Consider the following 55,639-nt stretch of genomic DNA (forward strand, 5'->3'; position numbering starts at 1 on the left):
CCGGGACGGACGTCGGGGTCAAGGGTGGCCCGAAGGGCCATCGCCGGAGGCGACGCGACAACGTCGCGCCCTTGACGCCGACGGCCGGCACGGAATGACACTGGGACTGACGGGCAGCCCCCGGGCGCTCCCAGACACCGACCCAGCGGAGCCCCGGCAACCCGACGCCCCGCCCCGCCACCTGATGCCCCGATGCCCCGATGCCCCGATGCCCTGACGCCCGTCGGCCTCACGGTGCCGACCGGCCGCCGTCAGGTGGGGAGGCTGATGCCGGTGATGGTGAGGCCGTCGGGCGGCGTGGTCGCGCCGTCGCCGAGGACCTTCGCGAAGGTGACCTTCAGGTAGCGGGCCTGCGGCTGGGGCCGCTCCCTGGTTTGGATGACACCCGTGAACGATCCGTGGGGCGGAAGACTGCCCGGCCATCGTGTGTAAGAGGTGTCGTCCGACGGGGTGTAGACCTGCCCCTGATCGTCGCCGGCGGTGAAATTGCCGAAGAGAGGCAGGCCCCGCTCCCGCGCGGATCCGTTGACGACCCGTACGTTCAGGCGCAGGGTGCCCTCCGGTGTCTTCGCAACCTCCGTGACCATGAGGGTCAGATCCCCGCCCTCGCCCGACCAGCCGCCCTGGACGGGCGGTGTCGCCACGCCACCCCCTCTGGACGGCGGCGGACTGGAAGGGCCATGCGTCCCGGCGGAGGTGGCGATCGTCGGTGCGGGGACGGAGGACCCGCCCTTGTCCCCGTCACCGGAGAGGCCGAGCACGATGGTGAGCAGGGCCGCGATGCTCCCGATCCCGGTCCATTCAGCACGGCCCAGAAATCCGAACGGTGAGCGACGTCGGGGCGGCGGCTCGGGTTCGGCATGGTCGGGAGGCTGCATCGGTCACAGCGTGGCGGGCCCCGGACGCGGAGTCGACCACGTTGCGCCGTGGGCGGCGTGTCGCCGCACACGCGCCGCCGCCCACCGGTGCCTGCCCTAGATGCCCGGCGCGGGCGCCGTACGCCGCAGGATCCGGAGCGAGTCGGTCACCGAGATCTCCTCGAAGCAGCCGGAGGCGAGGGCGCGGAGGTAGATGCGGTACGGGGCCTGGCCGCCGTCCTCGGGGTTCGGGAACACGTCGTGGATGGCGAGGACGCCGCCCTCGGCCACGTGCGGTGCCCAGCCTTCGTAGTCGCCCGTCGCGTGCTCGTCCGTGTGGCCGCCGTCGATGAAGACGAAGCCGAGCGGGCCGCCCCAGGTCGCCGCGACCTGCGGGGACCGGCCGACGATCGCGATCACGTGGTCCTCAAGCCCCGCCCGGTGCAGGGTCCGGCGGAAGGCCGGCAGGGTGTCCATCAGACCGATCTCCGGGTCCACGACCGTGGGGTCGTGGTACTCCCAGCCCGGCTGCTGCTCCTCGCTGCCCCGGTGGTGGTCCACGGTGATGGCGGCGACGCCCGCCTCGCGGGCGGCGTCGGCGAGCAGGATGGTCGAACGCCCGCAGTACGTGCCGACCTCCAGCAGTGGCAGTCCGAGCTGCGCGGCCTCGGCCGCCGCCTCGTACAGCGCGAGGCCCTCGCGTACGGGCATGAACCCCTTGGCCGCTTCGAAGGCGGCGAGGATCTCCGGCTTGGGGGCGGCGGCCATGGTGCCTCCGGGGTGGTGGTGCGGGCGGATGGGTGCGCCCCATGCTGCACTACCGGCCGGTAGTGGGCCATGGGCGGGGTCACTTCCCGTCGCACTCGAACCAGACGGTCTTCCCGCCGGGCCGCCGGTCCGTTCCCCACCGGTCGGTGACCGCCGATACGAGCAGGAGTCCCCGCCCGCCCTCGGCGAGCGGATCGGCGTCGTCCGAAGTGCGCGCAAGGCGCGCCGGGCGCGGATCCTGGTCGCTGACCTCGACGCGGACACCGTCCGGCGAACGCAGGATGAGCACGGCGCAGTGCCGGCCGCCGACGTGCAGGACGACGTTCGCGATCAGCTCGGTGAGGGCGAGCTCGGCGGCGTCGGCCAGCTCGGGGAGCTCCCACAGATCGAGGAAGGAGCGCAGGACGCGGCGCATGTGCCGGGCCGAGTGCTCACTGACGGTGAAGTCCATCCGGTAGCCGTCGCCAAGTCCCGGGATGAGGGGTTCGGTTGCGTGATTCACATCACCAGCGTGGAGCGATCTGGTTACGCTCGGCTACGGACCGAAATCAACGCTGCAGGGCGTGTGCTTGGGGGTGACCGTCCCATGGCCAACATCCGCGACCTCGATCCGAGTGCCTCCGCACTGGACTACTACGGTTCGGAGCTGCGTCGGCTGAGAGAGGACGCCGGGCTGAAGCAAGGCCAGTTGGGTGTGGCCGTCTTCTGCACGGCCTCGCTGATCGGGCAGATCGAGACGGCGAAGAAGGTGCCGACGAGAGATTTCTCGGAGCGGGTGGACGCGGCGCTGGGGACGGGGGGCCTCTTCTCCCGTCTGGTGGGGCTGGTGTTGAGGAGCCAGTTGCCCACGTGGTTCCAGGCCTACGCGGAGATGGAGGCCAAGGCGACGTTCATCTCCACCTACCAAGCGCAGGCGGTGTATGGCCTGTTGCAGACCGAGGCGTACGCACGGGCTGTACTGGAACGCAGCCTGCCGGACTGTCTTGAGGATCTGGTGGCCGCCCGGATGGAACGTCAGCGGATACTGAGCAGAGAGCGTCCGCCCATGACCTGGGTGGTGCTGGACGAGGCCGTTCTGCATCGACCCGTTGGTGGGCGTGATGTCATGCGGAACCAACTCATCCGGCTGTTGGGTTTCCGCGACCAGCGGTGGGTGCGGATCCAGGTTCTTCCCTTCGCTGCTGGTCAACATGCCAGCCTGAACGGCTCGTTCAACACGTTGAGGTTCGATGGCGATCCGGACCTGGTTTACACGGAGGACCTCATCTCCGGCCACATGACGGCCAACCCCGACACAGTCAGGGAAGCCGCACTTCGTTACGCTCACTTGCAGGCCGCTGCTCTCTCGGTGGAGGACTCGGCGGTGTTGATCACGCGCGTAATGGAGGAGTGTTATGGGCACCAGCCGGGAACTGAATCGCGCGCAGTGGCGTAAGTCCTCGTACAGCGCCGATGGTGACTGCGTCGAGATCGCCCCCCACCCCCACCGCGTAGCCGTCCGGGACTCCAAGACCCCCAACGGCCCCGTCTTCACCGTCACCCCCCACGCCTTCGCCGCCTTCGTCCGCAGTCTCTGACCCGGACGGCCGGTTGACGCTCGGCGGCGGATGACGATTCCGCCAACCCGCTGCGCAGCCTCCCCTGCCGGGGGTTGGATGATCTCTCGGCGCGCCCCAAGCGCGTTCGGCTTCGCTTCGGGGGAGGGGCAGCAACGATGGAGCTACTGGGGCCGGACGATCCTGCCCGCGTAGGGCAGTTCCGGATTCTCGCCGTCCTAGGCCAGGGCGGTATGGGCCGGGTGCTGCTCGGAGCCGCTCCGGACGGGCGGCTGGTCGCGGTCAAGCAGGTCCACGCCCGCTTCGCCCACGACGACGGGTTCCGGGCCCGCTTCCGCCGCGAGGTCACCGCCTCGCGCAAGGTGTCCGGCGCGTACACGGCGGCCGTGATCGGGGCCGATGCCGACGCACCCTCGCCGTGGCTGGCCTCGGTGTTCGTCGCCGGGCCGTCGCTGGGCGCAGCCGTCGGGAAGGTCGGGGCGCTGTCCGAAGGGCTCGTACGGCGGCTCGCGGCCGGACTGGCCACGGCGCTGGCGGAGGTGCACCAGGCCGGCCTGATCCACCGGGACCTCAAGCCCGACAACGTCCTGCTCGCCGAGGACGGCGTACGGGTCATCGACTTCGGCATCGCGCGGGTGGCCGAGGGCGAGGGCAGCACCGGACTCACGCGGACCGGCTGGGTGATCGGTTCGCCCGCCTTCATGTCGCCGGAACAGGCCGAGAGCAGGGAACTCACGTCGGCCAGTGACGTGTTCTCGCTGGGCTCCGTCCTGGTCATGGCCGCCACCGGCCGGAGTCCCTTCGCGGGGGCGTCGACCCTCCAGACCCTCTACGACGTGGTGCACGCGGAACCGGACCTGAGCGAGGTGCCGGAGGGCCTCAGGCCGGTCGTCGCCCGGTGCCTGGCCAAGGACCCGGCCGTCAGGCCGACACCGGCGGAGCTGCTCGAGCTGCTGGGGCCGGTCGCCCCGATGGGCCGGCAGTGGCCGTCCGCCGTGTCCGGGATGATCGCCGCCCAGCGGGCCGACATCGATCGCCTGCTCGGCGCCGCAGCCCCGGAACCTCCGCCGGGCCCCGCAGGCGAGCCCGGCGCGCCGGCCGTGCCGGTGCCTGCGCCCGTCCCCGTGCCCGCGCCCGTCCCCGTGCCTGCGCCCGTCCCGGTGCCTGGGCCCGGGTCCGCTTCTGTGTCCGGGTCTGCGCATGTTCCCGCGGCCGGGCGGGTGGTCGAGGCCAAGCCCGCCTCCACGGCCGGAGCCCTGCCCGTGCCCGGTATCGCCGCCGGGTCGCGGGCCGCGGGCCGGGCGGAAGCGCGTGAAGGGGTCCGGACCGCCGTGGACTCGCCGACGGAGGCGAGCGCTGCCGCGGTGACCGGGGCGGACGGTGCGGCGGCGGGCGTGGCGCCGCGGGTCCCCGTACGGCGGCGGGCGGTGCTGGCGGCGGTCGGGGTGCTGGTGGTCGCCGGAGCCGTGATCGGAGTGAACGCGCTCTGGCCGGACGGGGACGAGCCGACGTCGCCCAGGGCCGTCGACGGGTCCGGGAAGCCGTCCGGGTCGGGGAAGCCGTCGGGGTCGGGGACGGCGAGCGGTACGCCCTCGTCGGGCGGGACCGCGCGCCCGGACGGGGACCTGGGCGGGACCTCCAAGTACTGGAGGGTGCCCTCCTGCGGGGAGATGGCCGGCAGTCTTCCCCCGGGCCGGAGCACGGAGGAGGACGACCACGAAGAGAACCCCGCCGAGGCGCGCACCGGCTGCACCTGGTACGCCGGGGACGCCGTGACCAGGTGGGTCAGTTGGAAACTGAAGCGCACGGGCGGCGGGACCGGAGCCACTTCAGCCACCGAGGCCCAGCGGCAGGCGTTCGCCGTGGAGGCCCGGGAGGAGCGGCGGGTGACCGGCCTCGGCTTCGGCGACGAGGCGTTCTGGGGATATACCGAAGCGGCCGGCTCCTGTCGCCTCGTCGTCCGCGACGGGAACCTGCGCGTGAACGTGACCCTGGGCGGGCAGGGCCGCCCCACCGTCGAGAGCTGCGAGAACGAGGCGAAAGGCATGGCCCGGTCCGCGCTGGACGCCGTACCGCACTGACCGGCCCGGGCCCGGTCAGTCCCACCGGCCCCGACCCCGGCCCCGACCCCGGCCCCGACCCCGGCCCCGGCCCCGGCTCCGGCCCTTGCACTGCCCGCCCCGCCCCGGCCGGGTCAGCCCGGTGCCCTGCTTCGTCCGGCCCAGCTTTACCCCAGCTCGGCTGGTCCGGCCGCAGTCTCCGACCCAGACGGATGGTTGACGCGCGGTGGCGGATGACGATTCCGCCAACCTGCTGCGCAGCCTCCCCCGCCGGGGGTTGGATGGGCCCTCGGCGCGCCCGAAAGGGGTGGCCAGCCGGTTTCCGGTGATCCGCTCGGCCTCGGGGAAAGGGCAAGCACGATGGAGCTACTGGGACCGGACGACCCCGTGCGCGTAGGGCCGTTCCGGATCCTCGGCATGCTCGGGCAGGGCGGTATGGGCCGGGTGCTGCTCGGAGCCGCTCCGGACGGGCGGCTGGTCGCGGTCAAGCAGGTCCACGCCCGCTTCGCTCACGACGACGGGTTCCGGGCCCGGTTCCGCCGCGAGGTCACGGCCTCACGCAAGGTGTCCGGCGCGTACACGGCCGCCGTGATGGAGGCCGATGCGGGCGCGCCGGCACCGTGGCTGGCCTCGGTGTTCGTGGCCGGGCCGTCGCTGGGTGCCGCCGTGAAGACCGTCGGGGTGCTGCCCGAAGGGCTCGTACGCCGTCTCGCGGCAGGACTGGCCACGGCGCTGGCGGAGATCCACCGGGCCGGGCTGATCCACCGGGACCTCAAGCCCGACAACGTCCTGCTCGCCGAGGACGGAGTACGCGTGATCGACTTCGGTATCGCGCGGGTGGTCGACGGCGAGGGCAGCACGGGGCTCACCCGGACCGGCTGGGTGATCGGTTCGCCCGCCTTCATGTCGCCGGAGCAGGCAGAGAGCAGGGAGCTGACTTCGGCCAGCGATGTGTTCTCGCTCGGGTCGGTACTGGCGATGGCCGCCACCGGGCGGAGCCCGTTCGCGTCGACGTCCACCCTCCAGACCCTCTACGACGTGGTGCACGCGGAGCCGGACCTGAGCGAGGTGCCGCCGGGGCTGCGACCGGTCATCGCCCGGTGCCTGGCCAAGGACCCGGAGCTCAGGCCGAAGCCGCCGGAGCTGCTCGAACTCCTCGGACCGGTCGCCCCGGTGGGCCGGCAGTGGCCGTCCGCCGTGTACGGGATGATCGCCGCACAGCGGGAGGCCATCGACCACCTGCTGGGCAGTGATCAGGGCCATACCGCCGTGGCAGAGCCGAAGCCCGAGCCGACCCCGGAACCCGAGCCGAAGCCCGAGCCGGCCCCGGAACCCGGGCCGAAGCCAGAGCCGACCCCGGAACCTGAGCCGAAGCCAGAGCCGACTCCGACCCCCGAGCCGACTCCGACCCCCAAGCCGACCCCGACCCCCAAGCCCCAGGCAGAGCCCCTGCCGGCGCCGGTGGCGGTTCCCGCCCCCGCGCCCCCACACGCGCCCCCGCCCCACGTGCCCGCGTCCCCCGCGCCGCGGGATGAGCCGGCCACCGGGGCTGAGGTGAAGACCGGTCCGCCCGCCCCGCCACGTCTGCTCCCGCCGGGGCGGCCTGCCGAGCGAGTGCCCCCGCAGCGAGGTCTGCGCCGGATCGGGCGGCGGACCAGGATCCTGCTGATCGCCGGGGTTCTCGCCGCGACGGGGATCGGACTGGGGGCGTACGCCGCCCTGGACCGGGACCCGGACCCCCACACGTACAGCGACGTCCCCGAGTGTCCGCAACTGGCCAACGGGCTGCCGCTGGCAGGGCGGGAGTCGAAGGACGACGTCCACAACGAGCTTCCCGGCTTCGTGCAGACGAAGTGCAGCTGGTACCGGAACGAGCCCCTGCCCAAGCCTGCCGCCCTGGTCCAGTGGGACGTGACAGGTGGTGACGGTGCGGTGCGCAACGCCGCGGCCCAGCTGGAGAACACGCGCGCGACCAGGGGCTGGACGAAGGCGGTCGGCCTCGGCTTCGGCGACGAGGGGTTCTGGACCGAGTTCGAGGGAGAGCTGAGCTGCGCGCTCGTCGTCCGCGAGAGCAACCTGGCGGTCTGGGTGCGCCTGCCTTCCGGGTCGGAGTGCCAACAGAAAGCCCAGAAGGTGGCGAGGGCCGCAATCGAGGCCGTGCCCCGCTGAGGTGCGGGACGGAGGCTCACGAGCCGTACCGGGGCCGGTCCGGCGCGGCCGGGAAAGGGATCGATGCCTGTCGGCCCCTGTTGGCCGGTAGCCCGCCACGGCCGAATTCGGGGAGTCACGTCGACTGCCGTCGCGAGGTGTGCCGGGGCCGTCCGGGCGGGTCCAAGAACCCGCGTATCTGACCTTCCGTCAGATTGAAACGTGTTCTACTCTGCCGCGCATGGGCATCGGAATCACGCAAGAGCACCGGGAGTTGGCCGGGGCCGTGCGCGGGTGGGTCGCGCGGGCCGTGCCGCCCGAGGACGTGCGGAAGCTGCTCGACGGGCCGCCGCAGGCCGGCGGGCTGACCGGCGGCCGGCCTCCCTGGTGGGACGGGCTCGCCGCGCAGGGGCTGCTCGCCCCGCACCTGGAGGGCGGGACCCTGCTCGACCTGGCCGTCGTCGTCGAGGAAGCGGCACGCGGGGCGCTGCCCGGGCCGTTCCTGCCCAGTGCGCTCGCCTCCGCGCTGCTGCACCGGGCCGGAGCCGGCGAGCTCGCCGCGGCCCTCGCCGACGGCAGCCGCATCGGGGCCGTCGCACTCGGGCCCGGCAGCATGACGGCCGTCGCGGTGGAGGGCGGCGGGCACCTGCTGGACGGGGTCGCGCCCCCGGTGCTCGGCGCCGGCGAGGCCGATCTCGTGCTCCTCGCCGCCGAGGCCGCGCACGGCACCCTCTGGTTCGCCGTGGACGCGGCCACGCTGGACGTCCGTACGCACGACAGCGCCGACCCCACCCGGCCGACCGCCGAGGTGCGGGCGCTCGGGGCTGCCGTGCCCGCCGGGCGGCTGCTGCGGCTGGACAGCGCGGCCGTACGGGACCTGGCCTGCGCCCTGTTCGCCGCCGACGCCTGCGGTACGGCGGCCTGGGCGCTGCAGACCGCCGCCTCCTACGCCAAGGTGCGCGAGCAGTTCGGACGGCCCATCGGGCAGTTCCAGGGCATCAAGCACCTGTGCGCGGACATGCTGGTCCGGGTCGAGCAGGCCCGTGCCGTCACCTGGGACGCCGTGACGGCCGCCGGAGCGAAGGGCGTCGCCGACGACGTCCGGTCGCTGGTCGCGGCCCTCGCCGCCGGGACCGCGCTGGACGCCGCGTGGTCCTGCGCCAAGGACTGCATCCAGATCCTCGGCGGCATCGGGTTCACCTGGGAGCACGACGCGCACATCCACCTCCGCCGGGCCCTGACCGCCCGCCAGCTGCTCGGGGCCGGCGACGGCCACCGGGTGCGCGCCGTCCGGCTGGCGGCTGCCGGCGCCCGGCGCGAGCTGCGGCTGGAGCTGCCCGAGGAGGCCGAGGCGTACCGGGTCCGGGCGCGCGAGGCCATCGGGGACGCGCGCGGCCTCGGCCCGGCCGCCGCACGGCGGGTGCTGGCACCCACCGGCTACGCGGCGCCGTACCTGCCGCCGCCCTACGGGCTGGGGGCGGGGCCCGTCGAGCAGCTCGTCGTCCAGCAGGAGCTGGCGGCCGCCGGGGTGAGGCTCGCCGAGCTCGGCATCGCCACCTGGGTGGTGCCCTCGCTGCTCGCCTACGGCACCCCGGAGCAGCGGGAGCGCTACGTCCTGCCCACCCTGCGCGGGGAGATCACCTGGTGCCAGCTGTTCTCCGAGCCGGGGGCCGGCTCGGACCTGGCCTCGCTGCGGACCCGGGCCGAACGCACCCCGGAGGGCGGCTGGCTGGTCAACGGGCAGAAGGTGTGGACGAGTTCCGCGCACACCGCCGACTTCGGCATCCTGCTCGCCCGTACCGACCCGGCCGCCCCCAAGCACAAGGGCCTCGGCTACTTCCTCGTCGACATGAAGAACACGCCCGGCATCGACGTCCGGCCGCTGAAGGAGATCACCGGCGAGGCGCTGTTCAACGAGGTGTACTTCGACGACGTGCCGCTCCCGGCGGAGGCGCTGGTGGGCGAACCGGACGGGGGCTGGAAGGTGGCCCGCAACACCCTCGGCAACGAGCGGGTCCACATGGCCGACCAGATGGCCTTCGACACCGGACTGGAAGCGCTGATCGCGCGCTCCGCCGAACTGGACGGGGCCCACCGGGCCCGGATCGGCGCGCTGGCCGCCGAGGCGCACGCGCTGGCCTGCATCGGGCTGCGCACCACCCTGCAGCAGGTGTCCGGGCTGGAGCCGGGCGCGGGCGCCTCCGTGCGGAAGCTCGTGCAGACCCCGCACCAGCAGCGGACGGCCGAACTCGCGCTGGAGCTGCTCGGGCCGGCCGGGGCGGTGTGCGAGGGCCCGGGGGAGCGGGCGGTGCACGGGGTGCTGATGTCGCGCTGCCTGACCATCGCCGGCGGGACCACGCAGGTGCAGCTGAACGTCGTGGCCGAGCGGATCCTCGGCCTGCCCAGGGACTAGGTGACGAGGAGTTGTCGGGCATGAAGTCGTACATCGTGGGCGTCGGCATGACGAAGTTCGAGAAGCCGGAGTCGCGGGACTGGCAGTACTGGGACATGGCGAAGGAGGCCGGCACGGCCGCGCTCGCCGACGCGGGCATCGGGTACGGGCTGGTGGAGCAGGTCGTGGCCGGGTACTGCTTCCAGGCGTCCACCGCCGGGCAGCGGGCCGCGTACGAGCTGGGGCTGACCGGCGTGCCGGTCTACAACCTCAACAACAACTGCGCGACCGGGTCGACGGCGCTGATGACGGCCCGGCAGTTCGTCCAGGGCGGGATCAGCGACTGCGTGCTGGCGCTCGGCTTCGAGAAGATGAAGAAGGGGGCGCTGGGCGGCGGGGCCGACGGGGGTGACTTCAAGACCTCGCCGGTGGCACGGCACTACGGGATCATGGCGGCCGGCCACGGCTTCGAGATGTCCCCGCCCACCGCGCAGATCTTCGGGAACGCCGCCCGCGAGCACATGGACCGCTACGGGACGACGGCCGCGCAGCTGGCGGCGGTCGGCGCGAAGAACCACCGGCACAGCGCGGAGAACCCGAACGCGCAGTTCCGGGACGTGTACACGGTGGACGAGATCCTCGCGGCGAAGGAGATCCACCGGCCGCTGACCAAGCTCCAGTGCTCGCCGACCTCGGACGGCGCGGCCGCGGCGCTGGTGGTCTCGGAGCGGTTCGTCGTCGAGCACGGGCTGCACGACGAGGCCGTGGAGATCGTCGCCCAGGCGATGACAACGGACACGGCCGAATCCTTCGCCTCCGGCTCGTGCATCGACGTGGTCGGCAAGCCGATGACGGCGGCGGCCGCGCGGCAGGTGTACGAGCGGTCCGGGCTCGGCATCGAGGACGTGGACGTGATCGAGCTCCACGACTGCTTCTCCGTCAACGAGCTGCTGACGTACGAGGCGCTCGGCATGTGCGAGGACGGCGCCTCGGGGAAGCTCGTGGAGTCGGGGGCGACGACGTACGGCGGGCGCTGGGTGGTCAACCCCTCGGGCGGGCTGATCTCGAAAGGTCACCCGCTGGGCGCGACCGGGCTGGCGCAGGCGGCCGAACTGGTCTGGCAGCTGCGCGGTACGGCGGGCCCCCGCCAGGTCGACGGCGCCCGGGTGGGCCTGGCCCACAACATCGGCCTGGGCGGCGCGGCCGTGGTGACGCTGCTGCGGCGCTGACGGAAGGGCCTGTTACGCCGGCCGTCAGACGTCCAGCACGGGGTCGATGACCGTCTCGCCGGTGGAGGCGGCGCGGAGGGCTGCCGCGAGGTCCTCGACCGGGCCGTCGCGGAGGACCACGCCGGCCGCGCCGGCGGCGAGCGCGGCCTCCGGCAGCCCGGGGCGGGCCCGGCCGGTCAGGACCAGGGCGCGGCACTCCGGGTCCTCCGCCGCGAGGGCCTCGACCGCGGCGACCGAGTCGACCAGGGCCACCTGGGGGCGCTGGACCGGCGAGGGGACCACCTCGATGTCGGGCTGGAGGCCGAGCAGTACGGCGAGGGCCGGGTCGGGCGGGAGCAGCAGGACCCGCAGGGACTTGGCGGGGCGGGGGTCCCGGGGCATTTCGTCCACCCGCTCAGGGTAGGTCAGGAGCGTTCCCGGTGCCCGATCTGACGCGATGTCAGGAGTCTTCACAAGTGCCGGGGCGTGCGTTATACATTCCCTCACCGGAGCGGATAGAACGCGTTCTAGGAATGCGGCGAAGCCGATCCGGTCCGCATACGACCCCGGTGCGGCCGACGGTGCGGACGGCCGCACCGGGGTCTTCCAAAGGAACAAGGAGCAGCATCCTCATGCCGATCGATGCCGCCAGGGCCCTTGCCGCCGAACCTCGCCGCAGCGAGATCGAGTGGGACCACAAGGACATCCAGCTCTACCACCTCGGGCTGGGGGCCGGCCGTCCCGCGACCGACCCCGACGAGCTGCGCTACACGCTCGAGTCCAAGCTGCACGTGCTGCCGAGCTTCGCGACCGTGGCCGGCGCCGGAATGGCCATGCTGGGCGGGCTCGGCGCGCCGGGGATCGAGGTCAACCTCGCCGCCGTGCTGCACGGCGGGCACTCCATCGAGCTGCACCGCCCGATCCCGGTCAAGGGGCGGGCCACCTCCGCCTCCAAGGTCGCCGCCGTCTACGACAAGGGCAAGGCGGCTGTCATCGTGCTCCGCTCCGAGGTCGCCGACTCCGACGGCCCGCTGTGGACCTCCGACGCGCAGATCTTCGTCCGCGGCGAGGGCGGGTTCGGCGGGGAGCGCGGACCCTCCGAGCGGATGGAGCTGCCCGAGCGGGCGCCCGACCGGACCGAGGAGCGGCTGATCCGCGAGGAGCAGGCCCTGCTCTACCGGCTCTCCGGCGACTGGAACCCGCTGCACGCCGACCCGGAGTTCGCCAAGACGGCGGGCTTCGACCGGCCGATCCTGCACGGCCTGTGCTCCTACGGCATGACCCTCAAGGCCGTGGTGGACACCGCCCTGGGCGGGGACGTGTCCCGGGTCACGGCGTACCGGACGCGGTTCGCCGGGATCGTGTTCCCCGGCGAGACGCTGCGGATCCGGATGTGGCAGGAGCCCGGCCGCGTCCAGGTGTCGGTGACCGCCGCCGACCGGGACGACGCGCCGGTCCTCGCCGACACCGTCGTCGAGCACGCATAACGAAGCCGACGAGGCGGCAGCCAGGCCGTCCGGCAAAGAACTGAGCAAGGGATCCCGCACGACCGACCGACCCTAGGAGCCGCACCGTGCGCGCAGCACTGCAGAGCGAGATCGGCCAGGACAAGCTCGAAGTCGTCGAGGACATGGAGGCCGTGGGCTTCGGCCCCGGCAAGGTGAGGATCCGGATCAAGGCGACCGGGCTGTGCCACTCCGACCTGTCCGCGATGAACGGCGTGCTGCCGCAGCCGGCGCCCTTCGTCCCCGGACACGAGGGCGCCGGAGTGATCACCGACGTGGGCGACGGGGTGACCAGCCACAAGCAGGGCGACCGTGTCCTGGTCTGCTGGCTGCCGCCGTGCGGCCACTGTCCCGCCTGCAAGCGCGGCCAGGGCCACCTCTGCCTGGAGAGCTTCGGCAACGTGGCCACCCCCAACTTCCGGCGCGGCACCGGGGACATCTTCGGCTTCGCGGGCACCGGAACCTTCTCCGAAGAGGTCGTGGTCCCCGCCGGGTGCGCCATACCGATCCCCGACGACCTGCCCTTCGACATCGCCGCGCTGATCGGCTGCGGCGTCACCACGGGTCTCGGCGCGGCCATCAACACGGCGAAGGTGGAAGCCGGTTCCTCGGTCGCCGTCATCGGCTGCGGCGGCGTCGGCATCTCCGTCATCCAGGGCGCCAAGGTGCAGGGCGCCGCGCAGGTCGTCGCCGTCGACCCGGTGGAGTCGCGGCGTGCGGCCGCGCTGCGGTTCGGTGCCACCGAGGCGGTGGCCCCCGAGGCGTTCGACGACGCGAAGAACCGCATCACCGGCGGCGAGGGCTTCGACTACGTCTTCGAGGTGGTCGGCAAGTCCGCCACCGCGCAGACCGCGTACCAGATGACCCGGCGCGGCGGCTCGGTCGTCGTGGTCGGCGCGGGCGCGCTCGACGACAACTTCCAGATCAACATGTTCTCGCTGTTCTTCGACGAGAAGCGGATCCTGCCGTCCATGTACGGCGGCGGGGACGTGCTCCGTTCCTACGAGCGGACCATCGCGCTGTGGCGGGCGGGCCGGATCGACCTGGCGGGCCTGATCACCCACCGGGTGCAGCTCGCCGAGATCAACGACGCCCTGGACCAGATGCGGACCGGCACGGCCCTGCGCACCTGCATAGAAATCTGACCCGAACGTCCGATCGCACGCACGCCTCACGGGAGGAACCGGCTCCATGGCACTGCCACTCGAAGGACTCTCCGCCGTCGTGACGGGAGCCGGGCGCGGGCTCGGCCGGGCCGAGGCGGTCGAACTCGCCCGGCTCGGCGCGAGCGTGGTCGTCAACGACTACGGCCAACCCGGCCGGGACGGCTCCGGGGAGGCCTCGGCCGCACCGGCCGAGGAGGTCGTCGCGGAGATCAGGGCGGCGGGCGGCCAGGCCGTGGCGCACCTCGGGGACGTGGCCGACTTCGATCAGGCGCGGGAGCTCGTCGAGCTGGCAGTGAGCAGCTTCGGCAAGCTCGACATCCTGGTCAACAACGCGGGCATCCTGCGGGACCGGATGGTCTTCTCGATGTCGGAGGAGGAGTGGGACTCGGTGATCCGGGTCCACCTCAAGGGTCACTTCAACACCACGCATTTCGCGTCGGTGCACTGGCGGGAGCGGTCCAAGGCGGTGGGCGGCCCGGTCTACGGCCGGATCATCAACACCTCCTCGGAGGCGTTCCTCGGCGGATCGGCCGGGCAGCCGAACTACGCGGCGGCCAAGGGCGGGATCGTGGGCCTCACCACCTCCACCGCGCTGGCCCTGGCGAAGTACGGGGTGACGGCGAACGCGATCTGCCCGCGGGCCCGCACCCGGATGACCGAGGACGTCTTCGCGGGCTTCCAGGTCCCCGAGGAGGGCAAGCTGGACGCGCTGGCGCCCGAGCACGTCTCCCCGCTGGTCGGCTACCTCGCCTCGCCGGCCGCGGCCAGGGCCAACGGGCAGCTGTTCGTGGTGCACGGCGGGATCGTGGTCGTGATGGAACGCCCGCGGGTGGCGGCGAAGTTCGACACCACCAAGGAGTCCTTCTCCTTCGAGGAGCTCGACGGGGTGCTCACCCCGCACTACGAGTCCCGCCCGGCGGGGGAGACCTTCGCCGCGGTGGAGGTCCTGGGGCTCAAACACGGCTGACGCTGACACGCGTGGGGGTCCGGTCACGGGCCCCCACGGCACCTTCCTACGCCGTCGCGGCGAGCGGGGCCTGCTGGAGGGGGACCGGTTTCGGGGCCGCCGGGGGCGGGGCGATCCGGACCGGGCGGGGCGCGGCCTGCGGCATGCCGAGCGAGGCGACCCCGCACGGCACGGCCGGGGTGGAGTACGGGAGCCGGAGCCGGCCTTCGCGGGTCCACAGGCCGCCGCCGAGCCAGCCCGCCGGGGTGCCGAGCCGGAAGACCTGCCGGTCGGCGGGCCGCCAAAGGGCCAGGGTCTCACCCGTGCCGCCGAAGCCGGCTCCCGCGAGGCAGGTGCCCCCGAGGCCCGTGCCCCCGAACCCGTCGCCGCCTGTGCCGGCCTCAGCAGTCGCAGCAGTCGCCGCGGCCGCCGGAGCCGCGAGGCGCAGCGCGACCGCGCAGCTCTCCGGCATCAGCGCCTGCCCCGGCTGCACCGCGAACGGCACCGCCGTCGCCCCCACGGCCCGCAGGCACTCAGGGAAGCGGACCGGCAGGGCGCTGCCCAGCACGCCCCAGCCCAGCCGCTGTTCTCCGGGCGCGTCCGAGCGGATCAGCAGCAGCCCGCTGTCGGGGTCCGCCAGCAGCAGCCGGTCGTCGCTGGTGTCGGCGATCTGCAGCAGCGGCGACACCTCCCCGTCGCGCCCCAGGTCCACGGCGACCGCCTTGACCCGGCCGCCCTGCTCCCGGTCCAGGGCCAGCAGCCGGCCCGTCCGGTCCAGCCAGACGCCGCCGGAGCAGCGGCCCCGGATCCGCGCGACCGGCTCCGGGACGCCGCTCCCGCCCGCCACCCGCCACACCACGGTCGAGGTGCCCTCCACGGCCAGCGCGTACGCGGTGCACCCGTCCGGCGACGGCGGCAGCAGGCGCAGCTGCAGGCCCGCGGTGGCCTCCACCGTGCCGAGTGCCAGTTCGCCGGTGCCCGGGCCGGTGGGATAGAGGAGGGCGAACGCGTGGCGGTCGGCGACCCGGCGGTGGATCAGTACCCGCCCGTCGGCCAGCGGCAGCACCTCGCTGTCGGCTTCCTCGGGCTGCTCCAGCGGCAGCGGCACCGCGTAGGGCTCCGGTCCGCCCAGGGTCCAGCGCTCGGGATAGCGGGCGTCGCCGGTCCCGGCCAGCCGGGCGGCGTAGGAACCGTCCGCGGCGATCGTGAACGACGCGATCCCCGGGCTCCCCGGACTTCCCGGACTCCCGGGGTTCCCCGGGCCCGCGGGCACCGGCTCCGCGGCGGGGTCCGGTCCGGCAGCGGGCCGTGGGGCAGTAGCTTCGGCACAGGCAGTCATCCGTGCGTCACCTCCGGTGAGGAAGCTAGTTTTCGCACTTCCTGCCGAACAACACGACCACTTCCGCTTCACACATAAGGGTGGCGGCCCGGCGGTTCCCCTGTGCGGGGCAGGGCGATTGTGCTGGGGAGATGCACGGGTGCCCGACGGGGCGGGCCGGACCGCTCCCGCCGGCCCCGTCCCCCCGGGCGGGTCACGGCCGCCGGCGTGATCGCCGGGCGGCCGGGCGGGCGCGGCGGACGGTAGCCTTGGCCCGTGCCTCGTCTCTCTGAAGTCATCGCCGCGCTCGACTCCCTCTGGCCTCCCGCCCGGGCCGAGCAGTGGGACGCCGTCGGAACCGTCTGCGGCGACCCGGACGCCGAGGTCTCCCGGGTCCTGTTCGCCGTCGACCCGGTCCAGGAGATCGCCGACGAGGCGGTGAAGCTGGGCGCCGACCTGATCGTCACCCACCACCCCCTCTATCTGCGCGGCACCACCACGGTCTCGGCCGGCACCTTCAAGGGCCGCGTCGTGCACACCCTGATCAAGAACGACATCGCGCTGCACGTCGCGCACACCAACGCGGACACCGCCGACCCCGGCGTCTCCGACGCCCTGGCCGGCGCCCTGGACCTGCGTGTCACCGGCCCCCTGGTGCCCGACCCGACCGACCCCTCGGGCCGCCGCGGCCTGGGCCGGATCTGCGAGCTGGACCACCCCGAGACCCTGCGCGAGTTCGCCGCCCGCGCCGCCGCCCGGCTGCCGCGCACCGCGCAGGGCATCCGCGTGGCCGGCGACCCGGACGCGCGGGTCCACACCGTCGCCGTCAGCGGCGGCTCCGGCGACAGCCTCTTCGACCAGGTGCGGGCCGCGGGCGTGGACGTCTTCCTCACCGCCGACCTGCGCCACCACCCGGTGTCCGAGGCCCGCGAGCAGAGCCCGCTCGCCCTCGTCGACGCCGCCCACTGGGCCACCGAGTGGCCCTGGTGCGAGCAGGCCGCGGCCCAGCTCGACGCGATCTCCGAGCGCCACGGCTGGGGTCTGCGTACCCACGTGTCGCGCACGGTCACCGACCCCTGGACGGTGCACGCGCCGTCCGCCACCACACCCTCTATCTCTGGAGCCCCCAACTGAACGCCGAGCCCGCCGACCAGATCCGACTTCTCGACGTCCAGGCCCTGGACACCCGGCTGTCGCAGCTCGCCCACAAGCGCAAGTCGCTGCCCGAGCACGCCGAGCTCGACTCCCTGACCAAGGACCTCACCCAGCAGCGCGACCTGCTCGTCGCCGCGCAGACCGAGGAGAGCGACACCGCCCGCGAGCAGACCAAGGCGGAGCAGGACGTCGACCAGGTCCGCCAGCGCGCCGCCCGCGACCAGCAGCGTCTGGACTCCGGCGCGGTCACCTCGCCCAAGGACCTGGAGAACCTGCAGCGCGAGATCGTCTCGCTCGCCAAGCGCCAGGGCGACCTGGAGGACGTGGTCCTGGAGGTCATGGAGCGCCGCGAGTCCGCGCAGGAGCGGGTCGCCGAACTGACCGACCGGGTCGCCGCGCTGCAGGCGAAGACGGACGACGCGACGGCCCGCCGGAACGCGGCGACCGACGCGATCGACGCCGAGGTGGCCTCGGTCTCCAAGGACCGCGAGATCGTCGTCGGCTCCATCCCGGCCGACCTGATCGCCCTGTACGAGAAGATCCGCGCGAAGCAGGCCGGGATCGGCGCGGCGAAGCTGTACCAGAAGCGCTGCCTGGGCTGCCAGATCGAGCTGGACCTCTCCGAGATCAACGAGGTGAAGTCCGCGCCCGCCAACAAGGTCGTGCGCCACGAGAACTGCGGCCGCATCCTGGTCCGTACGGCCGACTCGGGCATCTGATGCGGCTGATCGTCGAAGCGGACGGCGGATCCCGGGGCAACCCGGGGCCCGCCGGCTACGGCGCGGTGGTCCTCGACGCGGCCACCGGTGAAGCACTGGCCGAACGCGCCGAGTTCATCGGCGTGGCCACCAACAACGTGGCGGAGTACAAGGGCCTGATCGCGGGTCTGACGGCGGCTCGCGAGCTGTCGCCGGAGGCGCAGGTCACCGTCCGGATGGACTCCAAGCTGGTGGTCGAGCAGATGTCCGGCCGCTGGAAGATCAAGCACCCGGACATGAAGCCTCTGGCCGCCGCGGCGGCCCGGATCCTGTCCCCGGCCCAGGTCTCCTACGAGTGGATCCCGCGCGAGCGGAACAAGCACGCGGACCGGCTGGCCAACGAGGCGATGGACGCGGGCAAGCGGGGCGAACAGTGGTCCCCCTCGGCGTCCGCCGCCGCCCTGGACCGCGGTGCGGCCCGGGCGCTGGCCAGCCCTCCGCCCGCGGGCCCTCCCGGCGACCAGGCCGCCGGCGCGGCCGCGGCGCGGGCGGCACTGGCCGGTGCGAAGTCCGCCGCGAGCGGCGGATCCCTCGCGGAGGTGGAGGCGTCCGACGCCCTGTTCGGCCGTGGCCGGGCCGGCGGTGCCCTCGCGGGGCCCGAGGCCGGTACGGCGGGCGCCCGAGGCGGCGCCATCCAGGCACCGACCGCGCAGACCGCGCAGGCCGTGCCGACCGGGCAGACGGTGCCGACCGCGCAGAGCGAGCCGACCGCGGCGGCCGCACCGGCGGCCGGATGGGCCGCGCCCGACCTCGGGGCACCCGCCACCTTCGTGCTGCTGCGGCACGGCGAGACCGCCCTCACCCCCGAGAAGCGCTTCTCGGGCACTGGCGGCACCGACCCCGAACTGTCCCCGGCCGGGCGCCGCCAGGCAGCGGCCGTCGCCGCGGCCCTCGCCGCGCGCGGCACCATCCAGGCCGTGGTCAGTTCCCCGCTGCGCCGCTGCCGGGAGACCGCGCAGGCCGTCGCCGACCGGCTCGGGCTGCCCGTGACCGTCGAACAGGACCTGCGCGAGACCGACTTCGGCGCCTGGGAGGGCCTGACCTTCGCCGAAGTCAAGGACCGCTTCCCGGACGACCTGCAGGCCTGGCTGGACTCCCCGAAGGCCGCCCCCACCGGCGGCGGCGAAAGCTTCGCCCACGTCGCCCGCCGGGTCTCGGCCGCCCGCGACCGGCTGCTGGCCGCCTACGCCGGCCGGACCGTCCTGCTGGTCACCCACGTGACCCCGGTCAAGACCCTGGTGCGGCTCGCGCTCGGCGCCCCGCCGGAGGCCCTGTTCAAGATGGAGCTCTCCGCGGCCTCGCTGTCGGCGGTGGCGTACTACGCCGACGGCAACGCCTCGGTGCGCCTGCTGAACGACACCTCCCACCTGCGGTAGCCGGCGGCCGTCACCGGTCCGGGGCCCGCACGCACAGGGTGCGTGCGGGCCCCGGACCGGACGGCGGTGATTACCTCAGCGGTAATCGCTGTGCACCGGGGCTCCCGTCTACGTTCGGCACGGCGTCCCGCACGGGGCTTGGACGAGCCGACGAGGAGTTGACATGTCCGCTGATCGAGGGCGTCGGCCCGGAGTACGACCCGCGGGAGCGGGCGGCGAAGCTGCGGGCGGAGAACCACCCCGGACCGGGATGAACCACGGTCGGCCGGGGCGGAAGCAGAACGACACAGGCTGTACGCCGGGTTCTGTCACCCGGTGACCTCGCGGTCGCCGGGGAGACGGCCATCCATCTAGGACCGGTGTTGCCACCGGCCTCGTGCGGTCTACCCGCGGACTCGGGCGGGCAGCCCTCGATCGTCCGCGCAGAGCCGTCCGGGGACGACTCCTCTTGACCTTGCTCCGGGTGGGGTTTACCTAGCCGCCTGGGTCACCCCAGGCGCTGGTGGTCTCTTACACCACCGTTTCACCCTTACCGGGGGCCGAAGCCCCCGGCGGTCTGTTTTCTGTGGCACTGTCCCGCGGGTCACCCCGGGTGGGCGTTACCCACCACCCTGCCCTGTGGAGCCCGGACGTTCCTCGGCGGGGCCGGAGCCCCGACGCGGCCGTCCGCCTGTGTCGTTCTGCGAATGACCATGCTACCGGCCGCGGCGGCACCACCCTGACCGGCCCCGCCACACGTCCGCTTGACCTTGCCGCAGCGTCAGGGTTTCTACTGGCCCCATGCGGATCGGAGAGATCGCCGCGGTCGTCGGGGTCACCACCCGGGCGATCCGGCACTACCACCACGTCGGGCTGCTCCCGGAACCGGAGCGGCTGGCCAACGGCTACCGCGCCTACACGGTGCGGGACGCCGTGCTGCTGGCCCGCGTACGCCGGCTCACCGAGCTCGGACTGAGCCTGGACGAGGTACGGGACGTGCTCGCCGACGACGCGGGCCGCGACCTGGCCGACGTCCTCACCGAGCTCGACGCGGACCTCGCCCGGCAGGAGGCGGAGATCCGGGTCCGCCGGGAACGGCTCGCGGCGCTGCTCGCCGCACCGCCGGCCGGTTCCGGGGAACTCGCGTCGGGCGGGCCGGTCTCGCCCGCGCTCGCCGCGCTGCTGGCGCAGGCGCCGGAGACCGGGTCGGCGGCGGCCCGCAAGGACCGGGAGCACCTGGAGCTGCTCGACGCGACGGGCGGCGGCGAGGCGCTGTACGCGGCGCTGGGACCGCTGGCCGGGGACCCCGCCGTACTGGCCCTGTACGAGCGGCTCGACGAGCTGCACGGTGCCGCGGCCGACGACCCACGGATCCCGGCACTGGCCGGGGAACTGGTGGCGGCGGTGCCGGACGAGGTGTTCGCGGCGATCCCGGCCGGCGGCGGCCCGGTGGTCCCGGGCTTCAAGGAGGCCCTGCTGGCCGAGTACGAACCCGCGCAGGCCGAGGTGGTCCGCCGGGTGATGGAGGCGTTCATGGAGAGGGGACGGGGATGAACAGGACCGTGCGTGCGGCGCGGGCCGCCGCTGCCGCGGTGATACCCGCGGAGCTGCTGCTGGTGCTGTGCGCCGCCTCCGGGGTGCGGATCCCGCAGGGGGCGGTGCTCACCGCAGAGGTACTGGTGCTGTGCGTGCTCGGGCTGGAGGCGTGGGTGCTGCGCGGCCTCTACGCCGCCGAGCGCGCCGGGGGCGCCGGGCGCGGCGCGGCCCTGCGGGAGGCGGCACGGACCGTGGTGCCCGTGCGGGTGCGCCGGCTGCTGGTGCACGAGCTGCGGGCCGCGCATTCGCTGGGGCTGTGGACCGCCCGGCGCCGGCACGGGGTGGGGGCCGGGGACCACGCCGCCCCGTACACCTCCCCGCAGACGGCGATGATGTACGCCTTCGTCTTCGTGTCGGTGGTCGAAACGGTCGCCCTGTCCGTGCTGATCCCCTGGCCGGCCGTGCACCGGGTGGTGCTGGTCATCGACGTGTACGGGGTGCTGCTGATGCTCGCGCTGCACGCGGCCTGCGTGACCCGGCCGCACGTCGTGTCCCCCGACGGGTCGCTGCGCCTCCGCTACGGGGCCCTGTTCGACCTGCGGGTGCCCGCCGACGCGATCACCTCGGTCTGGGTGGACCGGCGCTACCCCGAGGGCCGGCTGCTGCGGCTCGGCGAGGACGGCGTACTGGACCTGATCGTCGGCAGCCAGACGACGGTGACCGTGGAGCTGAACCGGCCGCTCCCGTACGTCCGGCCGCTGGGCGCGCACGGCGAGGCGACCGGACTGCGCTTCCACGCCGACGACCCGGGCGCGCTCGTCGCGGCGGTGCGTGCCGGCCGGGAAGCCGCTACGGCAGGCTGAAGAGGACCTTGTCGTCCTCGGTGTGGCCGGGGGCGGCCCGTTCGAGGGTGGCCCGGACGGTCTGTCCGAGCTTGAGGTCCTCGGTCTTCGCCTCGACCTTGGCCATCACGGCGGGGTCCGTCAGGTGCAGCCTGCCCTCGCGCGGCTTTCCCCGCTCCTTGTCGGTGTCGATGACCGAGGCCTCGAAGACCTCCCCCACCCGGTGCATGAGCACCGCCGCCTCCGCCAGGTCCACTGCGCTCCGGTCCGCCCTGCTCCCCTTGCCGCGCGCCATGTCGCACGGCAGGCCGTACAGGGCGGTGAGCACCCAGTCCGGCGGGGCCTGGCCCGTACTGGCGGCGACGCACAGCTCGCCGGTGTACCGGTCGATCAGGCGCCGCAAGGGAGCCGTGCAGTGCGTGTACGGGGCTGCGATCGCCGCGTGGATCCGGTGTTCCGGGTCCGGGAGGTGGTGGTCGCGGAAGGGCGTGTACTCCGCCTTGAGGAGCATGGCGGTGGCCTCGCTGAGGAAGGCCGCGTGCTTCTGGTTGTTCGGATCGAGGGAGCGGACCAGGTCGGCGTACGAGACGTGGGGCTGCCAGTCGATGGCCAGGAGCTGGGCGATCGCGCGCACGCGCGTGACCACTTTGGGCTCGGCCTCCCGCTGGGTGCGCAGGACGCCCGTGCCGCTGTCCAGCATGATCCGGGCCGCGGCCATCCCGGTCATCAGGGACATTTGCTCGTTCCAGCCCTCCACGGGCAGTGCCGCCCGGTAGCTGAGCCGGAACGCGCCGTCCTCCAGGCTGATCTCCTGGTCCGGGAGATTGACCGAGATGCCGCCTCGCTTGATCTCGACGGCCTCGCGCAGCTTGCCGATCTCGCGCAGCAGGGCGACGGATTCCTCGGCCGTGCCGGCGTCGAGGTCCTGCTGGACGCCCGCGTAGTCCAGCTTGGCCTGGCTGCGGACCAGGGCCCGGCGCACGTCGGACCGTGTGACCTCGCCGTCGGCGTCGAGGTCGTGCCGCCACACCAGGGCGGGGACGGTCCGGTCCGGCAGCAGGCTTGCCGCGCCCTCCGAGATCACGGGCGGGTGCAGGGACACCTTGCCGTCGGGGAAGTACACCGTCTCGACCCGCTCGTGGGCCTCGGCGTCCAGTGCGCCGCCGGGCGTGACGAAGGCGGCCACGTCGGCGATGGCGTAGTGGACGCGGTAGCCGCCGCCGGGCCGCCGTTCCAGGTGCATGGCCTGGTCGAGGTCCTTCGACGTCGGCGGGTCGATCGTGAAGAACGGCAGGTCGGTGGCGTCCTCGTCGGGCAGCCGGGGCGCGCGGACGGCCGCCTCGGCCGCTTCGAGCACGTTCGGGGGGAAGGCCGCGGGAACCCGGAGCTCGACGCGCAGCCTGTGCAGGGCGGTACGCAGGGCGGCCTCGGCCGCGTCGGACATGTGCATGGGGTGACGGGGCATGTCCCGAGCGTAGGCCGGGGGTCCCGGACCGGCGCGGCGAGCGGGGCCGGGCGGGGCCGGGCGGGGTCCGGAGAGGGGACGGGGGCCGTCGCGGGAGGGCCTACGCTGGCATGCCGGGGCCGCACCCCCGCGCTGTGCCCGTACCGAAGGAGAACCACCGTGCTCGTGCTGCTGCCGCCGTCCGAAGGAAAGGCCGCCGGCGGCTCCGGCGCACCCCTGCGTCCCGAGGGGCTCTCCCTGCCGGGGCTGGCGGAGGCGCGGGCGGCCGTCCTGGAGGAGCTCGTCGGGCTGTGCTCGGCGGACGAGCTCAAGGCGCGCGAGGTGCTGGGGCTGAGCGAGGGGCTGCGCGGCGAGGTGGCGAAGAACGCCTCGCTGCGGTCCGCGGCGGCCCGGCCGGCCGGTGAGATCTACACCGGGGTGCTGTACGACGCGCTGGGGCTGGCCGATCTGCCGGCGGATGCCCGGGCGCTGGCCGAGCAGTCGCTGCTGGTGTTCTCCGGGCTGTGGGGTGCGGTGCGGGTGACGGACCTGATCCCGTCGTACCGCTGCTCGATGGGCGTGAAGCTGCCGGGGCTCGGAGCGCTCGGGGCGTACTGGCGCACGCCGATGGCCGAGGTCCTGCCGGCCGCCGCCGGGGACGGGCTGGTGCTGGACCTGCGGTCGGCGGCGTACGGGGCGGCGTGGAAGCCGAAGGGCGAGCCGGCGGGGCGGACGGCGACGGTGCGGGTGCTGCACTCGCAGATGGTCGACGGGGTCGAGAAGCGGTCCGTGGTCAGCCACTTCAACAAGGCGACGAAGGGGCGGCTGGTCCGGGACCTGCTGACCGCGGGCGCGGTGCCCGCGTCCCCGGCCGAACTGGTCACCGCCCTGCGGGACCTGGGCTACACGGTCGAGGCCGAACCCCCGGCGAAGCCGGCGAAGACCTGGTCCCTGGACGTGGTGGTCACCCAGATCCACTGACTGGCCGTTCGCGGCCGTGTGGGCGGGCGGCCGTTCACGCGGCCGTGTGGGTGTCGGCCGTTGCCTCGGCCGTGGTGGGCGGGTCGGCCGCACGCCGCCGCCGTGTGGGCAGGCGTGCCGCAGGGCGGCACGGGTGGGCACACGGCACGACGGCCCGCGCCGGACGCGCAGCGTGCACCCCGGCCCCGACCCCGCTGACGGGGTCGGACCCGGTCCGGGCGGTGCTCCGCTTCCGGGCGGTGCCGGGGCCGGCGGAGCCCCGCCCAGGCCTGGGGGCAGCGGCTGCGGCCGGGCCCGGCCATGGCTTCGGTGGGGCGGGAGCGTTGCCTGCGGGGCGGCGTTCCGGTGTGCCCACCCGTTCCGCCCTGCGGAACGCCTGCCCACACCTCGGCCGAGCCGCGCCCACACCTCGGCCGAGCCGCGCCCGGACTTCGGCCGGGCGCCGCTCGGGCCGGGGCGGGGCCGGGCCCGGAGGGGTCAGTGGCTGAGGGGCCAGGCTGCTGCGGCGACCGGGTCGTGGTCGGTGGCGCCGGCGTAGAGCGCGCAGGCGTCCGTCAGGGTCTCCAGCAGGGTCAGCGGGTCCGGGAGGGTGAGCTCGATGCCCCGCACCCAGCGGACGGACAGCTCACCGGGGAGTGCGGCGGGGGGCAGGAGGACGTAGCTGCCGCGGCAGTGCCAGCGGAGGCCGGGGTGCTCGTCCATCGTCTCGGGGTGGCAGTCCAGTTCGCACGGCCACCATTCGTCCTCGTCCTCGGGGGTGCCGCGGGTGGCCGTGAAGAACAGCATCCGGGCCTGCGCGGCGGGGCCGTCGGCGCCGGACTCGGCGACCGGTCCGACCGCGATGCCGGCGGCCAGCAGGCGGTCCAGCGCGTCGCGGCCGGCCTCCAGGGGGACGTCCAGGACGTCGTGGACCATGCCGGTCGCGGTGATGAAGTTGGCCTGGGGCTGGTTGCGGGCCCAGCGTTCGATCTGCGCGCGGTCCGTCGTCGACTGGGTCTGCCAGGCGAAGGACAGCGGGTGCCGGGCGGGAGTGGGACAGCCGATGCGTTCGCAGGAACACCGGTAGCCGACGGGGTGCGCGGCCGGGGCGATCGGAAGTCCCGCCGCGGCCGCCGCCAGCAGCATCCGCTCGCGCTCGCGTCCGGGGTCTTCGGCGGAGGACTTCTGCCCCCGTCGCAGCCACTGGGAAATCCTGCTCTGCGCACCGCGTTTGAAGCGGCCGGACTCAGACCCCACGGACCCCATGTATCCCCTCACCTCACCGATGCCCGGCAGACCCTCAGGCAGACCCTGACATCGTCCCACCATCCTGTGCCCCGCCTGACCGCCCTCACCGGCCGGAGGGCGTCCCGAAGATTGACGAATGGGTGTATTTCAGTCGATTGTTTCCGGCCGGGGCGGGGCGGTGACTTTGCTCACCGGGGGGTCACGGGGCGCACATCGGGAGTTCATTCCGCCGTCGCGGGAGGGCGTGCGCCCCCGGTGCTCAGTGCGGCGCGAGTCCGCGCAGCACCCGGTCGACCAGGGCGTCCGTGAACGCGTGGGTGAGCGGGGCAGTGCGCATGAGCCAGCGGTACGTCAGAGGGCCTACCAGCATCTCCACCGACAGACGCAGATCTGCGTCCTCGGCGATCTGGCCGGCCTCCCGCGCGGAGCGCAGCCGCTGCTCGTACAGGGCGAGCTGCGGCTCCAGGAGCTTCTCGGTGAACCGGGCTCCCAGTTCGGGGTCGGTGGCCCCGGCGGCGGTGAGCGCGCGGGTCGGCGCGTCGTACTTCTCGTCGTTGAACTCGTCGACGGTGGCGCGGAGCACCTGCTTGAGGTCGGCGGCCAGGTCGCCGGTGTCGGGGAAGCTCCAGCCGCCCTCCTCCGCGGCGTCCCCGGCCAGCGAGAGCGAGGCCTCCAGCAGGACCGCGGCCTTCGACGGCCACCACCGGTAGATCGTCTGCTTGCCGACGCCGGCCCGGGCGGCGATGGCCTCGATGGTCAGCTTGTTGTAGCCCACCTCGCCGACCAGGGCGAGGGCCGCGTCCAGGATGGCCCGGCGGGAGCGGTCGCTGCGGCGCGAGGCGTCAGGGGTCTTTGCCATGCCGCGAGTGTAGTACGTGCGAGTCGAGACGTATCGTCTCTGCGGCTGAGGAAATCCTTTTGTCAGTCAAACCACCCGGACAGTTCACTGCGCGGTGCGCCGAGAGGAGCGACGATTCTCTTACCTGTCTTCGTAAGGAGCCCTCTTTGCGCAGAGACGCCACACCCCGGCGCTACCTGATGTGCCCACCCGTGCACTTCAAGGTCACGTACTCCATCAACCCGTGGATGGACCCCACGAAACCGGTGGACCTGCCCCTCGCACTCACCCAGTGGGAGGACCTCCGTGACCGCTACCGCTCGCTCGGCCACACCGTCGAGGTCCTCGACCCCGTACCCGACCTCCCGGACATGGTCTACGCCGCCAACGGCGCGACCGTCGTCGACGGGCGGGTGCTCGGCGCCCGCTTCGCCTACCCGGAACGCGCCGCCGAGGCCGAGGCCCACCTCGCCTGGTTCCGCGCCCACGGCTACACCGAGATCCACGAGCCCTCGCACATCAACGAGGGCGAGGGGGACTTCGCGGTCACGGCGAGCCATCTGCTCTCCGGCCGCGGCTTCCGGTCGAGTCCGCTGTCCGCGGACGAGGCCCAGGAGTTCTTCGGCCGGCCGGTGATCGGGCTGGACCTGGTGGACCCGCGTTACTACCACCTGGACACCGCCCTCAGCGTGCTCGACGGCGACGAGGTCATGTACTTCCCGGGGGCTTTCTCGCCCGGCAGTCAGGCAGTGCTGCGCCGCCTCTTCCCCGACGCGCTGATCGCCACCGAGCAGGACGCGGCCGTGCTGGGCCTGAACGCGGTCTCGGACGGCCGGCACGTGTTCCTGCCGCAGGCGGCGACCGGGCTGTTCGAGCCGCTGCGGGAGCGCGGGTTCGAACCGGTCGGCATGGACCTGGGCGAGCTGCTCAAGGGCGGCGGCAGCGTGAAGTGCTGCACGCAGGAGCTCCGCGACTGACGGGCTGGGACTGACCGGGGCCGGGATCCGGCTCCGGCGCCGGAGCCCGGCTTCGGCCCCGGCCGCGGTCAGTCCGCGGCCGGCGGCCAGGCGTCGCCCCACTCCGCGTCCCGCGCGGCCTTGTAGAGGTCGCCGTGGCGCTTGCTGACCGTGGCCCGGCTCAGGCCCTCCGCCTCCGGGCCGCACAGGTCGAGCAGCACCAGGCCCTTGCGGATCTGCGGCTTCCGGGTGATCCGGGCCGCCGCCGGGGCCACCGGGAAGCGGACCGCCGCCACATAGCTGAACTTCTCGTCCTCGTACGCCAGCGAGCCGCCCTTCACCTGCCGGTGCAGGGAGGACCGGCTGACCCGGGCGGAGAAGTGGCACCAGTCCTGGCCCACCACGATCGGGCAGGTCCCGTCGTGCGGGCAGGGCGCGGCCACCTGCAGCCCCGCCTCCACCAGCTGCTCCCGGGCCTCCCGGATGCGGAGGTAGCCCTCCGGGGTGCCCGGCTCGATCACCACCACGGCCTGCCCGGCGCGGGCCGCTTCGGCGACCACCGCCCGCCGGGCCTCGGCGGTGAGCTCGCCTAGGACGTACGAGACGGTGACCAGGCCGGCCTCCGGCAGCGCCAGCCCCGTCCCGATGACCGCCTTGCGCCACTCGGCGCCGCGCAGCACCGGCGATCCCGAGGCGGCCGCCAGCTCCCGGCCCAGGGCCAGGGCCGGTTCCGCCCAGTCCAGGACGACCGTCTCGCGCGGCCCCGCCCAGGTGGCGTCGGTGGCCCAGGTGGCCGCGCCGGTGCCGCCGCCCACGTCCACGTGCGACTCCGGGGCCCAGTCCGGGGCGGCGGCCGCGAGGCCGTCCAGGGCCGCCCGTACCGCCTCGAAGGTCGCCGGCATCCGGTACGCCGCGTACGCCGCCACGTCGGAGCGGTCGCGCAGCACGGGGGCGTCCGTCGGGGTCCGCCCGCGGTAGTTGGCGATCAGCCGGTCGACGGCGGCCGCGGCCTGCTTGGGCGGCAGCCCGTCGAGGAGACCGGCCAGCGCGGCCCGCAGGGATTCGGCGGAGGTGGATTCGGGGTTCACCCGCGAAGTTTATTCGCCCTGGACGTCGGCCCCGCGGCGCTGCCACGGGCGGCCCATGCCGGCGAAGCAGGCCACCGCCAGCAGCGCGCACACCAGCTGCACCACGGCCATCGGCACCGCCGTGTCCTCCCCGGCGATCCCGACCAGCGGGGAGGCGACCGCGCCCACCAGGAAGGAGGAGGTGCCGAGCAGCGCGGACGCCGACCCGGCCGCGTGCGGGGTCCGCATCAGGGCCAGTGCGTTGGTGTTGGGCAGGACGAGGCCCATCGCGGACATCACGACGAACAGCGCGGCCGCGACCGGCACCAGTCCGACCTCCCCGAACACCCCGGCCGACATCAGCAGCAGTGCCACCGCGGCGGCGGTGATCACGGCCAGCCCCACGGCCAGCACCTTGTCCAGGCTGACCCGGCCGACCAGCAGCTTGCCGTTGACCTGGCCCGCGGCGATCAGGCCGACCGAGTTGAGGCCGAAGAGCAGCGAGAAGGTCTGGGGGGAGGCGCCGTAGATCTCCTGGACCACGAAGGGCGAGGCTGATATGTAGGCGAACAGCACGGCGAAGGCGAAGCCGCCGGCCAGCATGTACCCGGCGAAGACCCGGTCGGCGACCAGCCCGCGCATGGTGCGCAGGGCCGCGCCGACCCCGCCGGTCTGCCGCTTTTCCGGCGGCAGGGTCTCGCCGAGGCCGCGCCACATCACCAGGGTCAGCAGGGTGCCGACCGCGGTCAGGACGAGGAAGACGCCGCGCCAGTCGGAGAAGCGCAGCACCTGGCCGCCGATCAGCGGGGCGACGATCGGGGCGACCCCGGATATCAGCATCAGGGTGGAGAAGAACCGGGCCATCTCCACGCCGTCGTAGAGGTCCCGCACGACCGCCCGGGCGATCACGATGGCGGCCGATCCGGCCAGGCCCTGGAGCAGCCGGAAGCCGATGAGCATCTCGGCGGTCGGGGCGAACGCGCAGACGGCGGTGGCCAGCACGTACATCACCATGCCGACGAGCAGCGGGCGCTTGCGGCCCCACTTGTCGCTCATCGGGCCGATCACCAGCTGGCCGACGGCCATGCCGGCCAGGCAGGCGGTGAGGGTCAGCTGGATGGTGGCCGCCGGGCTGTTCAGGGCCGTGGTGACCTGCGGCAAGGCCGGCAGGTACATGTCCATGGACAGCGGGGGGAGGGCGGAGAGCCCGCCCAGGACGAAGGTGACGAGCAGCCCGGTCCGGCGGGCGGCGGGGGTGGCCGCGCCGGCCGCCGGGGTGGCCGCGGGAGCGCCCGGTGCCGTGGCCGGCGGGGACGTGGGGGAGGAGGAAGCCGGTATGGGACCTCTCTCGGGCATCTGGCACTCCAGTCTGATCGTCTTCTTTTCAACATCCCCGACCCGTTCATGTTCTCAGCTGTCGGAACGTCCCGGGCCGTGAGCGCGGTGTGACGTACTCTCCCGCAACATGAACGACACGAGCGGGAACAAGATCGCTGTTGTGACCGGCGCCGGTTCGGGCATCGGGCGTTCCGTGGCCCTGGCCCTGGCCGAAGGCGGCTGGTCCCTGGCGGTGGCCGGGCGCCGCCCGGAGCCCCTGGAGGCGATGGCGGAGGCGGCGCGGGCGGCCCGGCCGGACGCCGAGGTGCTGTGCGTACGGGCCGACGTGAGCGACCCGCAGGACGTGGCCGCGCTGTTCGCGGCCGTAGGTGACCGGTACGGCCGGCTGGACCTGCTCTTCAACAACGCGGGCACCTTCGGCCCGGCCGGGGTACCGGTCGAGGACATCGCCTACGAGGCGTGGAAGCAGGTCGTCGACGTCAACCTGACCGGCGCGTTCCTGTGCGCGCAGGCGGCGTTCCGGATGATGAAGGAGCAGGACCCGCAGGGCGGCCGGATCATCAACAACGGCTCCATCTCCGCCCACGTGCCGCGCCCCAACTCGATCGCCTACACCGCGACCAAGCACGCCATGACCGGCCTGACGAAGTCCCTGTCCCTGGACGGCCGCCCGTACCGGATCGCCTGCGGCCAGATCGACATCGGCAACGCGGCGACCGAGATGACCGAGCGGATGCAGACGGGCATCCTGCAGGCCAACGGACAGCTCGCGGTCGAGCCGGTGATGGACGCGGCCGACGTGGCGCGGACCGTCCGGCACATGGCCGGGCTTCCGCTGGAGGCCAACGTCCAGTTCGCGACGGTGATGGCCACCACGATGCCTTACATCGGGCGGGGCTGACCCGGTCCTGCCCGGGCCCCGGCGCCGGAGGCCCGGGCTGTGCGATGGTGGTCGGGTGAGCACTCTGGAGGACCTGGCCCGGCTGCGCCGGGCGCGTGACCTGATGGACCGCGCGTACGCCGAGCCGCTCGACGTCCCGGCGCTGGCGCGGGTCGCCCTCATGTCGCCGGGCCACTTCTCCCGCAGCTTCCGGGCCGCCTACGGCGAGACCCCGTACAGCTACCTCATGACCCGCCGCATCGAGCGCGCCAAGGCGCTCCTCCGGCGGGGCGACCTGACGGTGACGGAGGTCTGCTTCGAGGTCGGCTGTACCTCGCTGGGCTCGTTCAGCTCGCGCTTCACCGAGCTGGTCGGGGAGTCCCCGAGCGCCTACCGGGCCCGCGACCACGAGGACGGTGCCGCCGTCCCGGCCTGCGTCGCGAAGATCCACACCAGGCCGGTCAGGAACGGAGAAGCGAAGGCCGAACCCCGCGCGTAGCGTGTGGCGCATGGACATCAGGCTTTCGCAGTGCTTCATCGCCGTCGACGACCACGACAAGGCGCTCGCCTTCTACCGCGACGTGCTCGGCCTGGACGTACTCAACGACGTCGGCTTCGAGGGCATGCGCTGGGTGACGGTGGGCTCGCCCGCGCAGCCCGGAGTGGAGATCGTCCTCGAACCGCCGCTGGCGGACCCGAACGCCTCGCCCGCCGACCGGCAGACCATGGCGGAACTCCTGGCCAAGGGCCTGCTGCGCGGGGTCATCTTCACCACCGACGACGTCGACGCCACCTTCGAGCGGATCCGGGCCGCGGGCGGCGAGGTGCTCCAGGAGCCGATCGACCAGCCCTACGGCGTCCGCGACTGCGCCTTCCGCGACCCCTCCGGCAACATGCTGCGCTTCAACCAGCCGCGCAAGCGCTGACTTCCGGCCGGCCGACCGGCTGAAGGGCCGGCCGTGGGAATGATGGGGCGACAGGGGCAGTTGGGGTGTGCATGACTGACGTGCTGCGCTACACCGCCTTCTCCGCCGACCCGGACGGCGGCAACCCCGCCGGGGTCGTCCTGGACGCGTCCGGCCTCGACGAGGCGGCGATGCTCGCCATCGCCGCCGACCTCGGCTACAGCGAGACGGCCTTCCTCACTTCACCGCCGGACGGGCTGGGCGGGCAGCCGGGCCGGGCCTTCACCGTCCGCTACTTCAGCCCCAAGGCCGAGGTGCCCTTCTGCGGCCACGCGACCGTGGCCACCGCCGTGGCACTGGCCGAGCGGATCGGGCCGGGCGAGCTGCTGTTCGCCACCCAGGCCGGACCGGTCCCGGTCTCGGTCACCGAGGACGGCGGCACCCTGCGGGCCACGCTCACCAGCGTCGAGCCGCACGTCGGGACCATCGCCGACGAGGACCTCGCCGAGGCCCTGGCCGCACTGGACTGGCCCGCCGCCGACCTCGACCCGGCGTTCCCGCCGCGCATCGCCTACGCGGGCGCCCGCCACCTGGTGCTCGGCGCCGCCACCCGCGCCCGGCTCGCGGACCTCGCCTACGACTTCCCGCGCCTGGAGGCGCTGATGCGGCGCCTGGACCTGACCACGGTCCAGCTCGTGCACCGGTCCGGCGACCGGGAGTTCCACGTACGGGACCCCTTCCCGGTCGGCGGGGTCGTCGAGGATCCCGCCACCGGGGCCGCGGCCGCCGCCTTCGGCGCCTACGCCCGCGCCCTGGGCCTGGTCCCCGACGAGGCCGTGCTCACCCTCCACCAGGGAGAGGACATGGGCCGGCCGGGCGTCCTGACGGTCGAGCTGCGCGCGGGCGACGCCCGGGTGCGGGTCGGCGGCGAAGGCGCCCGCATCGGCTGACCGCGCTCGCGCGTCCTCCCGGGGGCGCGGAAGACGGGAAGGCCGGAGCCGGCGGCGGGTCACACCCGCCGCCGGCTCCGGCTTCTCCGACCGCTTCCGCCTCAGCCTTCCGTGACCGGCCGGTGCTCCTGCTGCGGCTCCGGCTTCCGCCCGGTCCGCAGCGGGACCAGGAACAGCAGCAGCGTCGGGACCAGGTACAGGGACCACACCCACACCTGCAGCACGGTGGGGTCCGGCTGGAAGTTGAAGGTGCCCTTCAGCAGGGTGCCGTACCAGCTGTCCGGCGGGATCGCACCGGTGACGTCGAACGCCTTGTCGGTCAGCCCGCCCAGGAAGTCCGCTTCCTGCAGGTCGTGGACGCCGTACGCGAGCACGCCCGCCGCGACCACCACCAGCAGGCCGCCGGTCCAGGTGAAGAAGCGGGCCAGGTTGATCCGCAGCGCACCCCGGTAGAACAGCCAGCCCAGCACGATCGACGAGCCGATGCCGAGCAGCACGCCGGTCAGCGGGCCGGCGCCGTCACCGGCCGCCTTCACCGAGCGCCACACGAACAGCGAGGTCTCGATGCCCTCCCGGCCGACGGCCAGGAAGGCGGTGGTCACCAGCGCCCCGGTGCCCATGGCCAGGGCCGCGTCGAGCTTGCCGTGCAGTTCGGCCTTCAGGTGCCGCGCGGTGCGCTTCATCCAGAAGACCATCCAGGTCACCAGGCCCACGGCGACGATCGACAGGGTGCCGCCGATCGCCTCCTGCGCCTCGAAGGTGAGCTCCTGGGTGCCGAATTCGAGGGCGGCGCCGAAGGCCAGGCTGACGCCGGCCGCGATGCCCACCCCGAGCCAGATCGCCGGGAGCTTCCTCCGGTTGCCCGTCTTGACCAGGTAGGCGACCAGGATGCAGACGACCAGGCTGGCCTCCAGGCCCTCCCGGAGACCGATCAGATAGTTGCTGAACATGTCCGTCGCCCCCTACGAGAACAGCGCCCGGCCCCACCAGTCGTCCTTGCCGCGGACGCCCGGCGGAACGGCGAAGACGGCCGAACTCACGTGCTGGATATACTCGTTGAGGACGTCGGCCTTGGCCAGGTTGCGCTGGATCGGGATGAAGCCCTTGCGCATGTCGCGCTGGTAGGCCAGGAAGAACAGGCCCGCGTCGAGCCGGCCCAGTCCGTCCGTGCCGTCGGTGAAGGAGTAGCCGCGGCGCAGGATCGTCGCCCCGTCGTTGGTGTCCGGGTGCGCGAGGCGGACGTGCGCCTCCGGCTTCATCGCCTTCAGGAACGGCTCGTCGCGCTCCTTGGACTTGCCGACCGGCGCGCCCTCGGCCTTGTCCCGGCCGAAGATGTCCTCCTGCTCCTGGAGCGGCGTGCGGTCCCAGATCTCGATGTTCATCCGGATCCGCCGGGCCACCAGGTACGAGCCGCCCGCCATCCAGGCCGAGGGGCCCGCCACGTCCTTGTCCGCGACCCAGACGTGCTTGTCCAGGGCGGCCTTGTCGGTGCCGGAGATGTTCCGGGTGCCGTCCTTGAAGCCCATCATGTTGCGCGGGGTCTGCGCCTCGGGGGTGGTCGAGGAGGTCTTCCCGAAGCCGAGCTGCGACCAGCGCATCACGGTCTTGCCGAAGCCGATGCGGGCCAGCTGCCGGATGGCGTGCACGGCGACCTGGATGTCGTCGGAGCAGGCCTGCACGCAGATGTCGCCGTGGGAGAGCGCCGGGTCCAGGTTGTCGCCGGGGAACAGCTCCAGGTCGACGAGCGCCTCGGGGCGCTTGCCCTCCAGGCCGAACCGGTCCTTGGCGAACAGCGAGGCGCCGAAGCCGATGGTGAGGGTGAGCCGGGACGGCTTGAGGCCGAGGGCCTCACCGGTGTCGTCCGGCGGGGCCTCGGGCAGGCCGCCGACGGCGCCCTCGCCGACCGGCAGGCCGGCGGTCATCCGCTCGGCCGCGCGGGTCCAGTCCTTGAGGAGCTGGACCAGCTCGGCCCGGTCCTTGGTCTTCACGTCGAACGAGGCGAAGTGCAGCCGGTCCTGGACGGCACTGGCGATGCCCGCCTGGTGCTCGCCGTGGAACGGCACGGCCGCCCCGGTCAGCGCGGCCGGCACGTGCTCCTGGCCGCCGCGCAGCACCGCGGCCGTACCGCCGGCCGCGGCGGCGCCGAGCGCGAGACCGGCACCGCCCCAGCCGAGGACCGAGCGGCGGGAGGGGGCGGCGGTGGTGCCACCGTCCGCCGTGTCCGCGGTGTCCGCGGTGTCCGCCGTGTCTGCGGTGTCCGCCACGGGCGCCGCGTCCACCGCGGAGGGTTCTTCCGGCGTGTTGGTGTTGTCCGTCATCTCGGAACTCCCCGACTACTTGACGACGGCCGCGGCGAGCTTGGACAGCGGCTCGCCGAGGGCGGAGACGGCGTCGGAGAGCTCCTTGCGCTGGGGCTCGGCGACCTTGTCGTAGGACTCGAAGTCGTAGCTGTTCTTGTCGGCGCGGTACTTGTCGAGCAGGGTGTTCATGGCGGCGAACTGCTTGTCCAGCTCGGTGGCCAGGGCCGGGTCGCCCTTGGCGGCGGCCGGCTTGAGCAGCTCGTACGCCTTCTGCGCACCCTCGACGTTGGCCTTGAAGTCGACCAGGTCGGTGTGGCTGTAGCGCTCCTCCTCGCCCGTCACCTTGCCGGTGGCGACCTCGTCCAGGAGCTCCTTGGCGCCGTTCGCCATCGAGGTCGGGGTGATCTCCGCCTGGCCGACCTTCTTCTGCCAGTCGGTGAGGTCGGCCATCAGCTTGTCGGCGAGCTGCTTCTCGGCGTCGCCGATCTTGCCGTCCTGCCACAGCGCCTTCTCCAGGCGGTGCCAGCCGGTCCAGTCCTTGGCCGGGTCCTGGCCGGCCTCCAGGCCGTCCTCGCGGACGTCCACCTTCGGGTCGATGTCGCCGAAGGACTCGGCGACCGGCTCGGTGCGCTCCCAGCCGATGCGGGAGACGGCGTACAGCTTCTTCGCGCCCTCCACGTCACCGGCCTTGACGGCGTCCGCGAACGCCTGGGCCTTGGGGAGCGTCTCCTCGGCCTGCTGCAGCACGTACTTGCGGTACTCGGCGACCGCGGCGTCCAGCTCGGGGCTGCGCTTCTCGGCGGTGCCGGCGCCGGTGGCCTTGACCTTCTGGCGGATGCCGTCGCCCTTCATGCCGGGCTTGCAGGCGATCTCGTAGTCGCCGGCCTTGATCTCGGCGGTGATGGTGGCCTTGGTGCCGGGGGTGATGTTCTCGCGCTCGGTCACGATCCGGTCGTCCGGGAACAGGACGTAGAGCTCGGTGACCTTGGAGCCCTTGTTCTCGACCTCCAGGCTGACCTTGCCCGCCGGGAACTCCTTGACGGAGACCTCGCAGGAGCTGTCCGTGGCCGTCACGTGGACCACGTCCGCGTCGCCCGACTCGGTCTTCTTCGAGCAGCCGGTGACCGCGGTGACGGCGGCGACGACGGCTGCCGCGGTGACGGCGGTGAGGCGGACGGTACGGCGGGCGGGGCGCATGGAGGCTCCTGACAGATTCGGCGTGGGGCCGCCCCGAGCGGAGGACGGGCCGGTGAGGCGGACCTAACTTAGCTGAGCCTTACTTGCGGATAGAACCCTCTCGCCGTGATCCGTGTCACAGGATCCGGGGCGGGTTGCGGGCCCGTCACGGGGCCATCACGGTCGCCTCAAGGGGTGGGTACGGAGGCCCCAAGCGAGGGTCAAATGCCGGTCAAGCGAGCGCCCTTCGCGTCGAATGCTCCCTTTATCGCCCTTTCGTTCGGTATGCCGCAGGTGGCGGCCGGAGCTCAACTGCGGACCGGGACCACCAGCGGGGCTCCGGTCCGCGGGTGCGGCAGTACCTCCACCGGCTGCCGGTACACCCGGCTCAGCAGCCCGTCCTCGAACACCTCGGCCGGCGGCCCGGCCACCGCGATGCGACCGCCGTGCAGTACCGCCACCCGGTCCGCGTACGCCGCCGCCAGCCCCAGGTCGTGCAGGACCACCACCACCGCGTCCCCGGCCGCGGCCCGCTCCCGGCAGATCCGCAGCACCAGCTCCTGGTGCCGCAGGTCCAGCGCCGCGGTCGGCTCGTCGAGCAGCAGCAGCGGGGCCCGCTGGGCCAGGACCCGGGCCAGCGCGACCCGGGCCCGTTCGCCGCCGGACAGCGCGGAGAAGGGCCGGGCGGCGAACCCGGCGACCTCGGTGGCGGCCATCGCGGCGGCCACCGCCGCCCCGTCCTCCTCCTCGCGCGGAGTGCCGGCCCACGGCGCCCGGCCCATCCGCACCACCTCCGCCACCGGGAACGGGAAGGAGAGCGCGGCCGCCTGGGGGAGCACGGCGCGGCGCAGCGCCAGATCGGGCGCGGACCACTCGCCGACCGGGCGCCCGCCGACCCGCACCTCGCCGTCCGCGGCCGGCAGGTCGGCGGCCAGGGCGGCCAGCAGGGTGGACTTGCCGGCGCCGTTGGGGCCGACCAGGGCGAGCACCTCACCGGCACGGGCGGTCAGGTCGATGCCGGCCAGTACGTCCCGCTGCCCGAGCCGGACGTGCAGCGCGATGGCCTCGGCGAGCACGGTGCCGGGCCCGGAGGGCGCGGGAACGCTGCGACGGCTCCGGGTGAACAGCCGTACGGCAGGCGTCATGCCCAACCTCCTTGCTTGCGGCGGGTGCGGCGCAGCAGCCAGAAGAAGAAGGGGCTGCCGAGCAGCGCGGTGAGCACGCCGAGGGGGAGTTCGGCGGGCTGGGCGAGCGTACGGGCGGCCAGGTCGCCCGCGACCAGGACCACGGCTCCGGCGAGGGCGCTGCCGGGCACCAGGAAGCGGTGTCCGGGACCGTTGGCCATCCGCAGCAGGTGCGGAACGAGCAGGCCGACGAAGGTGATGACGCCGGCCACGGCGACCGCGGCGGCGGTGAGCAGGGCCACCACCAGGACGATCGCGATCCGCAGCCGTTCCACGTCCACGCCGAGGTGCCGGGCCGGCCGCTCGCCGAGGGAGAGCAGGTCGAGGCGCCGGGAGTGGAAGGGGGCGACCAGCAACCCGGCGGCGGCGCAGGGGAGTACGGCGAGCACCTTGGGCCAGGTGGCCTGGGCGAGCGAGCCGAGCTGCCAGAAGGTGATCTGGTTGACCTGGCCGCTGTCCGCGAAGAAGACGAACAGGCCGATGAGGGCGCCGGCGAAGGCGTTGACCGCGATGCCGGTGAGGATGAGGGTGACCACTTCGGTCCTGCCGCCGCTGCGGGACAGCAGGTAGACGGAGCCGACGGTGACCAGCCCGGCCGTGAACGCGCAGACGGTGACCGTCCAGTTGCCGAGGAACGACAGCCCGAGCCCGATGGCGGCGACCGCACCCACGGCGGCCCCGGCGGAGATGCCGATGACCCCGGGCTCGGCGAGCGGATTGCCGAACACTCCCTGCATCAGCGCGCCCGCGCACCCCAGGGAGGCGCCGACCAGCAGCGCGAGCACCACCCTGGGCAGCCGTACGTTCCACAGGACGCTCTCGCCGACCCGGTCGAGCGGGGCTCCGCCGAGGCCGAGGCGGTGCTGCACGGAGGAGAGGACGTCGGAGGTGGGGATCCGGTAGGCGCCGGTCCCGGCCGACACCAGGGCGAGTACCACCAGGGCGGCGGCCAGGGCGAGTCCGAGCCATACGGCCCGGCCGGGCCGGGGCGGGGGCATGGTCGGTTCCGGCTGCGTGCCGGCCGGTCCGGTGGGGTGCGGTCCGGGAGAGTCCGGTCCGGAGGAGTGCGGTCCGGGGGCCGCGGGAGGCGTGCCGCGCAACTCGTCGTGGGGCGCGGTCACTTCGCGCCCGCCGCGCCCGGGCGGTAGAGCTGGGCGATGAGGGAGGCCAGTACCTGGTCGGTGCGGGGGCCGTAGTTGAGGAGCAGGCCGTCGTCCACGGTGACCACGCGGCGGTCCAGCCCGGCCGGGGTCTGTGCGACGCCCGGGATCTTCACGAGCCCGTCGATCCCGCCGACCGATTCCAGTCCCTTGGCCATGACGAGGATCGCGTCGGGCGCGGCGGCGGCCAGCGCCTCGCTGGTGATCGGGGTGAAGTCCTTCGCCAGCCCCGACTCCTTGCCCGCGTCCGCCGCACCGGCCGCCTCCAGCAGCGAGGAGGCCCCGGAGTCGGCGCCGCCCAGCAGGTAGACGGAGGCGGAGCCGCGCAGGTAGAGGAAGGCGACCCGGGGCTTCTTCGGGGCGGCGGCGCCCGGCACGGTGCCTCGGACGGCCGTGATCCGGTCCGCGGTGCGCCGTTCGAGCTCGGCGCCGGCCTGCGGGACCCCCAGCGCCCCGGCCACCGCGCGGATCCGTTCCGGTACGTCGTCCAGGGACTTGGCCGGGGGGAGCACCAGCAGCGGGATCCCGGCGTCACGGATCTGCTGCACCGCCTCGACGGGGCCGGTCGTGGTCTCCGCGAGCACCAGCGTGGGGCGCAGCGACAGCACGCTCTCCGCCGACACGTCGTGGGCCCGGGTCACCACCGGGAGCCGCGCGGCCTGTTCGAAGGTGGTGGTGATGTCCCGGGCGACGACCTTTCCGCCCAGCCCGAGGGTGTGCACGATCTCGCTGAGGCTTCCGGTGAGCGGCACGATCCGGTCGGCCGAGGCGACGGTGACCTGCCGGCCGTCGGCCGAGCGGACCGTGACCGGCAGGGCCGGTGCGGGGACGGAGGCCAGGGGCTCCACCCGGTCCGGGGCGGTGGACGGGGCGGGGGCGGCCGCCGGGCCGCTGCCGCCGCTGCCGCTGTCCGTGCTACAGCCCGTCAGGGCGAGGGCCAGGGCGGCCAGCGCGACGACCGCGCGGCGCAGGGGGGTCGGTCTGGCGGGCGTGGGCACGAAGGCACCGTCCTGTGTGGGCACGAAGGCACCGTCCTGTCGTCCGGCTCGTCCGGCCGGGTCCGGATTTCGATGGTATGGGGACCCGGGGCTTGCCAAACCCGGGCCGAGATGACTTAGGTTAGCCTAACCTTACTCATCGTGCCCTGAAGGGGACTTTCATGTCCGTACGACCAGCCCGCGCGCTCGGCGCCGTACTCCCGATGGCCTTGCTGGCGGCCCTCTCGGTGGTACTGGTCCCGGCGGGCGCCGCCGAGGCCGCGCCCCGCACGGTGCAGGGCGGCCGGCTCGACTGGGGAGTGAAATCCTCCTTCCAGAGTTATGTGACCGGACCCATCGGAAAAGGCGCTTTCCGGCTGAAGGAAGGTGCCGCCACGGCCGGTGGAAGCCTGTTCCGCTTCCACTCCGCCACCGGCTCCCACGACGCCGAAGCGGGCATCCTGGAGGCCGCGTTCACCGGTGGGGTGCAGTTCCAGGGCCATCAGAAGCCGGACGGCTCCTACGAACTGGACCTCACCGTGCGCCGCCCCACCGTCAGGATCACGGGCAGTAGCGGCACCCTCTACGTGGACGTGGTGGGCCGGGCCAAGGGCACCGGCACCGTCACCGAGCAGAAGGGTGTGGCCTTCGCCTCGCTCGCCCTGACCGGACCCCATCTGGCGAACCTCAAGGGCGGGGGCGGCGACCGGATCGCTCTGGACGGCGTGCCCGCCGCCCTCACCGAGGAAGGCGCGCGGTCCTTCGCCGGCTACTACCCGGCGGGCACGAAGCTCGACCCGGTGACGCTGTCCGCGGACGTGCGGGCTCCGGGCGCGGCATCCCCCTCGCCGAGTGCCCCGCCCGCCGCCGGCACACCGGGCGGCACCCCGCAGGAACAGGGGGCCTTCGCCGACGCCGCCGTCGACTGGGGAGTCCGCCGCACCTTCCGCGAGTACGTGACCGGACCGATCGGGCAGGGCAAGTGGGAGCTCACCGAAGACGCCCAGGACGGGGGTGCACTGTTCCGCTTCCCCCGGGGCAAGGGCTCCTACGATGACCGGAAGGGCACCCTTGACGCCGCCTTCGCCGGCGCCGTCCGCTTCACCGGGGCCCACCTCGACCTCAAGCTCGGCAAGGTCACCGTCAAGGTCGGCGACGGCAGGGGCGTGCTGTCCGCCGATGTCACCACCGGCGGGCGCACCGAACCCGCGGTCCCGCTGGTCGAGTTCGACGCCAAGGGCCTGAAGCGCGAGGGCGGGCTGGCCACCGTCACCGAAGCCCCCGCCACCCTCACCGAGGGCGGGTCCAAGGCCTTCGACTCCATGTACAAGGCGGGCACGGAGATGGACCCGGTCTCGCTGTCGGTCGCGCTCGACGATTCGGCGAGACTGCCTGCCCTGCCCGACCTCGGCTCCTCCATCGGCGCGCCCCCGCCGGCTCCCGCCCCGGAGGGGAAGCCCTCCGCCTCCGCGGCGGCCTCCGCCGGGGACTCCGGTTCGGGCCCGGACGCGGGGATGTACATCGGGTTCGGCGCGGCCGCGCTGGTCCTGGCCGCCGGCGGCGCCTACCTGGCCATCCGCAGGCGCCGGGCGTCCGAAGCCCCGGCCTCGCAGGACTGACCCCCGTCCGCCCCCCCTTCTCCTCCCTACCCCCTCTCTTTTCTTCTCCTCTCCTCTCCTCCTCTTCCCCTTCGTTCAGGAGCTCCTCAGTCATGTCCTCCTCTCCTTACCGCAGCCCGCTCGCCCTCGCGGCGGCGGCCCTCACCGCCGTCGCCCTGGGCGCGACCACCCTGTCCCTCCCCGGCGCCGCGGCCGCGGCGGAACGCCCCGCCACCCCGCTGCAGATCACCGGCGGCACCCTGGACTGGGGGGTCAAGGCGAGCTACCGCGCGTACGTGACGGGCATGGCCGCCGGCACGATCACCGTCGCGGACGGGGCGCAGCGCAACGCCGACGGCACCTTCCGATTCGGTTCCGCCACCGGCCAGTACGACCCGGCCACCCACGTGGTCAAGGCGGCCTTCAAGGGCAGCGTCACCTTCTTCTCGCCCGCCCCGCCCACCGGCCACGGCTTCGAGGTCAGGCTCTCCGACTTCCGCATCGACAGCGGCACCCGGCAGGTGACCGCGGACGTCACCAAGGGCGGCGCCACCGCGCAGGACGTGCCGCTGGCCACCGCGGCCTTCACCGGCCCGGACATGACGGGGCTGGCCACCACCCTCACCAAGCAGGCCGCGGACTCCCTCGGCTCGGCCACGTACGAGAACAAGCCGGGAGACCCGCTCACCGCGAAGCTGCAGTTCGCGCAGCCGAGCCCGAAGCCCACGGGCAGCTCCGGCACCACCCCCTCCCCGACCTCGACGAAGTCCCCGACCAAGGCCCCGACGCCGACCGGGGCGCCGACCAAGACGCCGAGCCCGACCAAGACCCAGAGCCCGACCAAGACCCCCACCCCGCCGCGGACGGGCAGCCCGGCCCCGGCCGGTCCGCAGAAGCTCGTCGCGGGCAAGGCGACCTGGGGCATGAAGGAGTCCTTCCGGAGCTACGTGCAGAACGCGGGCGGTACGGTCACCCCGGCCGGAGGCGCCGTACGGAACGGCGAACTCTTCGACTTCACCCTCGGCAAGGGCGACCTCGACACGAAGAACAAGAAGCTGAACGCCTCCTTCAACGGCAGCCTGCGCTTCCTGTACGCCGCCCACGGCATCGACATGACCTTCGGCAACCCGCGCGTACAGGCGTCCGGGAAGACCGGAACCCTGCTGCTCGACGTCAGGACCGCCTCCGGCACGAAGACGGCGCTCCCCTTCGCCACCCTCGACCTGTCGAAGGCCGACTACCGCGCGGTCAACGGCGTACTGGCGCTGAACGGGGTTCCGGCCGCCTTCACCGCGGCGGGCGCCGCCGTCTTCGCCAACGGCACCACCGGCTCGATGTACCGGGAGGGCCAGGCCATCGACCCGCTGACGCTGTCCGTGGCCGTGGACAAGGGCGCGGCCCTCCCGGCGGGCGCTGGCGGCACCTCCGGCGGCGGCACCACCGCCCAGGGCGGCGGCAGCCTGGCCTCGACCGGCGCCGAGGTGCCGGCCGGCAGCCTGCTCGCCGCCTCCGGCGTGGTCGTCGCCGCAGGCGCCGGCTCCGTTCTCCTCGCCCGGCGGAGCCGGACGCTGCGGCGCTGACGTGTTTCAATGCCCGCGTGAACGATCTCGATGTGCTCCTGGTCTTCTGCGCGGGTGACGGACGGTACGGCAACCGGCTCGGTGTCGTCCGGGACGGGCGTACCTGCCCCGACGACGCCGGCAGGCAGGCCCTCGCGGCCGAACTCGGCTACAGCGAGACGGTGTTCGTCGACGACCCCGAGCGCGGGATCGTCGACATACGGACCCCCGGCACGCGGATGTCCTTCGCCGGGCATCCGCTGGTCGGGGTGGCCTGGCTGCTGGACATAGAGGAGCTGAACCCGCCCGCCGGGCCGGTCTGGGCGCGCGACGACGGCGAGTTCACCTGGATCACGGCCCGCCCGGAGTGGGTCACGGCCAAGCGGACGCAGCAGTACGCCAGTCCGGCGGAGGTGGACGCGCTTCCGGCGCCCCCGCCCGGCGAGGGCTGGCTCTACGCCTGGGCCTGGGAGGACGAGACCGCGGGCCGGGTCCGGGCCCGCGGTTTCCCGCGCCGCCCGGACGGCGTCATCACCGAGGACGAGGCGACCGGTTCGGCGGCGCTGCTGCTCACGGCGGAGCTGAACCGGGCCCTGAACATCACCCAGGGTGCGGGCTCGCAGATCCTGACTGCGCCGGGACCCGACGGCACGATCGAGATCGGCGGACGGGTGCGTTTCGCCGATTCCGGGGTGAGAAACTGACGGCTTGACAGAATGGCTCCCTTGAACGCCGTTTGAGAACGAACGGCCCTGCCCAGGAGGTCATGTGACCACGCCGCCGCCCCAGCCGCCCGTACCGCCGGAGCCGTACATCCCGCAGCAGCAGCCCGCCTACCAGGTCGGTGCGGTCGGTGTTCCCCAGCCGCCGGTCGCCGGGCCGCAGAAGCAGGGGAGCCCCCTCGCGCTGGTCGGCGGCGTGATAGCCGTCGCCTCGCTGGTCGCCACCGCCGTCTTCACGGGGCTCCTCTACGCCGACCAGGTCGACACCGTGGAGGAGGCCGAGAAGCAGCACCGGATCAGCACCTGCGCGTACGCGAAGCAGGATCCGGACAGCTGGGGTGACAACACCAAGGGGCTCAACTGCCATGACCTCTACGGCATGACGCAGGTGGAGTGGGACAAGAGCTACGGCGTGGACTACGAGGACGAGGACGACTGAGCCGTCCGCACGTCGGCACGTCCGCACGTCGGCGTGTCCGCACGCCGGACCGGGCCCCCTGCCGGGGCCCGGTCCGGCGGGGATCCGGTCGCGGTCAGGCGCTCAGCGGGAACTCCGCGCCCAGCTCGCGGAAGACCGCGCCGTTGAAGTCGAAGGCGAGCTTGCACTCGTCGATGATGCGCTGCTTCTCCAGGTCGTCGGCCGCGATCGCGTCCAGCAGCCCGCGGTACATCCGCTTGAACGCCGCCGGGTTGTCGATCGCCTCGAAGACGTAGAAGCGGACGCCGTCGCCCTTCCGCTCGAATCCCCAGGTCCGCTCCGCCTTGTCGCGGATGATCTGACCACCGGAGAGGTCGCCGAGGTAGCGGGTGTAGTGGTGGGCCACGTAGCCCCCGGGCCAGCCGTCCGCGCAGTGCGCGACCCGGGCCGCGTACGCCTCGGTGGCCGGCAGGGCGACGGCGGTCTCGCGCCACCGCGGCCCGCGCAGGTGCGCCAGGTCCCGTTCGATCTCGGCCACCCGCATCAGTTCGGGCCGTATGAAGGGACCGGCCACCGGGTCGTCCCTCAGGGCCTCGGCCCCGTCCTCCAGGGCCCGGTAGACGAACCACAGCTGCTCGGTGTAGCGCGCGTAGGCGTCCACCCCGAGTCGGCCGCCCAGCAGGTCGCTCATGAAGCTGGAGGACTCGGCCTCGGTGTGCTGCTCGTGCGACGCGACGCGGATGACGGTGGAGAAGGCGTCCAAGACAGGACCTCCAGAGGAAGGCGGACGGGTGCGGCGGCAGCGCCGCCACACCCGATCCTGCTACTTAGGCTTACCTAAGTCAACGTGTTGCCGACAGGCTGTCGGTAAATGCTTCCCCGGTCCGGCACCGCGGAAAACGTGCCGGTCGGAAATCGCCCGCGCCGGAAGCCCTACGGGAGGGTGAGGATGTCCGCGCCGCCCTCCGTCACCACCAGGGTGTGCTCGAACTGCGCGGTCCGCTTCCGGTCCTTGGTGACCACGGTCCAGCCGTCCTCCCACATGTCGTACTCGTGGGTGCCCAGCGTCAGCATCGGCTCGATGGTGAAGGTCATCCCGGGCTCGATCACGGTGGTGGCGTGCGGGCTGTCGTAGTGCGGGATGATCAGGCCGGAGTGGAACGAGGAGTTGATGCCGTGGCCGGTGAAGTCCCGCACCACGCCGTAGCCGAAGCGCTTCGCGTACGACTCGATGACCCGGCCGATGATGTTGACCTGGCGGCCCGGCTTGACCGCGTTGATGGCCCGCTTCAGAGCCTCCCGGGTGCGCTCGACCAGGAGCCGCGACTCCTCGTCGACGTCCCCGCACAGGTAGGTGGCGTTGTTGTCGCCGTGCACGCCGCCGATGTACGCGGTGACGTCCAGGTTCACGATGTCGCCGTCCCGCAGCACCGTGGAGTCCGGGATGCCGTGGCAGATGACCTCGTTGACCGAGGCGCACAGCGACTTGGGGAAGCCCCGGTAGCCCAGTGTCGACGGGTAGGCGCCGTGGTCGCACATGTATTCGTGTGCGACCCGGTCCAGGGCGTCGGTGGTCACGCCCGGGGCGATCAGCTTGGCCGCCTCCTCCATCGCCTGGGCGGCGATCCGGCCGGCGATGCGCATGGCCTCGATCGTCTCGGCCGACTGCACCTCCGGTCCGGAATAGGGAGTGGGCGCGGGCTTCCCCACGTACTCGGGACGGCGGATGTTTCCGGGTACGGAACGGGTGGGGGAGAGCGTCCCCGGTACGAGCAGCGACTGGCCAGACATGCATGCGAGTGTATCCAGCGGGGATCGGGCAGCATGGCGGCAGAGGAAGGAGCACAGGATGGCTCTGTTCAAGAAGCGCCAGGTCGGCAAACCGGGTGAGTGGTACTACTGCCTGGTCCACCGGAAGGTGGAAGAGGGCCCCGAGTGCCCGGCCAAGGACCGGTTCGGGCCGTACGGCACTCCGGAGGAGGCGTCCCACGCGATGGAGACCGCCCAGGAGCGCAACCTCGAATGGCAGACCGACCCCAAGTGGAACGACGTCTCCCGCGAGGAGGGCGAGGGCACGGCCACCGGCGGCCCCTGACCGCTACGGCGGCCCCCGTCCGGCCACCGGCACCGGCGGGTCCGGTCCCGCCACCGGCCGGCGGCCTCCGCCTCACCAGCGGCCGGCCAGCCGCGCCAGCCGGTCCCGCCCCCGGTCTCCCCCCTTCGCCCGTGCGGGGTCCGCCCCCGTCCGGCGCGGACCCCGGCGCGCGGGCACGGTGTTCTCCCCGGCCGCCGCGCTGACCAGGTGCTGCACCGTGTCCAGGTCCAGGGCCCGGGCCGGGTCCAGGGCCGGGTCCGCGCCCGCCGGCACCGACAGCGCCTCGTGCGCCAGGGCACTCAGCTCCGCGTCGCCGCCGTCCAGGGACAGCACGGTCGCCCCGGCCCGCCGGGCGCCGTGCACCCGCTCCAGCAGACCGGCCGGGGGCCGCTCGGGCGCCACCACCAGCAGGGTCTCGCCGCGCCGGGACGCCTCCAGCCTGCCCAGCCCCACCGACAGGTGGGACGGCCCGCCGGGCGGCACCCGGTGCCGGACCAGAGTGGGCACCAGCTCCGGCAGCCCGGACCAGGCCGCCTCGTCCGTCAGGTGCGCCGCCAGGTGCCACGGCTCGTACTCCTCGGTGCCCACCAGCAGCAGACCGCCGCCGGACGGCACCACCGACCGCCGCAGCGTCCCCGCGAACCGGCGGGCCGCCCCCGGCCACTCCGTGCCGGCGAGCACCTCGCGCAGCAGCGCGACCCTGACGGCGTCCATGCGCCGCATCCTGCCGCACGAAAGGCGCAACGGCGGACGATTCCCCGGGCCTCACCCGTTCGGCCTTGCGCTACCCGGCAGTACCCTCGCCTCCATGACCTCCACCGACAGCAGCAACAGCACCGGCGGCACGCCCGCCGCCGCCCCCGCCAAGGCCCCCGCGAAGGACCCCTGGGACCTGCCGGACGTATCCGGCCTGGTCATCGGCGTCCTCGGCGGCACCGGCGACCAGGGCCGCGGCCTCGCCTACCGGTTCGGCCGGGCCGGCCAGAAGGTGATCATCGGCTCGCGGGCGGCCGAGCGGGCCGTCGCCGCCGCCGAGGAGCTGGGCCTGGGCATCGAGGGCGCGGACAACGCGGAGTGCGCGCGCCGCAGCGACGTCGTGATCGTGGCGGTGCCCTGGGAGGGGCACGCCAAGACCCTGGAGTCGCTGCGCGAGGACCTCGCGGGCAAGCTGGTGATCGACTGCGTCAACCCGCTCGGCTTCGACAAGCAGGGCGCCTACGCCCTCAAGCCGGAGGAGGGCTCCGCCGCCGAGCAGGCCGCCGCCCTGCTGCCCGGCTCCCGGGTCACCGCCGCCTTCCACCACCTCTCGGCCGTGCTGCTCCAGGACGAGTCCGTGGCGGAGATCGACACCGACGTGATGGTGCTCGGCGAGTCCCGCGCCGACACCGACCTGGTCCAGGCGCTCTGCGCCCGCATCCCCGGCATGCGCGGCGTCTTCTCCGGCCGCCTGCGCAACGCCCACCAGGTCGAGGCCCTGGTCGCCAACCTGATCTCGGTCAACCGCCGCTACAAGGCCCACGCGGGCCTCCGCATCACCGACGTCTGAGCCCTTGTCCGGGCCCTGTCCGGGGCTCTCGCGGGGCCCGGGGAGTGAGCCCTTACGAGGGCCCTGCGTGGCATGGGGGACACTGGTGGGGCATTACCCACCGGTGTCCCCGAGGAGCTCTGCCCCATGCCCCGCCTTGCCGTGTTCGCCCTTGTCGTCTGCGCGCTCTCCGTGGCCGCGGCCGTGGTCGCCTTCGTGGAGGGCAGCTTCCTCGGGATCGTGTGGGTGCTGCTCGCCGGCCTGACCTCCAACATGGCCTGGTTCTACCTGCGCAAGGCGAAGGCCGAGAAGGCGGCGCGGGCGGCCCGGCTGGGCTAGGCCCTCTACGCGGGCGGGGCGCCGGCGCCGCGCGGCGTCAGCCGGCCGCCGTCTCGCAGATGCCCTCGCCGGACTGCCAGAAGCGGTACAGGTCCCAGCCGCAGTACCACTCCAGGTCGGACACGCCCAGCGCGCCGAGCAGGGCGTACACCACGTCGAAGAAGAACCGGTTGACCTCCGGGATCCACAGCAGCGCGAAGACCGCGATCAGCCCGAACGGGGCCAGCGGCTCCACCTGCCGCCGCACGTTGTACGACAGCCAGGGCTCGATGACCCCGTAGCCGTCCAGGCCCGGGACCGGCAGGAAGTTCAGGATCGCCGCCGAGACCTGCAGCAGCGCCAGGAAGGCCAGCGCGAAGCGGAACGCGGGCGGCACCCCGTCGAGCGCGTTCAGCCAGAACGGGGCCGTGCACACGGCGGCGAACGCCACGTTGGTGAGCGGGCCGGCGGCCGAGATCAGGCTGTGCTGCCAGCGCTTCTGGATCCGGCCCCGCTCGATGTACACGGCACCGCCGGGCAGGCCCAGGCCGCCCAGGATCACGAACAGCACCGGCAGGACGACGCTGAGCAGGACATGCGTGTACTTGAGCGGGTTCAGGGTCAGGTAGCCCTTGGCCCCAACGGTCAGGTCCCCGCTGTGCAGGGCGGTGCGGGCGTGCGCGTACTCGTGCAGGCAGAGCGACACGATCCAGGCGGAGGTCACGAAGAGGAAGATCGCGAGGCCGGCGCTGGCGGCGTAGCCGGTCCACACGGCCCAGCCGGTCACCGCCATGATCGCGACGATGCCGAGGAAGACGGAACTGATCTGCCGCTCGCCGCGGCTTGCCGTGTGACCCATGCGCGGCAACATACCCGCCGTCCGTGACACCCGGACCGGCGGGCCGGTCCCGGACGGAACTCAGGGGCGGGGCCCGGACGTCAACGGCGACAATGGGGCGGTGCGTTATGCGATTCTCGGCAGTGCCCAGGCGGTCCGCGACGACGGCAGCCCCGTCGCGCTCGGCGGCGCGCGGCTGCGCGCCCTGCTGACCGCGCTCGCGTTGCGGCCGGGGCGGGTGGTGCCGTCGGAGGTGCTGGTCGCGGAGGTCTGGGACGGCAGCCCGCCCGCCGACGCCGTCGCCGCGCTGCAGGCGCTGGTCGGCCGGCTGCGCCGGGCCGTCGGGCACGCCGCCGTCGCCTCCGACGCGCGCGGCTACCGGCTCGCCGCCGACCGCGGGGACGTCGACCTGTTCCGGTTCGACGAGCTCACCCGGGACGCCGCGCGCGCCCTGGCGGCCGGTGACCACGCCCGGGCCGCCGCCCTCTACCGGGACGCGCTCGCGCTGTGGCGCGGCCCCGCCCTCGCCGACCTGCCGGACCCGGCAGCCGAGGCCGCGCGGTGGGAGGCCGTACGCCTGGACGCGCGCCGGGGCAGACTCGCCGCGGAACTGGCACTGGGAGAACCGGACCGGGTCCTGCCGGAACTCACCGCGCTGTGCGCGGAGCGGCCCCTGGACGAACGCCTCCAGGCCCTGCGCATCAGGGCGCTGCGCGACGCCGGCCGCCCGGCCGAGGCCCTGGCCGCGTACGAGGAGGTCCGCCGCGACCTCGCCGCCCGCCTGGGCACGGACCCCGGCCCCGCCCTGACGTCCCTCCACGCCGAACTCCTCACACCGACACCCGCCCCATCCACCGCACCTGCCGCCGACCGTTCCGTACTTGCCGACCGTCCCGGCCACGCGGACCACGCGGACCGCGCGGGTCTGGCCGCCCCCGGCGGCGGCCACGCCGCCACCTCCGTCCCATGGGACGGCCCGCCCGCTTCGGGCGGAGCCCCCGCCCCCGACACCCCGGCCGGCCCGGCTGCCCCCGGCGGCCGGGCGGCTCCCGCGGTCGCGCCCGCGCCCCACGGCCGGGCCGTCCCGCACGTCGACGGTCCGCCCGTGGGGAATCTGCGGGTGCGGCTCACCACGTTCGTCGGGCGGGAGGAGGACATCCGGGTCATCGGGCGGGATCTCGCGGGGTCCCGGCTGGTGACGCTGCTCGGGCCCGGCGGGGCCGGGAAGACCCGGCTGTCGCAGGAGGCCGCAGAGGGTACCGGCGGGGCCGGCTGGCCCGACGGGGTGTGGCTGGTCGAGCTCGCGCCCGTGGACGATCCCGAGGACGTCCCGGAGGCGGCCCTGGCCGCACTCGGCGGCCGCGAGACCAAGCTTCGCGGCGGCGCCGCGGAGGAGCTGCGGGCCATGGTCGACCGGACCGGCGACGACCCGCTGGAACGGCTCGTGGAGTTCTGCTCCCGGCGCCGCCTGCTGATCCTGCTGGACAACTGCGAGCACGTGGTCGAGGCCGCCGCCCGGCTCGCCGAGGAGCTCCTGGCCCGCTGCCCGGGCGTACGGATCCTGGCGACCAGCCGCGAGCCGCTCGGCGTGCCGGGGGAGACCCTGCGGCCGGTGGAGCCGTTGCCGGACCCCGTCGCGCTGCGGCTCCTCCAGGACCGCGGCGCCGCCGCCCTTCCCGGCTTCCGGACGGACGAGGACCCGGCCGCGGCGGCCGAGATCTGCCGCCGCCTGGACGGGCTGCCCCTCGCCATCGAGCTGGCCGCGGCCCGGCTGCGGCTGCTGACACCGCGGCAGATCGCGGACCGGCTGGACGACCGCTTCCGCCTGCTGACCAGCGGCAGCCGCACCGTACTGCCCCGGCAGCAGACCCTGAGGGCCGTGGTCGACTGGTCCTGGGACCTGCTGGACGGGGCCGAGCGCACCGTGCTGCGCCGCCTGTCGGTCTTCGCCGGCGGCTGTGACCTGGCCGCCGTCGAGGCGGTCTGCGGCGACGACGCGCAGGCAGCCGTCAGTCTCCTCGGCGTCGCCGATGCCGCCGCCGTCGCCGATGTCACCGGCCTCCTCGGTGCGCTGGTCGACAAGTCCCTGGTCACCGCCGCCCCCGGGCCGGACGGGGAGATGCGGTACCGGCTGCTGGAGACCGTCGCCGAGTACGCCGCCGAGCGGCTCGCCGAGGCCCCCGGCGACCGGGAGGCCACCGAGCGGCGGCACCTCGTCCACTACCGCGAACTCGCCCGCACCACCGAGCCGCTGCTGCGCGGGCACCACCAGCGGGCCGCCGTCCGGCTGCTCGTCACCGAGTACGAGAACCTGCGCACCGCCATGCGCCGGGCCGTGGCCGCGCGGGACGCGCAGGAGGTGCTCTGCCTCGTCCACAGCCTCAACTGGTACTGGATCATGCACGACCTCAAGACGGAGTCCCGGCACTGGTCCGAGGCCGCCGCCGCCCTCGGCCCCGATCCGTTCCTGCCGCCCGTCGCCCCGGCCCGCCCCGTCCACCGGCGGATCGTCGACACGCCCCCGCCCTACGACGGAGAGCTGCTGACCGAGGGCTGGCGCGGCATCCAGCTGATCCGGCTCGCCTCCCGCGACCAGGGCGCCGAGGCCTGGCACACCCCGGAGACCGCCACCCAGATCGAAGGGGTGCTCGCGGCGTACCGGCCGGACCTGCCGCAGATCTGCCGGCTGCCCGCCGGGCTGTGGATCTACGCGGTGATGATCTCCGGGGACGTGGTGCTGCTCCGGCAGGTCATCGACTCCGGCGTGGACACCTCCCGGGAGCTCGGCTACCGCTGGGACCTGGCCTGCGCCCTCCAGCTCCGCGCCAACGTGCTCGCCAACCGCGCCGACTGGGCCGGCGACGCCGCCCGCGACGCCGAGGAGAGCCTCGCCCTCTTCCGGGAACTCGGCGACGACTGGGGCTGCGCCGAAGCCCTCTCGGCCCGCGCCGAGTCCCGCGAGAAGCGCGGCGAGTACACCCTGGCCGCCGAGGACTACCGGGCCGCGATCGGGTACGCGGAACGGCTCGGGGCCATGGCCCAGGTGACCGTGCTGCGGGTGCGGCTGGCCGGTGCCCTGCACGAGCAGGGCGACGGCGAGCAGGCCGAGGAGATCCTCACGGACGTGCTCGCCACCCCGCAGCGGTACGGCAACGAGGCCATGCCGGCCGCCCGCATGTTCTACGCCACCCGCCTGGGACGGACCGGCCGGCTGGCCGAGGCCCGTGCCCAGGTGCAGTACCTGCGCGAGGAGTTCGCGCTCGGCGCGTACGCGGTGTTCGACGCCTTCCTGCTCGGGCTGGTGGCCTGGCTGGACATCCGGGAGGGCAAGTACGAGGACGCCCGTCCGGTGCTCCGGCAGGCGCTGGCCACCGTCGAGGAGCCGATGGCGAGGGTGGTCTTCCCGCAGCTGCCCGCGGTCTTCCTGATGACCGCCGCCGGTGCGCTGACCGGGCTCGGCGGTCCGGAGCGCGCCGCCGACGCGGCCCGGCTGCTCGGCGCCTACCGCTCCCACCTGCCCACGGGGCACGTTCCGGTCGCCACCGAGCGCGAGGGCGCGGCCTGGGCCGAGGAGAGGGCCCGGGCGGTGCTCGGAGGCCCCGCCTTCGAGGCGGCGTACGCCGAGGGCGGCGGCCTCGGCATCGAGGAGGCCACGGCCCTGGTCTGACCCCCGCCTCAGCCCTGGTCCAACTCCAGGTAGGTGAACTCGTCCGCCGGGGTCGCGGGGGACGAGTAGCCGTTCGACATGACGGTGATGTTGACGGTCGCGGACTTGCCGATGCCGATGGTCGGGCTGGGCGCCTTGACGAGCAGCTGCTCGGGGGCCCACGCAAGGAGCTCGGCGGGGTTGTCGCCGAAGTAGACCTGGGCGTCCTGGGCGAAGACGACGCCGATGCCGCTGACCGTGACCTGGTCGTTCGCCCGGCCGGTGTCCGGGCTGATGCCGGTCACCGCCACGGCGGCGGGGCCGCCGTAGGCGAACACGCCGCGCGGCACGGCCGGGGAGGTGCCCAGGTTGTTCGTGGCCCGGACGTCGACCACGCCGACGCCTTCGGAGGGCGTCCAGGCGATGACCCCTTCGTCGGGGATGACGACGTACTCCCTGGTGGCCGGCAGCGTGCCGAAGTCGACCATGACGCCGTCGCCGAACCCGCTGCCGACGACCTCGACCGGGCCGCCGGCCGTACCGACGGGGGTCACGAGGGCCACCACCGGACCCGAGGGCACGTCGGGCGCGCCGAGGAGGCCCAGATAGGTGGAGTTGGCGTGCTGGAAGGCCACTTGGCCCATGAAGTCCTGGACCGACCTCTTCACCACGTTCGGGTCCACCGGGTCGTAGCTGTCGTTCAGAGGGTCGTCCTTGCCCGGCTGGACGTAGACGTGGGGACCGGGAAGCGCGGCGAGCGTCCCGATGACGGCCTTGACGTCGTCGTCCGCCACCGGGCCCGGAGCGGGGTACCACGGCTCGTCCTTGACCACGTCGAGGTTGTCCCAGGCCTGCGGCACCAGGTCGTTGATGTTGTAGTGGCGCTCGTTCGCCTGCCACTCCAGGGAGTCGACGTATGCGGCGAAGTCCGCTCCGCCGGCGGTGGGGGCGGCGAAGGTGTGCAGCTCGAAGTTCGGCTTCCCGTCGGGCCAGGTGAGCGTCTGGAGGTACGGGGCGACCATGGTCGCGATGCAGCCGCCCAGGCTGTGGCCGGTCACGTAGACGGTCGGGTGCGGCTGCGCCCGGCCGAGGGCGGTGGCGAGTGCCTGCGCCAGGGTGACACCCTCCGTGCTGCTCATGCCGACGACCTCGGTGAACGCCTTCATCGCCCCCTTGGCGACCCACACCCGGGACGGCACTCCGGCGAGGTTGAACGGGACCACCGTGCCGACGTCGAGGTCCTCCAGCAGGTCGGTCACGTTGCCGACGGTTCCGCGGATCACCACGGCGAACGAGTTGGAGCCGTCGGTGTTGGTGGCGAGGTAGGCCAGGTTGGCGTTGCCCGGACTCACCCCGAGCCAGGAGAGGACCCAGGTGCCCTGGGTCGCGAGCGAGGTGTCGGCCAGCTGCTGGTTGATGCCGAGGGTGATCCGGGCGCTGTGTTCCGCGAGGGTCTCGCCCGAGGGGCGCGGGGTGGCGGCGGTCGCCGCGATCGCGGAGAGGGTCATGGTCACCTGTGGGACGGTCACCTGCGGGCCCGTCGGCTGCGGGACGGTCGGCTGGTTCCGGTCGGTCGCCATGCTCGCTCCTCTGGGGATCGCCCAATCGCCCGGTCCGGCCGGAGCAGGTTCGCGGCCAACCTACTTTTCGCCGGGGGATCCCGGCGGGAGGCGGGCCCCGGGTTCATGCGATCGGGCCAGGAGGCGGGAGCGGCGGCCGGACCGGGATCCCCCGGCCGCCGCTCCCGCCTCGCGGACCGCACCGGCTCAGCTCTTGTTGCGGAACTTCCGCACCGCGAGCGGCGCCGTCACCAGGGTGATGCCGACCGCCCAGGCCAGGGTGATCAGCACCGGCTGGGCGATCGCGCCCTCGTCGTTGATCAGGTGCCGGGCCGCGTCGGCCAGGTTCGACAACGGGTTCACGTCGGTGAAGGACTGCAGCCAGTCGGGCATGTTGGTGACCGGCGCGAAGATGGAGCTGCCGAACTGCAGCGGCATCAGGACCAGCATCGCCGTGCCCTGGACCGCCTGGGCGGTCTTCATCGTCAGCCCCAGCAGGATGAAGATCCACATCAGCGAGGCGCCGAAGGCCATGGACAGGGCTACGGCGGCCAGCACGTGCAGCACCGAGCCGTGCACGCTCATGCCCAGCACGAAGCCCATGATCAGCAGGATGGTGGTGGCGACCATCATCCGGCCCAGCTCGACGACGATCTTGGCGATGAGGACCGAGGAGCGGGCGATCGGCATGGACCGGAAGCGGTCCATCACGCCCTTCTTGAAGTCGTCGTTGACGCCGGTGCCCACCGCCATGGCGATGTTCATGCCCATCATGGCCATAAGGCCGGGCACCAGGTAGTTGACGTACTGGTCGAGGTTGTCCTTGCCGAACATCTGGCCGCCGAAGACGAACGTGAACAGCAGGGTGAAGATGATCGGCATGAGCAGGACGTCGAACATCGACTCCGGATCCTGCTTGATCTGCAGCGCGTTCCGGCGCACCAGGGCGCCGATGTGCCGCAGGTGGGCCCGCAGCGGGATCCGGCCCTCCGGCTCCGGGACGGCGGACCCGCCGGCCGGGGTGCCGGACGGGCTGCCGGACGGCGTACGGGTGGGCGTCGTGGTGACGGCGCTCATGCCGCGACCTCCTCGGTGTGCTGGTGCGTGCCGTCGGCGCCGTCGGTGCCGTTGGTGCCGTCCGTGCCGGGGACGGGCCCGGCCTTGTGGCCGGTGATGGAGAGGAACACCTCGTCCAGGCTGGGCAGGTAGGTGCCGAGGTCGGCCACGGCGTAGCCGCGGGCGCCCAGCAGGCCGACCACCGCGGTCAGCTGCTCGTCGCTCAGGATCGGCACGAGCAGCACGCCCTCGTCGGGCACGGCCTGGGAGCCGGCCGGCCCGTCCAGCCCCGCCTCCGCCAGCGAGCGGGCCATGCCGGGCAGGTCGGCCGGGTCCACCGGGCGGATCCGCAGGGTACGGCCGCCGACCCGGGCCTTCAGCTCGTCCACCTTGCCCTTGGCGATGACCTTGCCGCGGTCGATGACCGTCAGCTCGTGCGCGAGCTGCTCTGCCTCCTCCATGTACTGGGTGGTGAGCAGCACCGTGGCTCCCTCGGCGACCATGCGCTGCACCTCGTCCCACACCTCGTTGCGGGTGCGCGGGTCGAGGCCGGTGGTGGGCTCGTCCAGGTACAGCACGGCCGGCCGGCCGATCATGGAGGCGGCCAGGTCCAGCCGACGGCGCATGCCGCCCGAGTAGTTCATCGCGGGCTTCCTGGCCGCGTCGGTCAGGGAGAACCGCTCCAGCAGCTCGTCCGCCCGGCTCCGGGACTCCTTGCGGGAGAGGTCGAGCAGCCGCCCGATCATGTAGAGGTTCTCCCAGCCGGACAGCTTCTCGTCGACCGAGGCGTACTGTCCGGTCAGGCCGATGGTGCGGCGCAGCTGCCGGGGCTGGCGGACCACGTCGAAACCGGCCACGGTGGCGGTCCCGGCGTCCGGGACGATCAGGGTGGACAGGCAGCGCACCAGGGTGGTCTTGCCGGCGCCGTTCGGGCCGAGCACGCCGAGGACGGTGCCCTCGCGGACGTCCAGGTCCACACCGTCCAGTGCTTTGGTCTCGCCGTAGTGCTTGACCAGCCCCCGCACCTCCACGGCGTTCGCCGCGCCGTGCCGGGGATTCTTGTCGATTCGCGTCATGCCCACCATGAGAGCAGCGGCCACCGACAACGCACCGACAGAGCGCCTACAGGACGCCGACGGGACGCCGACGGGACGCCGACGGGACCCGACGGGCTGCCGACAGAAATGCCGGCAGCCCGCCGACACCGAGGTGTCGACGGGCTGCCGGGCAGGCTGACGATGTCGTCAGTGCACGCTGTGCTCCTCCAGCGGGAACGTTCCGCCCACCACGTCCTCCGCGAATGCCTTCGCCGCGTCGCCCATGGTGGCGCGCAGAGCGGCGTACTGCTTCAC

52 protein-coding genes and 1 other RNA gene (1 of these 53 cut by a window edge) are annotated in these 55,639 nt (G+C 73.5%); 28 read left to right on the forward strand and 25 right to left on the reverse strand.

Annotated features, from left to right (window positions below; all coding sequences use genetic code 11):
• Nucleotides 1-251: 251 nt before the first annotated feature.
• The 3 genes from ACGFQ9_RS24630 to ACGFQ9_RS24640 all read right to left on the reverse strand — a co-directional run bounded on the left by ACGFQ9_RS24630 (nt 252) and on the right by ACGFQ9_RS24640 (nt 2,127).
• The gene (locus tag ACGFQ9_RS24630) at nt 252-644 is read right to left on the reverse strand and encodes a hypothetical protein (RefSeq protein WP_393576554.1); all 393 of its coding nucleotides are present in this window, start codon (nt 642-644) and stop codon (nt 252-254) included.
• A gap of 330 nt (nt 645-974) precedes the next feature.
• Complete coding sequence (locus tag ACGFQ9_RS24635; protein ID WP_393576556.1) at nt 975-1,625, reverse strand: class I SAM-dependent methyltransferase; 651 nt, start codon at nt 1,623-1,625, stop codon at nt 975-977.
• 79 nt (nt 1,626-1,704) lie between these two features.
• Entirely contained in the window at nt 1,705-2,127 is a 423-nt protein-coding gene (locus ACGFQ9_RS24640) for an ATP-binding protein (RefSeq protein WP_393576557.1), read from the reverse strand.
• 84 nt (nt 2,128-2,211) lie between these two features.
• On the opposite strand from ACGFQ9_RS24640, the gene ACGFQ9_RS24645 reads away from it, so the two are divergent.
• The 6 genes from ACGFQ9_RS24645 to ACGFQ9_RS24670 all read left to right on the forward strand — a co-directional run bounded on the left by ACGFQ9_RS24645 (nt 2,212) and on the right by ACGFQ9_RS24670 (nt 11,010).
• Nucleotides 2,212-3,060, forward strand: coding sequence for a Scr1 family TA system antitoxin-like transcriptional regulator (locus tag ACGFQ9_RS24645; RefSeq protein ID WP_393576559.1), 849 nt, complete (start codon nt 2,212-2,214; stop codon nt 3,058-3,060).
• Nucleotides 3,020-3,202, forward strand: a complete 183-nt coding sequence (locus tag ACGFQ9_RS24650) for a DUF397 domain-containing protein (RefSeq protein WP_393576561.1) — start codon at nt 3,020-3,022, stop codon at nt 3,200-3,202. The genes ACGFQ9_RS24645 and ACGFQ9_RS24650 overlap by 41 nt, the downstream gene beginning before the upstream one ends.
• 137 nt (nt 3,203-3,339) lie before the next feature.
• Nucleotides 3,340-5,262 (forward strand): serine/threonine-protein kinase, encoded by a 1,923-nt coding sequence (locus tag ACGFQ9_RS24655; protein WP_393576562.1) that lies wholly within the window; start codon nt 3,340-3,342, stop codon nt 5,260-5,262.
• Between the two features lie 339 nt (nt 5,263-5,601).
• Nucleotides 5,602-7,410 carry a serine/threonine-protein kinase gene (locus ACGFQ9_RS24660; RefSeq protein WP_393576564.1) on the forward strand — a complete coding sequence of 603 codons (1,809 nt, stop codon included), beginning with the start codon at nt 5,602-5,604 and terminating at the stop codon, nt 7,408-7,410.
• 220 nt (nt 7,411-7,630) lie between these two features.
• On the forward strand, nt 7,631-9,802 hold the full coding sequence (locus ACGFQ9_RS24665; RefSeq protein WP_393576565.1) for an acyl-CoA dehydrogenase: 2,172 nt from the start codon (nt 7,631-7,633) through the stop codon (nt 9,800-9,802).
• A 20-nt stretch (nt 9,803-9,822) separates the two neighbouring features.
• A complete protein-coding gene (locus ACGFQ9_RS24670) occupies nt 9,823-11,010 on the forward strand; it encodes a lipid-transfer protein (RefSeq protein WP_393576567.1) in 1,188 nt (395 codons plus the stop codon).
• 24 nt (nt 11,011-11,034) lie between these two features.
• Here ACGFQ9_RS24670 and ACGFQ9_RS24675 read toward each other — a convergent pair whose 3' ends face one another.
• Entirely contained in the window at nt 11,035-11,391 is a 357-nt protein-coding gene (locus ACGFQ9_RS24675) for a DNA-binding response regulator (RefSeq protein ID WP_393577076.1), read from the reverse strand.
• Between the two features lie 230 nt (nt 11,392-11,621).
• Here ACGFQ9_RS24675 and ACGFQ9_RS24680 point away from each other — a divergent pair, with 230 nt between their 5' ends.
• From ACGFQ9_RS24680 to ACGFQ9_RS24690, 3 genes are all read left to right on the forward strand, one after another.
• Nucleotides 11,622-12,476 carry a MaoC/PaaZ C-terminal domain-containing protein gene (locus ACGFQ9_RS24680; protein WP_393576568.1) on the forward strand — a complete coding sequence of 285 codons (855 nt, stop codon included), beginning with the start codon at nt 11,622-11,624 and terminating at the stop codon, nt 12,474-12,476.
• Between the two features lie 86 nt (nt 12,477-12,562).
• On the forward strand, nt 12,563-13,639 hold the full coding sequence (locus ACGFQ9_RS24685; protein ID WP_393576570.1) for a Zn-dependent alcohol dehydrogenase: 1,077 nt from the start codon (nt 12,563-12,565) through the stop codon (nt 13,637-13,639).
• Nucleotides 13,640-13,685: 46 nt separating this feature from the next.
• A complete protein-coding gene (locus ACGFQ9_RS24690; protein WP_393576571.1) occupies nt 13,686-14,627 on the forward strand; it encodes a 3-oxoacyl-ACP reductase in 942 nt (313 codons plus the stop codon).
• Nucleotides 14,628-14,673: 46 nt separating this feature from the next.
• Here ACGFQ9_RS24690 and ACGFQ9_RS24695 read toward each other — a convergent pair whose 3' ends face one another.
• Complete coding sequence (locus tag ACGFQ9_RS24695) at nt 14,674-15,879, reverse strand: hypothetical protein (protein ID WP_393576573.1); 1,206 nt, start codon at nt 15,877-15,879, stop codon at nt 14,674-14,676.
• Between the two features lie 321 nt (nt 15,880-16,200).
• On the opposite strand from ACGFQ9_RS24695, the gene ACGFQ9_RS24700 reads away from it, so the two are divergent.
• The 3 genes from ACGFQ9_RS24700 to ACGFQ9_RS24710 are packed head-to-tail and all read left to right on the forward strand — an operon-like array spanning nt 16,201 to nt 19,213.
• Nucleotides 16,201-17,058, forward strand: a complete 858-nt coding sequence (locus ACGFQ9_RS24700; RefSeq protein WP_393576575.1) for a Nif3-like dinuclear metal center hexameric protein — start codon at nt 16,201-16,203, stop codon at nt 17,056-17,058.
• Entirely contained in the window at nt 17,055-17,798 is a 744-nt protein-coding gene (locus ACGFQ9_RS24705; RefSeq protein ID WP_393577078.1) for a zinc ribbon domain-containing protein, read from the forward strand. The genes ACGFQ9_RS24700 and ACGFQ9_RS24705 overlap by 4 nt, the downstream gene beginning before the upstream one ends.
• Nucleotides 17,795-19,213 (forward strand): bifunctional RNase H/acid phosphatase, encoded by a 1,419-nt coding sequence (locus tag ACGFQ9_RS24710; RefSeq protein WP_393577079.1) that lies wholly within the window; start codon nt 17,795-17,797, stop codon nt 19,211-19,213. The genes ACGFQ9_RS24705 and ACGFQ9_RS24710 overlap by 4 nt, the downstream gene beginning before the upstream one ends.
• 278 nt (nt 19,214-19,491) lie before the next feature.
• On the opposite strand, the gene rnpB is transcribed toward ACGFQ9_RS24710, so the two are convergent.
• Nucleotides 19,492-19,891: RNase P RNA component class A (gene rnpB, locus ACGFQ9_RS24715), an RNA gene on the reverse strand.
• Between the two features lie 102 nt (nt 19,892-19,993).
• On the opposite strand from rnpB, the gene ACGFQ9_RS24720 reads away from it, so the two are divergent.
• Nucleotides 19,994-20,746 carry a MerR family transcriptional regulator gene (locus tag ACGFQ9_RS24720; RefSeq protein WP_393576577.1) on the forward strand — a complete coding sequence of 251 codons (753 nt, stop codon included), beginning with the start codon at nt 19,994-19,996 and terminating at the stop codon, nt 20,744-20,746.
• On the forward strand, nt 20,743-21,591 hold the full coding sequence (locus ACGFQ9_RS24725; protein WP_393576578.1) for a hypothetical protein: 849 nt from the start codon (nt 20,743-20,745) through the stop codon (nt 21,589-21,591). Before ACGFQ9_RS24720 ends, ACGFQ9_RS24725 begins: the two co-directional genes overlap by 4 nt.
• Here the strand turns inward: ACGFQ9_RS24725 and ACGFQ9_RS24730 are convergent.
• The gene (locus ACGFQ9_RS24730) at nt 21,578-23,035 is read right to left on the reverse strand and encodes a ribonuclease catalytic domain-containing protein (RefSeq protein ID WP_393576579.1); all 1,458 of its coding nucleotides are present in this window, start codon (nt 23,033-23,035) and stop codon (nt 21,578-21,580) included. The genes ACGFQ9_RS24725 and ACGFQ9_RS24730 overlap by 14 nt on opposite strands.
• 159 nt (nt 23,036-23,194) lie before the next feature.
• On the opposite strand from ACGFQ9_RS24730, the gene yaaA reads away from it, so the two are divergent.
• Nucleotides 23,195-23,995 carry a peroxide stress protein YaaA gene (yaaA, locus tag ACGFQ9_RS24735; RefSeq protein ID WP_393576581.1) on the forward strand — a complete coding sequence of 267 codons (801 nt, stop codon included), beginning with the start codon at nt 23,195-23,197 and terminating at the stop codon, nt 23,993-23,995.
• Nucleotides 23,996-24,472: 477 nt separating this feature from the next.
• Here the strand turns inward: yaaA and ACGFQ9_RS24740 are convergent, their stop codons facing one another.
• Both ACGFQ9_RS24740 and ACGFQ9_RS24745 read right to left on the reverse strand, forming a co-directional pair.
• Complete coding sequence (locus tag ACGFQ9_RS24740; protein WP_393576582.1) at nt 24,473-25,231, reverse strand: bifunctional DNA primase/polymerase; 759 nt, start codon at nt 25,229-25,231, stop codon at nt 24,473-24,475.
• Nucleotides 25,232-25,481: 250 nt separating this feature from the next.
• Entirely contained in the window at nt 25,482-26,081 is a 600-nt protein-coding gene (locus tag ACGFQ9_RS24745) for a TetR/AcrR family transcriptional regulator (protein ID WP_393576584.1), read from the reverse strand.
• Nucleotides 26,082-26,227: 146 nt separating this feature from the next.
• Here ACGFQ9_RS24745 and ddaH point away from each other — a divergent pair, with 146 nt between their 5' ends.
• Entirely contained in the window at nt 26,228-27,037 is an 810-nt protein-coding gene (gene ddaH / locus ACGFQ9_RS24750) for a dimethylargininase (protein WP_393576585.1), read from the forward strand.
• A gap of 68 nt (nt 27,038-27,105) precedes the next feature.
• Here ddaH and ACGFQ9_RS24755 read toward each other — a convergent pair whose 3' ends face one another.
• Both ACGFQ9_RS24755 and ACGFQ9_RS24760 read right to left on the reverse strand, forming a co-directional pair.
• Nucleotides 27,106-28,104, reverse strand: a complete 999-nt coding sequence (locus ACGFQ9_RS24755; protein ID WP_393576587.1) for a small ribosomal subunit Rsm22 family protein — start codon at nt 28,102-28,104, stop codon at nt 27,106-27,108.
• 9 nt (nt 28,105-28,113) lie between these two features.
• Nucleotides 28,114-29,439 (reverse strand): Bcr/CflA family multidrug efflux MFS transporter, encoded by a 1,326-nt coding sequence (locus ACGFQ9_RS24760; protein WP_393576589.1) that lies wholly within the window; start codon nt 29,437-29,439, stop codon nt 28,114-28,116.
• Between the two features lie 109 nt (nt 29,440-29,548).
• Between ACGFQ9_RS24760 and ACGFQ9_RS24765 the strand changes: the two genes are divergently transcribed.
• The 4 genes from ACGFQ9_RS24765 to ACGFQ9_RS24780 all read left to right on the forward strand — a co-directional run bounded on the left by ACGFQ9_RS24765 (nt 29,549) and on the right by ACGFQ9_RS24780 (nt 32,156).
• Nucleotides 29,549-30,322 (forward strand): SDR family oxidoreductase, encoded by a 774-nt coding sequence (locus ACGFQ9_RS24765; RefSeq protein WP_393576591.1) that lies wholly within the window; start codon nt 29,549-29,551, stop codon nt 30,320-30,322.
• 55 nt (nt 30,323-30,377) lie between these two features.
• Entirely contained in the window at nt 30,378-30,800 is a 423-nt protein-coding gene (locus tag ACGFQ9_RS24770; RefSeq protein ID WP_393576593.1) for a helix-turn-helix transcriptional regulator, read from the forward strand.
• A 10-nt stretch (nt 30,801-30,810) separates the two neighbouring features.
• Nucleotides 30,811-31,227, forward strand: a complete 417-nt coding sequence (locus ACGFQ9_RS24775) for a VOC family protein (protein WP_393576595.1) — start codon at nt 30,811-30,813, stop codon at nt 31,225-31,227.
• Nucleotides 31,228-31,298: 71 nt separating this feature from the next.
• Entirely contained in the window at nt 31,299-32,156 is an 858-nt protein-coding gene (locus ACGFQ9_RS24780) for a PhzF family phenazine biosynthesis protein (RefSeq protein ID WP_393576596.1), read from the forward strand.
• A 101-nt stretch (nt 32,157-32,257) separates the two neighbouring features.
• Here the strand turns inward: ACGFQ9_RS24780 and efeU are convergent, their stop codons facing one another.
• The 6 genes from efeU to ACGFQ9_RS24810 form a co-directional block, all read right to left on the reverse strand.
• Entirely contained in the window at nt 32,258-33,106 is an 849-nt protein-coding gene (gene efeU / locus ACGFQ9_RS24785) for an iron uptake transporter permease EfeU (protein WP_393576598.1), read from the reverse strand.
• A 12-nt stretch (nt 33,107-33,118) separates the two neighbouring features.
• Nucleotides 33,119-34,474 (reverse strand): iron uptake transporter deferrochelatase/peroxidase subunit, encoded by a 1,356-nt coding sequence (gene efeB, locus ACGFQ9_RS24790; RefSeq protein WP_393576600.1) that lies wholly within the window; start codon nt 34,472-34,474, stop codon nt 33,119-33,121.
• Nucleotides 34,475-34,489: 15 nt separating this feature from the next.
• Nucleotides 34,490-35,653 carry an iron uptake system protein EfeO gene (efeO, locus tag ACGFQ9_RS24795; protein WP_393576602.1) on the reverse strand — a complete coding sequence of 388 codons (1,164 nt, stop codon included), beginning with the start codon at nt 35,651-35,653 and terminating at the stop codon, nt 34,490-34,492.
• A gap of 287 nt (nt 35,654-35,940) precedes the next feature.
• Entirely contained in the window at nt 35,941-36,777 is an 837-nt protein-coding gene (locus ACGFQ9_RS24800; protein WP_393576604.1) for a heme ABC transporter ATP-binding protein, read from the reverse strand.
• Complete coding sequence (locus tag ACGFQ9_RS24805; RefSeq protein ID WP_393576606.1) at nt 36,774-37,814, reverse strand: FecCD family ABC transporter permease; 1,041 nt, start codon at nt 37,812-37,814, stop codon at nt 36,774-36,776. Before ACGFQ9_RS24805 ends, ACGFQ9_RS24800 begins: the two co-directional genes overlap by 4 nt.
• A gap of 119 nt (nt 37,815-37,933) precedes the next feature.
• On the reverse strand, nt 37,934-38,974 hold the full coding sequence (locus ACGFQ9_RS24810; RefSeq protein WP_393577081.1) for a hemin ABC transporter substrate-binding protein: 1,041 nt from the start codon (nt 38,972-38,974) through the stop codon (nt 37,934-37,936).
• Between the two features lie 161 nt (nt 38,975-39,135).
• Between ACGFQ9_RS24810 and ACGFQ9_RS24815 the strand changes: the two genes are divergently transcribed.
• From ACGFQ9_RS24815 to ACGFQ9_RS24830, 4 genes are all read left to right on the forward strand, one after another.
• The gene (locus ACGFQ9_RS24815) at nt 39,136-40,572 is read left to right on the forward strand and encodes an HtaA domain-containing protein (protein ID WP_393576608.1); all 1,437 of its coding nucleotides are present in this window, start codon (nt 39,136-39,138) and stop codon (nt 40,570-40,572) included.
• Between the two features lie 92 nt (nt 40,573-40,664).
• Complete coding sequence (locus ACGFQ9_RS24820; protein WP_393576609.1) at nt 40,665-42,131, forward strand: HtaA domain-containing protein; 1,467 nt, start codon at nt 40,665-40,667, stop codon at nt 42,129-42,131.
• Between the two features lie 17 nt (nt 42,132-42,148).
• Complete coding sequence (locus ACGFQ9_RS24825) at nt 42,149-42,814, forward strand: PhzF family phenazine biosynthesis protein (RefSeq protein ID WP_393576610.1); 666 nt, start codon at nt 42,149-42,151, stop codon at nt 42,812-42,814.
• A gap of 64 nt (nt 42,815-42,878) precedes the next feature.
• On the forward strand, nt 42,879-43,271 hold the full coding sequence (locus ACGFQ9_RS24830) for a hypothetical protein (RefSeq protein ID WP_393576611.1): 393 nt from the start codon (nt 42,879-42,881) through the stop codon (nt 43,269-43,271).
• Between the two features lie 94 nt (nt 43,272-43,365).
• Here ACGFQ9_RS24830 and ACGFQ9_RS24835 read toward each other — a convergent pair whose 3' ends face one another.
• Nucleotides 43,366-44,013, reverse strand: a complete 648-nt coding sequence (locus ACGFQ9_RS24835; RefSeq protein ID WP_393576613.1) for a heme oxygenase (biliverdin-producing) — start codon at nt 44,011-44,013, stop codon at nt 43,366-43,368.
• Nucleotides 44,014-44,183: 170 nt separating this feature from the next.
• A complete protein-coding gene (gene map, locus ACGFQ9_RS24840) occupies nt 44,184-45,041 on the reverse strand; it encodes a type I methionyl aminopeptidase (protein ID WP_393576615.1) in 858 nt (285 codons plus the stop codon).
• A gap of 58 nt (nt 45,042-45,099) precedes the next feature.
• Here map and ACGFQ9_RS24845 point away from each other — a divergent pair, with 58 nt between their 5' ends.
• Complete coding sequence (locus ACGFQ9_RS24845) at nt 45,100-45,345, forward strand: hypothetical protein (protein WP_393576616.1); 246 nt, start codon at nt 45,100-45,102, stop codon at nt 45,343-45,345.
• Nucleotides 45,346-45,417: 72 nt separating this feature from the next.
• Here the strand turns inward: ACGFQ9_RS24845 and ACGFQ9_RS24850 are convergent, their stop codons facing one another.
• Nucleotides 45,418-46,059, reverse strand: a complete 642-nt coding sequence (locus tag ACGFQ9_RS24850) for a hypothetical protein (protein ID WP_393576618.1) — start codon at nt 46,057-46,059, stop codon at nt 45,418-45,420.
• Nucleotides 46,060-46,153: 94 nt separating this feature from the next.
• Here ACGFQ9_RS24850 and npdG point away from each other — a divergent pair, with 94 nt between their 5' ends.
• Together npdG and ACGFQ9_RS24860 are read left to right on the forward strand one after the other, a co-directional pair.
• On the forward strand, nt 46,154-46,891 hold the full coding sequence (gene npdG / locus ACGFQ9_RS24855; protein WP_393576620.1) for an NADPH-dependent F420 reductase: 738 nt from the start codon (nt 46,154-46,156) through the stop codon (nt 46,889-46,891).
• Between the two features lie 126 nt (nt 46,892-47,017).
• Nucleotides 47,018-47,209 (forward strand): hypothetical protein, encoded by a 192-nt coding sequence (locus ACGFQ9_RS24860; protein WP_393576622.1) that lies wholly within the window; start codon nt 47,018-47,020, stop codon nt 47,207-47,209.
• A 37-nt stretch (nt 47,210-47,246) separates the two neighbouring features.
• Here the strand turns inward: ACGFQ9_RS24860 and ACGFQ9_RS24865 are convergent, their stop codons facing one another.
• Nucleotides 47,247-48,047 carry a site-2 protease family protein gene (locus ACGFQ9_RS24865; protein ID WP_393576624.1) on the reverse strand — a complete coding sequence of 267 codons (801 nt, stop codon included), beginning with the start codon at nt 48,045-48,047 and terminating at the stop codon, nt 47,247-47,249.
• Between the two features lie 100 nt (nt 48,048-48,147).
• Between ACGFQ9_RS24865 and ACGFQ9_RS24870 the strand changes: the two genes are divergently transcribed.
• Entirely contained in the window at nt 48,148-51,693 is a 3,546-nt protein-coding gene (locus ACGFQ9_RS24870) for a BTAD domain-containing putative transcriptional regulator (protein ID WP_393576626.1), read from the forward strand.
• 8 nt (nt 51,694-51,701) lie between these two features.
• On the opposite strand, the gene ACGFQ9_RS24875 is transcribed toward ACGFQ9_RS24870, so the two are convergent.
• The 4 genes from ACGFQ9_RS24875 to panB all read right to left on the reverse strand — a co-directional run.
• The gene (locus ACGFQ9_RS24875; RefSeq protein WP_393576627.1) at nt 51,702-53,252 is read right to left on the reverse strand and encodes an IPT/TIG domain-containing protein; all 1,551 of its coding nucleotides are present in this window, start codon (nt 53,250-53,252) and stop codon (nt 51,702-51,704) included.
• Nucleotides 53,253-53,438: 186 nt separating this feature from the next.
• Nucleotides 53,439-54,308 (reverse strand): ABC transporter permease, encoded by an 870-nt coding sequence (locus tag ACGFQ9_RS24880; RefSeq protein WP_393576629.1) that lies wholly within the window; start codon nt 54,306-54,308, stop codon nt 53,439-53,441.
• On the reverse strand, nt 54,305-55,372 hold the full coding sequence (locus ACGFQ9_RS24885; RefSeq protein WP_393577083.1) for an ATP-binding cassette domain-containing protein: 1,068 nt from the start codon (nt 55,370-55,372) through the stop codon (nt 54,305-54,307). Before ACGFQ9_RS24885 ends, ACGFQ9_RS24880 begins: the two co-directional genes overlap by 4 nt.
• A gap of 159 nt (nt 55,373-55,531) precedes the next feature.
• A protein-coding gene (gene panB, locus ACGFQ9_RS24890; protein WP_393576631.1) for a 3-methyl-2-oxobutanoate hydroxymethyltransferase crosses the window boundary here: on the reverse strand, nt 55,532-55,639 show its 3' end. The gene runs 756 nt beyond the window's last position; the window shows 108 of its 864 coding nt (coding positions 757-864); its start codon lies off the right edge, out of view — the gene reads right to left on this strand; it ends in the stop codon at nt 55,532-55,534.

The sequence above is a fragment of the Streptomyces sp. NPDC048603 genome, from assembly GCF_043199475.1.
GTDB lineage: Bacteria > Actinomycetota > Actinomycetes > Streptomycetales > Streptomycetaceae > Streptomyces.

Coding starts and splice junctions, on each gene's coding strand:
- ACGFQ9_RS24725 (WP_393576578.1), top strand. CDS start 20,743: ATGAACAGGACCGTGCGTGCGGCGCGGGCCGCCGCTGCCGCGGTGATA.
- ACGFQ9_RS24765 (WP_393576591.1), top strand. CDS start 29,549: ATGAACGACACGAGCGGGAACAAGATCGCTGTTGTGACCGGCGCCGGT.
- ACGFQ9_RS24690 (WP_393576571.1), top strand. CDS start 13,686: ATGGCACTGCCACTCGAAGGACTCTCCGCCGTCGTGACGGGAGCCGGG.
- ACGFQ9_RS24885 (WP_393577083.1), bottom strand. CDS start 55,372: ATGGTGGGCATGACGCGAATCGACAAGAATCCCCGGCACGGCGCGGCG.
- ACGFQ9_RS24665 (WP_393576565.1), top strand. CDS start 7,631: ATGGGCATCGGAATCACGCAAGAGCACCGGGAGTTGGCCGGGGCCGTG.
- ACGFQ9_RS24670 (WP_393576567.1), top strand. CDS start 9,823: ATGAAGTCGTACATCGTGGGCGTCGGCATGACGAAGTTCGAGAAGCCG.
- ACGFQ9_RS24800 (WP_393576604.1), bottom strand. CDS start 36,777: ATGACGCCTGCCGTACGGCTGTTCACCCGGAGCCGTCGCAGCGTTCCC.
- ACGFQ9_RS24820 (WP_393576609.1), top strand. CDS start 40,665: ATGTCCTCCTCTCCTTACCGCAGCCCGCTCGCCCTCGCGGCGGCGGCC.
- ACGFQ9_RS24875 (WP_393576627.1), bottom strand. CDS start 53,252: ATGGCGACCGACCGGAACCAGCCGACCGTCCCGCAGCCGACGGGCCCG.
- ACGFQ9_RS24650 (WP_393576561.1), top strand. CDS start 3,020: ATGGGCACCAGCCGGGAACTGAATCGCGCGCAGTGGCGTAAGTCCTCG.
- ACGFQ9_RS24680 (WP_393576568.1), top strand. CDS start 11,622: ATGCCGATCGATGCCGCCAGGGCCCTTGCCGCCGAACCTCGCCGCAGC.
- ACGFQ9_RS24675 (WP_393577076.1), bottom strand. CDS start 11,391: ATGCCCCGGGACCCCCGCCCCGCCAAGTCCCTGCGGGTCCTGCTGCTC.
- ACGFQ9_RS24780 (WP_393576596.1), top strand. CDS start 31,299: ATGACTGACGTGCTGCGCTACACCGCCTTCTCCGCCGACCCGGACGGC.
- ACGFQ9_RS24660 (WP_393576564.1), top strand. CDS start 5,602: ATGGAGCTACTGGGACCGGACGACCCCGTGCGCGTAGGGCCGTTCCGG.
- ACGFQ9_RS24860 (WP_393576622.1), top strand. CDS start 47,018: ATGCCCCGCCTTGCCGTGTTCGCCCTTGTCGTCTGCGCGCTCTCCGTG.
- ACGFQ9_RS24865 (WP_393576624.1), bottom strand. CDS start 48,047: ATGGGTCACACGGCAAGCCGCGGCGAGCGGCAGATCAGTTCCGTCTTC.
- ACGFQ9_RS24760 (WP_393576589.1), bottom strand. CDS start 29,439: ATGCCCGAGAGAGGTCCCATACCGGCTTCCTCCTCCCCCACGTCCCCG.
- efeU (WP_393576598.1), bottom strand. CDS start 33,106: ATGTTCAGCAACTATCTGATCGGTCTCCGGGAGGGCCTGGAGGCCAGC.
- ACGFQ9_RS24815 (WP_393576608.1), top strand. CDS start 39,136: ATGTCCGTACGACCAGCCCGCGCGCTCGGCGCCGTACTCCCGATGGCC.
- ACGFQ9_RS24655 (WP_393576562.1), top strand. CDS start 3,340: ATGGAGCTACTGGGGCCGGACGATCCTGCCCGCGTAGGGCAGTTCCGG.
- ACGFQ9_RS24645 (WP_393576559.1), top strand. CDS start 2,212: ATGGCCAACATCCGCGACCTCGATCCGAGTGCCTCCGCACTGGACTAC.
- efeB (WP_393576600.1), bottom strand. CDS start 34,474: ATGACGGACAACACCAACACGCCGGAAGAACCCTCCGCGGTGGACGCG.
- ACGFQ9_RS24730 (WP_393576579.1), bottom strand. CDS start 23,035: ATGCCCCGTCACCCCATGCACATGTCCGACGCGGCCGAGGCCGCCCTG.
- ACGFQ9_RS24775 (WP_393576595.1), top strand. CDS start 30,811: ATGGACATCAGGCTTTCGCAGTGCTTCATCGCCGTCGACGACCACGAC.
- efeO (WP_393576602.1), bottom strand. CDS start 35,653: ATGCGCCCCGCCCGCCGTACCGTCCGCCTCACCGCCGTCACCGCGGCA.
- ACGFQ9_RS24745 (WP_393576584.1), bottom strand. CDS start 26,081: ATGGCAAAGACCCCTGACGCCTCGCGCCGCAGCGACCGCTCCCGCCGG.
- npdG (WP_393576620.1), top strand. CDS start 46,154: ATGACCTCCACCGACAGCAGCAACAGCACCGGCGGCACGCCCGCCGCC.
- ACGFQ9_RS24805 (WP_393576606.1), bottom strand. CDS start 37,814: ATGCCCCCGCCCCGGCCCGGCCGGGCCGTATGGCTCGGACTCGCCCTG.
- ACGFQ9_RS24845 (WP_393576616.1), top strand. CDS start 45,100: ATGGCTCTGTTCAAGAAGCGCCAGGTCGGCAAACCGGGTGAGTGGTAC.
- ACGFQ9_RS24850 (WP_393576618.1), bottom strand. CDS start 46,059: ATGGACGCCGTCAGGGTCGCGCTGCTGCGCGAGGTGCTCGCCGGCACG.
- map (WP_393576615.1), bottom strand. CDS start 45,041: ATGTCTGGCCAGTCGCTGCTCGTACCGGGGACGCTCTCCCCCACCCGT.
- ACGFQ9_RS24880 (WP_393576629.1), bottom strand. CDS start 54,308: ATGAGCGCCGTCACCACGACGCCCACCCGTACGCCGTCCGGCAGCCCG.
- ACGFQ9_RS24635 (WP_393576556.1), bottom strand. CDS start 1,625: ATGGCCGCCGCCCCCAAGCCGGAGATCCTCGCCGCCTTCGAAGCGGCC.
- ACGFQ9_RS24720 (WP_393576577.1), top strand. CDS start 19,994: ATGCGGATCGGAGAGATCGCCGCGGTCGTCGGGGTCACCACCCGGGCG.